Annotated in this window: 52 protein-coding genes, 3 pseudogenes and 1 riboswitch (1 of these 56 running past the window's edge); of the genes and pseudogenes, 17 read left to right on the top strand and 38 right to left on the bottom strand. The window is 53.8% G+C overall.

The features are described 5' to 3' along the window. The 4 genes from CCB157_RS02955 to CCB157_RS02940 all read right to left on the bottom strand — a co-directional run. On the bottom strand, positions 1 to 445 hold the start of the coding sequence (locus CCB157_RS02955; RefSeq protein ID WP_077614437.1) for a dihydrolipoamide acetyltransferase family protein. The gene continues 842 nt to the left of window position 1, outside the view; the window shows 445 of its 1,287 coding nt (coding positions 1-445); its start codon is at positions 443 to 445; its stop codon lies beyond the left edge, outside the window. A 101-nt stretch (positions 446 to 546) separates the two neighbouring features. Further along, on the bottom strand, positions 547 to 1,524 hold the full coding sequence (locus CCB157_RS02950) for an alpha-ketoacid dehydrogenase subunit beta (protein WP_077614436.1): 978 nt from the start codon (positions 1,522 to 1,524) through the stop codon (positions 547 to 549). A 3-nt stretch (positions 1,525 to 1,527) separates the two neighbouring features. Beyond that, positions 1,528 to 2,610: a pyruvate dehydrogenase (acetyl-transferring) E1 component subunit alpha gene (gene pdhA, locus CCB157_RS02945; RefSeq protein WP_077614435.1), complete on the bottom strand. Its 1,083-nt coding sequence runs from the start codon at positions 2,608 to 2,610 to the stop codon at positions 1,528 to 1,530. A gap of 333 nt (positions 2,611 to 2,943) precedes the next feature. Continuing rightward, entirely contained in the window at positions 2,944 to 3,594 is a 651-nt protein-coding gene (locus tag CCB157_RS02940; RefSeq protein WP_158077180.1) for a YkyA family protein, read from the bottom strand. A 266-nt stretch (positions 3,595 to 3,860) separates the two neighbouring features. Between CCB157_RS02940 and def the strand changes: the two genes are divergently transcribed. The 3 genes from def (at position 3,861) to rnjA (ending at position 6,734) form a co-directional block, all read left to right on the top strand. Next, the gene (gene def / locus CCB157_RS02935; protein ID WP_077614433.1) at positions 3,861 to 4,412 is read left to right on the top strand and encodes a peptide deformylase; all 552 of its coding nucleotides are present in this window, start codon (positions 3,861 to 3,863) and stop codon (positions 4,410 to 4,412) included. 439 nt (positions 4,413 to 4,851) lie between these two features. Continuing rightward, positions 4,852 to 5,061 (top strand): DNA-dependent RNA polymerase subunit epsilon, encoded by a 210-nt coding sequence (locus tag CCB157_RS02930; RefSeq protein WP_077614432.1) that lies wholly within the window; start codon positions 4,852 to 4,854, stop codon positions 5,059 to 5,061. A gap of 2 nt (positions 5,062 to 5,063) precedes the next feature. Continuing rightward, positions 5,064 to 6,734: a ribonuclease J1 gene (gene rnjA, locus CCB157_RS02925; RefSeq protein ID WP_077614431.1), complete on the top strand. Its 1,671-nt coding sequence runs from the start codon at positions 5,064 to 5,066 to the stop codon at positions 6,732 to 6,734. 189 nt (positions 6,735 to 6,923) lie between these two features. Here the strand turns inward: rnjA and CCB157_RS02920 are convergent, their stop codons facing one another. From CCB157_RS02920 to CCB157_RS02885, 8 genes are all read right to left on the bottom strand, one after another. Further along, the gene (locus CCB157_RS02920; protein WP_158077179.1) at positions 6,924 to 7,928 is read right to left on the bottom strand and encodes a cytochrome d ubiquinol oxidase subunit II; all 1,005 of its coding nucleotides are present in this window, start codon (positions 7,926 to 7,928) and stop codon (positions 6,924 to 6,926) included. 387 nt (positions 7,929 to 8,315) lie between these two features. Then, positions 8,316 to 8,999: an ECF transporter S component gene (locus tag CCB157_RS02915; RefSeq protein WP_077614429.1), complete on the bottom strand. Its 684-nt coding sequence runs from the start codon at positions 8,997 to 8,999 to the stop codon at positions 8,316 to 8,318. Continuing rightward, on the bottom strand, positions 8,972 to 10,702 hold the full coding sequence (locus CCB157_RS02910) for an ABC transporter ATP-binding protein (RefSeq protein ID WP_077614428.1): 1,731 nt from the start codon (positions 10,700 to 10,702) through the stop codon (positions 8,972 to 8,974). Before CCB157_RS02910 ends, CCB157_RS02915 begins: the two co-directional genes overlap by 28 nt. Then, positions 10,684 to 11,559, bottom strand: coding sequence for an energy-coupling factor transporter transmembrane component T (locus tag CCB157_RS02905; protein ID WP_077614427.1), 876 nt, complete (start codon positions 11,557 to 11,559; stop codon positions 10,684 to 10,686). Before CCB157_RS02905 ends, CCB157_RS02910 begins: the two co-directional genes overlap by 19 nt. Next, positions 11,556 to 12,320, bottom strand: a complete 765-nt coding sequence (locus CCB157_RS02900) for a DUF4430 domain-containing protein (protein ID WP_077614426.1) — start codon at positions 12,318 to 12,320, stop codon at positions 11,556 to 11,558. The genes CCB157_RS02905 and CCB157_RS02900 overlap by 4 nt, the downstream gene beginning before the upstream one ends. Positions 12,321 to 12,351: 31 nt before the next feature. Continuing rightward, complete coding sequence (locus CCB157_RS02895) at positions 12,352 to 14,205, bottom strand: DUF4430 domain-containing protein (protein ID WP_077614425.1); 1,854 nt, start codon at positions 14,203 to 14,205, stop codon at positions 12,352 to 12,354. A gap of 124 nt (positions 14,206 to 14,329) precedes the next feature. Further along, positions 14,330 to 14,516: riboswitch (cobalamin riboswitch) on the bottom strand. A 223-nt stretch (positions 14,517 to 14,739) separates the two neighbouring features. Beyond that, entirely contained in the window at positions 14,740 to 16,569 is a 1,830-nt protein-coding gene (locus tag CCB157_RS02890; RefSeq protein ID WP_193432243.1) for an ABC transporter ATP-binding protein, read from the bottom strand. A gap of 17 nt (positions 16,570 to 16,586) precedes the next feature. Beyond that, positions 16,587 to 18,344, bottom strand: a complete 1,758-nt coding sequence (locus tag CCB157_RS02885; protein ID WP_077614424.1) for an ABC transporter ATP-binding protein — start codon at positions 18,342 to 18,344, stop codon at positions 16,587 to 16,589. Positions 18,345 to 18,732: 388 nt separating this feature from the next. Here CCB157_RS02885 and CCB157_RS02880 point away from each other — a divergent pair. Together CCB157_RS02880 and CCB157_RS02875 are read left to right on the top strand one after the other, a co-directional pair. Continuing rightward, positions 18,733 to 19,545, top strand: a pseudogene (locus CCB157_RS02880) (alpha/beta fold hydrolase). Continuing rightward, positions 19,518 to 19,757, top strand: coding sequence for a hypothetical protein (locus tag CCB157_RS02875; RefSeq protein WP_143286903.1), 240 nt, complete (start codon positions 19,518 to 19,520; stop codon positions 19,755 to 19,757). Before CCB157_RS02880 ends, CCB157_RS02875 begins: the two are co-directional and overlap by 28 nt. 118 nt (positions 19,758 to 19,875) lie before the next feature. On the opposite strand, the gene CCB157_RS02870 is transcribed toward CCB157_RS02875, so the two are convergent. From CCB157_RS02870 to ccpC, 6 genes and pseudogenes are all read right to left on the bottom strand, one after another. Then, the gene (locus CCB157_RS02870) at positions 19,876 to 20,418 is read right to left on the bottom strand and encodes a peroxiredoxin (RefSeq protein ID WP_077614422.1); all 543 of its coding nucleotides are present in this window, start codon (positions 20,416 to 20,418) and stop codon (positions 19,876 to 19,878) included. 286 nt (positions 20,419 to 20,704) lie between these two features. Then, positions 20,705 to 20,950 carry a YkuS family protein gene (locus CCB157_RS02865; protein WP_077614421.1) on the bottom strand — a complete coding sequence of 82 codons (246 nt, stop codon included), beginning with the start codon at positions 20,948 to 20,950 and terminating at the stop codon, positions 20,705 to 20,707. Between the two features lie 252 nt (positions 20,951 to 21,202). Continuing rightward, a pseudogene (locus tag CCB157_RS02860) lies at positions 21,203 to 22,338 on the bottom strand (N-acetyldiaminopimelate deacetylase). Then, complete coding sequence (locus tag CCB157_RS02855; RefSeq protein ID WP_238594573.1) at positions 22,335 to 23,543, bottom strand: aspartate aminotransferase family protein; 1,209 nt, start codon at positions 23,541 to 23,543, stop codon at positions 22,335 to 22,337. Before CCB157_RS02855 ends, CCB157_RS02860 begins: the two are co-directional and overlap by 4 nt. 132 nt (positions 23,544 to 23,675) lie before the next feature. Beyond that, positions 23,676 to 24,395: a 2,3,4,5-tetrahydropyridine-2,6-dicarboxylate N-acetyltransferase gene (gene dapD / locus CCB157_RS02850; protein ID WP_077614419.1), complete on the bottom strand. Its 720-nt coding sequence runs from the start codon at positions 24,393 to 24,395 to the stop codon at positions 23,676 to 23,678. A 56-nt stretch (positions 24,396 to 24,451) separates the two neighbouring features. Then, positions 24,452 to 25,339: a transcriptional regulator CcpC gene (gene ccpC / locus CCB157_RS02845; RefSeq protein ID WP_077614418.1), complete on the bottom strand. Its 888-nt coding sequence runs from the start codon at positions 25,337 to 25,339 to the stop codon at positions 24,452 to 24,454. Between the two features lie 137 nt (positions 25,340 to 25,476). Between ccpC and CCB157_RS02840 the strand changes: the two genes are divergently transcribed. Beyond that, positions 25,477 to 25,845: a VOC family protein gene (locus CCB157_RS02840; protein WP_077614417.1), complete on the top strand. Its 369-nt coding sequence runs from the start codon at positions 25,477 to 25,479 to the stop codon at positions 25,843 to 25,845. Positions 25,846 to 25,965: 120 nt separating this feature from the next. Here CCB157_RS02840 and CCB157_RS02835 read toward each other — a convergent pair whose 3' ends face one another. Further along, entirely contained in the window at positions 25,966 to 27,474 is a 1,509-nt protein-coding gene (locus CCB157_RS02835; RefSeq protein WP_077614416.1) for an MDR family MFS transporter, read from the bottom strand. 148 nt (positions 27,475 to 27,622) lie between these two features. Then, complete coding sequence (cbpB, locus tag CCB157_RS02830) at positions 27,623 to 28,084, bottom strand: cyclic-di-AMP-binding protein CbpB (RefSeq protein ID WP_305782230.1); 462 nt, start codon at positions 28,082 to 28,084, stop codon at positions 27,623 to 27,625. Between the two features lie 714 nt (positions 28,085 to 28,798). Between cbpB and CCB157_RS02825 the strand changes: the two genes are divergently transcribed. The 3 genes from CCB157_RS02825 (at position 28,799) to CCB157_RS02815 (ending at position 30,293) form a co-directional block, all read left to right on the top strand. Further along, positions 28,799 to 28,972 (top strand): aspartyl-phosphate phosphatase Spo0E family protein, encoded by a 174-nt coding sequence (locus CCB157_RS02825; protein WP_238594572.1) that lies wholly within the window; start codon positions 28,799 to 28,801, stop codon positions 28,970 to 28,972. A 650-nt stretch (positions 28,973 to 29,622) separates the two neighbouring features. Further along, positions 29,623 to 29,847, top strand: a complete 225-nt coding sequence (locus tag CCB157_RS02820; protein WP_077614414.1) for a hypothetical protein — start codon at positions 29,623 to 29,625, stop codon at positions 29,845 to 29,847. Between the two features lie 209 nt (positions 29,848 to 30,056). Beyond that, entirely contained in the window at positions 30,057 to 30,293 is a 237-nt protein-coding gene (locus tag CCB157_RS02815; RefSeq protein WP_077614413.1) for a hypothetical protein, read from the top strand. A 77-nt stretch (positions 30,294 to 30,370) separates the two neighbouring features. Here the strand turns inward: CCB157_RS02815 and CCB157_RS02810 are convergent, their stop codons facing one another. The 3 genes from CCB157_RS02810 to srtD form a co-directional block, all read right to left on the bottom strand. After that, positions 30,371 to 31,369 carry an inorganic phosphate transporter gene (locus CCB157_RS02810; RefSeq protein ID WP_077614412.1) on the bottom strand — a complete coding sequence of 333 codons (999 nt, stop codon included), beginning with the start codon at positions 31,367 to 31,369 and terminating at the stop codon, positions 30,371 to 30,373. Between the two features lie 12 nt (positions 31,370 to 31,381). Beyond that, positions 31,382 to 32,002, bottom strand: a complete 621-nt coding sequence (locus CCB157_RS02805) for a DUF47 domain-containing protein (RefSeq protein ID WP_077614411.1) — start codon at positions 32,000 to 32,002, stop codon at positions 31,382 to 31,384. A gap of 226 nt (positions 32,003 to 32,228) precedes the next feature. Beyond that, the gene (srtD, locus tag CCB157_RS02800; protein WP_077614410.1) at positions 32,229 to 32,861 is read right to left on the bottom strand and encodes a class D sortase, LPxTATN-specific; all 633 of its coding nucleotides are present in this window, start codon (positions 32,859 to 32,861) and stop codon (positions 32,229 to 32,231) included. A gap of 514 nt (positions 32,862 to 33,375) precedes the next feature. Between srtD and CCB157_RS02790 the strand changes: the two genes are divergently transcribed. Then, positions 33,376 to 33,831: a MarR family winged helix-turn-helix transcriptional regulator gene (locus CCB157_RS02790; protein WP_077614408.1), complete on the top strand. Its 456-nt coding sequence runs from the start codon at positions 33,376 to 33,378 to the stop codon at positions 33,829 to 33,831. A gap of 6 nt (positions 33,832 to 33,837) precedes the next feature. Further along, complete coding sequence (locus tag CCB157_RS02785; RefSeq protein ID WP_077614407.1) at positions 33,838 to 36,963, top strand: MMPL family transporter; 3,126 nt, start codon at positions 33,838 to 33,840, stop codon at positions 36,961 to 36,963. A gap of 112 nt (positions 36,964 to 37,075) precedes the next feature. Here CCB157_RS02785 and CCB157_RS02780 read toward each other — a convergent pair whose 3' ends face one another. From CCB157_RS02780 to CCB157_RS02725, 12 genes are all read right to left on the bottom strand, one after another. Beyond that, complete coding sequence (locus CCB157_RS02780) at positions 37,076 to 37,183, bottom strand: YjcZ family sporulation protein (RefSeq protein ID WP_077614406.1); 108 nt, start codon at positions 37,181 to 37,183, stop codon at positions 37,076 to 37,078. A 330-nt stretch (positions 37,184 to 37,513) separates the two neighbouring features. Further along, positions 37,514 to 38,515, bottom strand: a complete 1,002-nt coding sequence (locus CCB157_RS02775) for a S8 family peptidase (protein ID WP_238594571.1) — start codon at positions 38,513 to 38,515, stop codon at positions 37,514 to 37,516. Positions 38,516 to 38,860: 345 nt separating this feature from the next. After that, the gene (locus CCB157_RS02770) at positions 38,861 to 40,393 is read right to left on the bottom strand and encodes an aldehyde dehydrogenase family protein (RefSeq protein ID WP_238594570.1); all 1,533 of its coding nucleotides are present in this window, start codon (positions 40,391 to 40,393) and stop codon (positions 38,861 to 38,863) included. A 153-nt stretch (positions 40,394 to 40,546) separates the two neighbouring features. Then, a complete protein-coding gene (locus CCB157_RS02765) occupies positions 40,547 to 41,608 on the bottom strand; it encodes an SDR family oxidoreductase (protein WP_238594569.1) in 1,062 nt (353 codons plus the stop codon). Positions 41,609 to 41,625: 17 nt separating this feature from the next. Continuing rightward, positions 41,626 to 42,408, bottom strand: a complete 783-nt coding sequence (locus CCB157_RS02760) for an enoyl-CoA hydratase/isomerase family protein (RefSeq protein WP_077614404.1) — start codon at positions 42,406 to 42,408, stop codon at positions 41,626 to 41,628. Further along, positions 42,405 to 43,562 carry a thiolase family protein gene (locus tag CCB157_RS02755; protein WP_077614403.1) on the bottom strand — a complete coding sequence of 386 codons (1,158 nt, stop codon included), beginning with the start codon at positions 43,560 to 43,562 and terminating at the stop codon, positions 42,405 to 42,407. The genes CCB157_RS02760 and CCB157_RS02755 overlap by 4 nt, the downstream gene beginning before the upstream one ends. Before the next feature lie 145 nt (positions 43,563 to 43,707). Further along, positions 43,708 to 44,541, bottom strand: a complete 834-nt coding sequence (locus CCB157_RS02750; RefSeq protein WP_077614402.1) for an SDR family NAD(P)-dependent oxidoreductase — start codon at positions 44,539 to 44,541, stop codon at positions 43,708 to 43,710. Further along, entirely contained in the window at positions 44,538 to 46,418 is a 1,881-nt protein-coding gene (locus CCB157_RS02745; protein ID WP_077614401.1) for an AMP-dependent synthetase/ligase, read from the bottom strand. The genes CCB157_RS02750 and CCB157_RS02745 overlap by 4 nt, the downstream gene beginning before the upstream one ends. 67 nt (positions 46,419 to 46,485) lie before the next feature. Continuing rightward, positions 46,486 to 46,848 carry an SCP2 sterol-binding domain-containing protein gene (locus tag CCB157_RS02740; RefSeq protein ID WP_077614400.1) on the bottom strand — a complete coding sequence of 121 codons (363 nt, stop codon included), beginning with the start codon at positions 46,846 to 46,848 and terminating at the stop codon, positions 46,486 to 46,488. Between the two features lie 293 nt (positions 46,849 to 47,141). Further along, positions 47,142 to 47,783 carry a TetR/AcrR family transcriptional regulator gene (locus CCB157_RS02735; protein ID WP_077614399.1) on the bottom strand — a complete coding sequence of 214 codons (642 nt, stop codon included), beginning with the start codon at positions 47,781 to 47,783 and terminating at the stop codon, positions 47,142 to 47,144. A gap of 85 nt (positions 47,784 to 47,868) precedes the next feature. Continuing rightward, positions 47,869 to 49,101 carry an acyl-CoA dehydrogenase family protein gene (locus CCB157_RS02730; protein WP_077614398.1) on the bottom strand — a complete coding sequence of 411 codons (1,233 nt, stop codon included), beginning with the start codon at positions 49,099 to 49,101 and terminating at the stop codon, positions 47,869 to 47,871. A 188-nt stretch (positions 49,102 to 49,289) separates the two neighbouring features. Beyond that, a complete protein-coding gene (locus tag CCB157_RS02725) occupies positions 49,290 to 50,444 on the bottom strand; it encodes an acyl-CoA dehydrogenase family protein (RefSeq protein WP_369688654.1) in 1,155 nt (384 codons plus the stop codon). 321 nt (positions 50,445 to 50,765) lie between these two features. Here CCB157_RS02725 and CCB157_RS17930 point away from each other — a divergent pair, with 321 nt between their 5' ends. From CCB157_RS17930 to CCB157_RS02700, 6 genes are all read left to right on the top strand, one after another. Further along, positions 50,766 to 50,855, top strand: a complete 90-nt coding sequence (locus tag CCB157_RS17930) for a putative holin-like toxin (RefSeq protein ID WP_238594568.1) — start codon at positions 50,766 to 50,768, stop codon at positions 50,853 to 50,855. Between the two features lie 384 nt (positions 50,856 to 51,239). After that, the gene (locus tag CCB157_RS02720) at positions 51,240 to 52,007 is read left to right on the top strand and encodes a hypothetical protein (protein WP_077614397.1); all 768 of its coding nucleotides are present in this window, start codon (positions 51,240 to 51,242) and stop codon (positions 52,005 to 52,007) included. 3 nt (positions 52,008 to 52,010) lie between these two features. Further along, the gene (locus CCB157_RS02715) at positions 52,011 to 52,394 is read left to right on the top strand and encodes a GntR family transcriptional regulator (RefSeq protein ID WP_077614396.1); all 384 of its coding nucleotides are present in this window, start codon (positions 52,011 to 52,013) and stop codon (positions 52,392 to 52,394) included. Further along, positions 52,387 to 53,097, top strand: coding sequence for an ABC transporter ATP-binding protein (locus CCB157_RS02710; RefSeq protein WP_077614395.1), 711 nt, complete (start codon positions 52,387 to 52,389; stop codon positions 53,095 to 53,097). Before CCB157_RS02715 ends, CCB157_RS02710 begins: the two co-directional genes overlap by 8 nt. A gap of 135 nt (positions 53,098 to 53,232) precedes the next feature. After that, positions 53,233 to 54,153, top strand: coding sequence for an ABC transporter ATP-binding protein (locus CCB157_RS02705; protein WP_077614394.1), 921 nt, complete (start codon positions 53,233 to 53,235; stop codon positions 54,151 to 54,153). Next, positions 54,146 to 55,084 carry an ABC transporter permease gene (locus CCB157_RS02700; protein WP_077614393.1) on the top strand — a complete coding sequence of 313 codons (939 nt, stop codon included), beginning with the start codon at positions 54,146 to 54,148 and terminating at the stop codon, positions 55,082 to 55,084. The genes CCB157_RS02705 and CCB157_RS02700 overlap by 8 nt, the downstream gene beginning before the upstream one ends. Before the next feature lie 123 nt (positions 55,085 to 55,207). Here CCB157_RS02700 and CCB157_RS02695 read toward each other — a convergent pair whose 3' ends face one another. From CCB157_RS02695 to CCB157_RS02675, 3 genes and pseudogenes are all read right to left on the bottom strand, one after another. Beyond that, entirely contained in the window at positions 55,208 to 55,393 is a 186-nt protein-coding gene (locus CCB157_RS02695; protein ID WP_077614392.1) for a hypothetical protein, read from the bottom strand. A 657-nt stretch (positions 55,394 to 56,050) separates the two neighbouring features. Next, the gene (locus CCB157_RS02685) at positions 56,051 to 56,884 is read right to left on the bottom strand and encodes an alpha/beta fold hydrolase (protein WP_158077177.1); all 834 of its coding nucleotides are present in this window, start codon (positions 56,882 to 56,884) and stop codon (positions 56,051 to 56,053) included. Between the two features lie 595 nt (positions 56,885 to 57,479). After that, a pseudogene (locus CCB157_RS02675) lies at positions 57,480 to 57,671 on the bottom strand (IS256 family transposase); the annotation flags it as partial.

The following is a 57,671-nucleotide window of genomic DNA, read 5'->3' as shown; positions in this document are numbered from 1 at the left end:
ATCCTTGAATTTGACGGATGTCCACGCCTTTTTCGCGCGCGTATTTGCGGACGGAAGGCATGGCGATGACGCGGCTCGCGCTGTCGCCCGCCGCATTGTCCTTCGCGTTTTGTGCAGCCGGGGCTTCTTGTTTTTCCGCCGCTTTTTCTTCTTTGGCCGGTTCCGAAGTTTCATCGGCTTTTGCCGGCGCTTCCTCATCTTCGTAGCCTTCGGCCTCTATCGTGACGATCACGTCGCCGACGACCGCAACGGAACCTTCCTCCACGAGAATTTCCTTAATCGTTCCGTCCACCGGACTCGGGATTTCGACGACGGCTTTATCGTTTTGGACCTCGGCGAGGACATCGTCTTCCTTGACTTCATCGCCCGGCTTGACAAACCACTTGACGATTTCGCCTTCGTGAATGCCTTCACCGATGTCCGGGAGCTTAAATTGATAGGCCATGGTTCAACCTCCTTGATCTAGTCAACCTCGATGGATTCCCGCTTCGCGGCGCCCAAGCGAAAAGAAAGCGCCGGGATGAAGCGGGAAGCGATCTTAAAATCTTAGAAGTTCATAATTTCTTTTACTTTTGCAATCACGTCGTTTTCATCGGGAAGCCAGATGTTTTCCGCTTCGGCGAACGGATAAACCGTATCCGGAGCGGTGACGCGGCCGACCGGCGCTTCGAGGTGAAGGATGGCGCGATCGTTGATTTCCGCGACGACATGGGCGGCGATGCCGGCTTGTTTTTGCGCTTCCTGCACGACGACGGCGCGATTCGTTTTCTTCACGGATTCGACAATCGTGTCGACATCGAGCGGGCTGATGGTGCGCAAGTCGATGACTTCGGCTTGAATCCCTTCTTCGGCCAATTTTTCCGCCGCTTTCAGAGAGGTATGCACCATGGCGCCGTAAGAAATGATCGAGATGTCTTTGCCTTCGCGCACGACGTTCGCCTTGCCGATTTCGACCGTGTATTCGCCTTCCGGCACCTCGCCTCGGAACGAACGATATAATTTCATATGTTCAAGGAAAATGACCGGATCGTTGTCCCGAATCGCGGAGATGAGCAACCCTTTCGCATCATAGGGCGTCGACGGAATGACGACTTTCACGCCGGGCGTTTGCAGAAACAACCCTTCCAAGCTATCGGCGTGCAGTTCCGGCGTTTTAACCCCGCCGCCAAACGGCGAACGGATCGTCACCGGAGCGTTGTATTTCCCGCCGGAGCGATAGCGGAGCCGCGCCATTTGCGACGCGATGCTGTCCATCGCTTCAAACACAAAGCCGAAAAATTGGATCTCCATGACCGGGCGAAATCCTTGCATCGCAAGGCCGAGAGCAAGACCGCCGATCCCCGATTCGGCAAGCGGCGTGTCGAACACACGATCTTCGCCGAATTCGTCCTGCAACCCTTCCGTCGCGCGGAAGACGCCGCCGTTTTTCCCGACGTCCTCACCGAAGACGAGCACGTTTTCGTCGCGTTTCATCTCGGTGCGCAACGCATCCGTAATCGCTTGGATCATTGTCATCTGCGCCATGGGTTACTTCGACTCCTTCTTACGGTATTCTTCCAGTTGCTCGCGCAAGTTATAAGGAAGCTCTTCAAACATGATTTGAATGAGGTCGGTAACTTTTTGTTTCGGCGTTTGGTCGGCTTCCTTCAGCGCTTTTTTGATGTCGTCTTTCGCCTGTTCGACCGTTTTTTCTTCGTCTTCTTGCGTCCACAGGTTTTTGCGTTCCAGATATTTGCGGAAGCGGATAAGCGGATCTTTCTTTTCCCATTCGTCGGTCAGTTCTTTCGTCCGATAACGGGTCGGATCGTCGCCGGCCATGGTGTGCGGACCGTAACGGTAGGTCAACGTTTCGATCAACGTCGGTCCTTCGCCGTTAATCGCACGTTCGCGCGCTTCTTTGGCAGCGACGTAGACGGCCAGCGGATCCATTCCGTCGACTTGGATGCCGTGGATGCCGGCCGCAACGGCTTTTTGCGCCAACGTTTTGGCCGCCGTTTGTTTTTCGACGGGAACGGAAATGGCAAACCGGTTGTTTTGCGAAATGAAGACCGCGGGTACATTGTATGTACCGGCAAAGTTCAAGCCTTCATAAAAGTCGCCTTGAGACGTTGCGCCATCACCGAAATAAGTGAAAGCGACATTCTTTTTGCCCCGTTTTTTCAAACCGAGCGCAATGCCGGCCGTTTGCGTGCATTGCGCCGCAATGATGATTTGCGGCATGAGCGCGTTAACGCCTTCATAGCGGCCGCCTTCAAAATGGCCACGGGAATAAAGGAACGCTTTGACAAGGGGCACCCCGTGGAACACCAATTGAGGGATGTCGCGATACGACGGCAGCAGCCAGTCTTCTTTTTCCATGGCGAAATGGCTTGCGAGCATCGACGCCTCTTGACCGGCCGTCGGGGCGTAAAAGCCGAGACGCCCTTGGCGGTTGAGCGAAATCGCCCTTTGGTCCCAAATCCGTGTGTACACCATGCGGCGCATGAGCTCTTTCAATTGATCGTCCGTGAGATCGGGCACTTTTTCTTCGTTGACGATCTCACCGTCTTCATTTAAGATTTGCAACGTCTTGAATTGTTGCTCGATGGTCTCCAAGATTTGCGTTTGCAACCTTTTCACCTCTTCCTTTCAGAAAAAGCGTGCTGTATTGATCGTGCTTTCGGGCGACACAAGCGACGCTTTTTTACTATCATTGGTTTTCCCTTTTTGCATAAAAATTAACACCGCCGTCGCGGAAGCCGCCTTTTCCTACTGTTTTAATCAATACAACCGTCAAAATAATACAACTGCAGGTCATAATTAGTTTATATGATCTGTTGAAAACAAGTCAATATTAAGGCTCTGAATCTCTTATCCCAAAACTGTTATACATCATTTGTTCAATCTGTTATAATTCTGTTATAAACGCTTTCATAGCCGCCGTTCGATCGGCTTGTCCCGTCATCAACCGCCCTGCCCCAACGTTTGGTGAAAGCGGCGCTTTTCATCGTTGAAAGCTTTCGTATGTTGATTGAAAAGATCCTTTTCCATTTTGATTTTTTTATAGAGGTCATCCGCTTTCACCACTTGGCGCTCCAAGTCGTCGAACGTCAAATGATCGGCTTTTAACAATTGAAACAGCTTTCGGTCCGTTTGGACGGATTCTTTATAGTAGGCGTACAAGGCTTGAAAGGCCCGATAACGGTTTTCCATGTGACGGATCATCGATTCGGCGCGCGCCTTACCCTGGCCGTCTTTAACTTCTTTTAAATATGGGATCGCTTTTTTAAACAACGCGTAGGAACGGTCGATGCTCTTTTTTTCCTTTTCAATGATGCGTTCGCGATCGCCGACCGCTTCCAGCGCTTTTTCACAGCGGGAGCGGATATCGCCTTTTTGCGACGGCTCGGTTTGCATGATGGTTTCAAACAGTTGATGTTCCCGTTTTTCCGCGGCCACCAGCGACGGTTGCACTTTATTAAAACCGGTTTCGGCGGCCGCCGATTTTTCCATAAAATATATGGCGTTCTCCGCATTCGAACGGGACTGGCACCCCGCGGTCAAAACAATAAATAAAATAAATACCAATAATGCCGGCCAATGTCGTTTATCCAAAGCCCATACCCCCATCATTTCCCTGCGCACAAAAATTGTAACAAACGGCGCCTTGCCTGTCATGATTCCGGCGGTGCCGCTGCGCGGCGGTTTTGGCTTTTCAAAAAAGACAGCCGCAACGTTCCGGCATTTCACATCTGACCGCTTCTGTTATAAAATATTAAATCAAGATATCGGACCGGAGCACAACATCCCGGAATTGAACGCGTTTCCTGTTCGGAACGACCTGTGATAAAATATCATTAACGGCAAAAGGAGTGGGTCGTATGATCACGATGGACGACATCGTCAGGGAGGGCCATCCGATATTGCGCCAAGTCGCAAAAGAAGTGGACCTGCCGCCATCGGAAGAAGACAAAAAAACGCTGGAAGCGATGATGGAATTCCTCATCAACAGCCAGGATGAGGAAATCGCGAAAAAATATAACCTCAGAGCAGGAATCGGGCTTGCCGCCCCGCAAATCGGGATCAGCAAACGAATGATCGCGATCTATTTGACGGACGAACAAGACCGCCTGCATCAATACGCGCTGTTTAACCCGAAAATCATCAGCCATTCCGTCGAAATGACTTATTTGGAAACGGGCGAAGGTTGCCTTTCGGTCGACCGCGACGTCCCGGGCTACGTGCCGCGCTATGCGCGCATCAAAGTCAAAGGCTATGATCTCGACAACAACGAGGTCACGCTGAAATTAAAGGGACTTGCGGCGATTGCCGTCCAACATGAGATCGATCATCTGAACGGCATTCTGTTTTATGACCGCATCAATAAGGAGGATCCCTTTAAGATTCCGGAAGGCGCAGCCGCCGCGCTTTGATCGTTCGGGCAGCGCGTTCCGTCCACTTTCCTTTTAAAAAGTCGTGCAGGCGCACGGCTTTTTATTCGCGAAACCAATAGGGTTTACATGGTTTGCCTCAAACATGCGCAAGCTAAACGTGCGGCCAATATCAATCAGCCTATAGGGGGTTTATCGACATGCTTAAAAGCGTTAAAAGAAAATGGCTGCGGCGCATGAAAGAGCTTCTGGCAAAAAATCGCCTGGCTGACATTTGACGCGCTGGGCCGCCGTTGGCATGCGACAAGGGTTCGGGATCATGCCGCTGTCCCGCTCCCTTGCACATGCATGAAAAACGCGAACCATTCATTTATAATGTTGATAGACTCGCCGGCGCGGCGGTTTACATAGAAAGACTTTTGATATGAAATGACGGCCTGGGTGCCTTTACATATATAGAGATTTAAGGAGAGAGGTCAGCATGATTTTCAAGGTTCTGTATCAAGAAACAAAAGAGGAAGTGCCTTTGCGGGAAAACACCCGCACGGTTTACGTCGAAGCCGATGATGAGCTGGAAGTGCGGAGAAAATTGTATGAACGGGAATGGAACGTCGAATTTATTCAGCCCCTGGAAGGGGCCCATCTGGAGTATGAAAAAAAATCCAAAAACTTTGAAGTGGAGAAATTGTGAACATGAAATTTTTAAAAAATAATCAAACCGCCGTTTTCGCTCTTGGTGGATTAGGAGAAATCGGAAAAAACACTTATGTCGTCCAATACCAGGATGAAATCATCCTCATCGATGCCGGCATCAAATTTCCGGAGGACGATCTGCTCGGCATCGACTATGTCATTCCGGATTACACGTATTTGGTAAAAAACGCGGACAAGGTCAAGGGGCTGTTCATCACGCACGGCCACGAAGATCACATCGGCGGCGTGCCTTATCTTCTACGGCAGATCAACGTCCCGATCTACGGCGGAAAGCTCGCCATCGCCCTGATCCGCAATAAACTCGAAGAACACGGCCTGCTGAGGCGCGCCAAATTGAACGTGATCAACGAAGATGACGTCATCAAATTCAAAAAGACGTCCGTCACCTTCTTCCGCACGACGCACAGCATTCCGGAATCGTTCGGCATCGTCGTCAAAACGCCGCCCGGCAACATCGTACAAACCGGGGACTTTAAATTTGACTTCACCCCCGTCGGCGAGCCGGCCAATTTAACGAAAATGGCGGAAATCGGCCGGGAAGGCGTGCTTTGTTTGCTATCGGACAGCACGAACAGCGAAGTGCCGACGTTCACGATGTCCGAGCGCCAAGTCGGCGCGAACATTGCCGACATTTTCAGAAAGGTGAAAGGCCGGATCATTTTCGCGACGTTCGCTTCCAACATCCACCGTCTGCAGCAGGTCGTCGAGGCGGCGGTCAAAACGGGACGGAAAATCGCAGTCTTCGGGCGCAGCATGGAAGCGTCGACGACGATCGGCCAGGAACTTGGGTACATTAAGGCACCGAAAGACACGTTCGTCGAACCGCAAAAAATCAACCGGTTGCCGGACAACCAAGTCGTCATTCTTTGCACGGGAAGCCAAGGCGAACCCATGGCCGCCTTATCCCGTATCGCAAACGGCACCCACCGGCAAATCCAAATCATGCCGGGCGACACCGTCATTTTCTCTTCGTCGCCGATTCCGGGCAATACGGTCAGCATCAACCGGACGATCAACCAACTGTATCGCGCCGGCGCCGAAGTGATCCACGGCTCCGTCGACAACATCCACACGTCCGGCCACGGCGGCCAGCAGGAACAAAAACTGATGCTGCGCTTGATGAAGCCGAAATTTTTCATGCCGATCCACGGCGAATTTCGCATGTTGAAGAAACACGTGGAACTCGCGCGCGATTGCGGTGTGCCTTTGGAAAACACCTTTATCATGGACAACGGCGACGTCCTCGCCCTTGACGAAAACAGCGCGCGCATCGCCGGGAAAATCCCTTCCGGCTCCGTGTACGTCGACGGCAACGGCATCGGCGACATCGGCAACATCGTCTTGCGCGACCGGCGCATCCTGTCGGAAGAAGGCCTCGTGATCGTCGTCGTCAGCATCAACATGAAAGAGCACAAAGTCTTGGCAGGACCCGACATCATCTCGCGCGGTTTCGTCTACATGCGCGAATCGAGCGATTTGATCAACGATGCCCAAGTCTTGCTCGCCACGCACCTCCAGAAGATCATGGAGCGGAAAACGACGCAATGGTCCGAGATCAAAAACGAAATCATCGACACCCTCGCGCCGTTCCTTTATGAAAAAACTCGGCGCAAGCCGATGATCCTGCCGATCATCATGGAAATCGAATAAATACAAACGGCGGCACCCGTCTGCGATACGGGTGCCGCCGTTTTTGGATATTTTTTTATGAATGGATGGATCGCCCGACAACGGGCCGTCCGTCCGAAAACAACTGCTCATCATTTCTTCACAACGGTCTTGCCGCGCCGGCCGGAAGCGCCATGTATTTGAACATTGGGGCTCCCGTCGCGCCGCCGTTCATCCCTCGTCGCCGCTCCGGACTTTCCTCATGAACAGCGTCTGCCGCCACGCCAAAAGCACCAGCGGGATAAACAGGGAAAAAACGACCACAGCACAAGCCGCATTCATCCCGCTCGCACCGGAAAAGCGGGCTTCCAAATGGACGTTCGGATAAATCAAATAGGGCAAATGCGATATTCCGTAGCCGAGAAAGGCGAAAAAATATTGCAGCAGGGCGAAAAACGCGGCCCATCCGTAAGATTTGTCCTGAAAAACCATGGATACGGCGACTAAAAACGAAACGAGCGACAATAAAAACAGCCACGCCACATCCAAGGTATGGTTAAAATGGGCGGGATTATGGCGTTGGAGGGCGACGAATACGAGCGCGCTGGCCAAAAGCGTCGGGACGCTCCAAAACAGCGCGGCGCTCCGAATGAAGGCCAGCGCCGGACCACCGCCGGCGGCAGCCATAGTCCGCGCCAATATCATGGCGCTTATGTATAGAACGGAAATGACCGCAAGCAAAGCCACCGCCCAAAAATAAAAGCTGGAAAACAAAACCGACGCCCGCAAGGCCGTTTGACCGCCTTCCGTTCGCAGGAATCCACCTTCACTCACCGTTAAAGCCGTCGCAAGAATCACGGCGAGCAACAGGCCCGAAGCCGCGCAAGCGAAAGCGGCCACTTTCGTTGTCGGACGCATCTTTACCGCCGCGAGGAGCGCAATATGTACGATATACAGGGCGACAACGATCAGACCGGGTACGATGAATGCTTCCCGCGCTTGTCGGATCTCCGGAAAAATCGAAAGAATATAAAGCGTAATGATGACGAGAAACATGAAATGGCCGGTTTCCCAGGCAGGCGACAAATAGCGGGTCAATCGCCGGAGCGCCGGCGCATCGCGATGGGTGGCGAGCAGATACGCGGCATAGCATCCCGCGCCCAAATCCACGGACGCAAGAATCATATAACTGTACAAAACGATCCACAGCAAGGTGACGTCCCATTCCGCCGTCATGAACATCCCTCCTTTTTCGAACCGATCCGGGACCTCATCTCGGTTTATTGGGGCCGGCCCCACGTTTTCTGCGGGCCCATTCGCGAAAAAAAATACGCGAACAATAACGCAGGCCCCTCCGAAGGCGGTTGAGAATAGTATATCCTCACCGCGGGTCAGCGAACCCGAGGCGCTTCTCGGCTTCTTTAAGTTTATCTAAATTTTTTTCTGATGAAAAGAAAGACCTCGTCCGATCGGCCTAATCAGGGGGCATGCCGATCAAAACAGGCGGATGACGCCATCCGTTCGGCCTTTTTTCCGCGTTCGCCTTATCCACCAACGGCAGGCGGCCATGAAAAGCCCCCGTCTCCGGAGAGAGGGGGCCCGTCATCGGGTGCCGCTCTTTGATTAGCGGTCGAGCAGCCCGTATTTTCTTTTAAAACGATGCAAAACCCGCAGCCAACCGTTTCCGAAGAAATAGAGAAAGAAGACGTTGGATAACGCGTGGGCGAGATCGAAAAAAAACGACGCGGCGCATAAACTGACGATTTCCCCGGGACCAACAGCGCCCAATGTAAACATGACCGACACATTCATAAACCAGCCGAATAAAAAACCGGCCACAAAGCCAAAGAGACACCGCCCCCACCGCCCGCGCATCAAAGCGGTATGGCGCAGCCCGCCGCTCGCCGCCCCGATTAAGCCCCACGCCGTCATCTGCCACGGCGTCCACGGACCTTGTCCCAAGAACAAGTTGGAAACGATCGCGGCGAGCGCCCCGACGACGAAGCCGCTCTCAGCCCCAAAGGCCAGCCCGCTCATGATGATGACAAAGGTCGTCGGCTGCACGCTCGGTATCGGCGCGAACGGCACGCGGCTCACGGCCGCGATCGCGGCGAGCATCGCGATGAAAACGAGCTCGCGGCCGTCGATGCGCCGGCGCTCGAAGCGGATGAAAAACGGCGCGATCCCCAAAACCAAGAGAACGGCGCTGATGAAGAAATAGTTGTCGACCTTGAGCGCGCTGAAAGCGATGACGAGCGCGACGGCCGCCAGCGTACAAGCTACGATCCATCCTTGGCCACGAGCCATCGCTTTTTCGCCTCCTCGGGCGTCAACACTTCCGGAACGCCTGCCCCTCTCGTTATGCGGCCGACGGCGGTCGTGTAAAACGCGTTTCCGGTGAAAAACGCATGGGGATCGCCTTCCGCGGTGATTTCCCCGCGGAACATCATCGCGCAACGCGTCGCGACTTGAGCGGCGAATTCGATGTCGTGAGTCACAAAAACAACCGTCAAGCCTTCTTCTTGGTTCAGCGTTTTCAACAGCTTCCCGAAGCGTTTTTTCACCGCCGGATCCAGTCCTTTGGTCGGTTCATCGATCAAGAGCACGTCTGGACGCTCCAGCAAGAGGCAAACGAGAACGACCTTTTGCAGTTCTCCGTCGCTCAAATCATAAGGATGGCGGGCGGTCAAGTGCCCGATCTCAAAAAAGTTCAAATAGTCCTCCAGCAACGCAGGGCTCGTCCCGCCCCGCTCCAGCGCATGCCGATAAGCGTCTTCGACCGTCTCCTCCATAAAAAAGAGCTTCGGATTCTGCGGCAAATAGCCAATCGCTTCCGGCGGTTCGCTTTTGATTTTTTTTCCTTTAAACCAAATCGTCCCGCTCTGGGGCGTCAGAAGCCCGGCCAACGTTTTGATCAACGTCGATTTTCCCGTGCCGTTTCCGCCGACGATCGCCAGCCGCTCACCGACGTCAATTTTCAACGACAAATGATTGAGCACCGGCGGATCGTTTTTTCGATAATGGAAGCGCACCGCTCTGGCTTCGAGCACCGGCGCCTCGCGCCGGCGGCGTGCCTCGGCCTTGAACCTCCCAGCGGATGCGGCGTTTTCGGAATCCGGACATTCGTTGACACAGGGATCCTTTATTGAGCGTCCCTCCGCCTTCTCAACCACGGTCAATCCGGCAAGCCAGCGCTTCGCTTCCTTCACCGTGATCGGGATCCGCTCCCGCTCCGCCTCTACGGTGAATTGGCGGTACAGCACGCTGGCCCGGGGCAGATAATCGATGAAACTTACATCGCCCTCGGCAAAAAGCTTTCCGATCACCTCGCGGGGCTTACCGACGTGGCGGAGGCGTCCGTCCTCCAGCATGATGACGCGATCGGCGAGCGGCCAGACGTCCTCCAGCCGGTGTTCGGCGATGAGGACGGTGATGCCGAGCTCCTCGTTCATCCGCCGCAGCATATTGAAAAAATCCTTGGCGCTGACGGGATCCAATTGCGCCGTCGGTTCGTCCAACAAAAGGATGCGCGGTTCCATCATCAACACCGCGGCGAGATTGACCATCTGTTTTTGCCCGCCGGACAATTCATGGGTTTTCCGGTCCAGAAGCGGCTCCAGCCCGAAAAAATGGACGATTTCCGCGACGCGCCGCCGCATCATCCCGGTGTCCATTCCCAGGTTTTCAAGGCCGAACACTAATTCTCCCAGCACGCGATCCATCGCGATCTGGTTGTCCGGATCTTGAAAGACAAAGCCGATGTCCCGCGCACATCGGGCCGGCGGAATGTCGGCAAGCGGCGAACCGTCATAAAAAATCGCGCCCGACCGCCGGCCGTACGGGCTGATTTCCGGTTTCAGCAAGCGGAGCAACGTCGATTTCCCGCTTCCCGACGGACCACAAAGGGCGACGAACTCCCCCGCATCGACGGCGAAGGACACATCGGCAAGAGCCGGCCGTTTTTCTTCCGGGTATGTGAACCAGAGATCTTTCACTTCCAAGAGCGCCATCTCCACGCCTCCCTTCCCTCGATGAACAACGGAAAGCCAAAATAGACGCCGACGACGAAGAGATAAAACCATTCCCGGCCGTGAAGAAACACGGGTTCCAGGACGGGCCGGAGCGTGAGCACCAAGTCGCCGAGACGCCATCCGAACAGCGCGAGGCCAAAGACCGCCGCGAGAAAGAGCAACGCCAAGCGATCGGCGGGCCGGAAGCGGTAAGGGTTGTACTGCGACCGTTTGCCCGTTCCGTAGCCGCGCGCCTTCATGGAATCGGCGGTTTGCAGCGCTTCTTCAAGCGAAAGCGTCAAAAGCATTTGAACGAGCGCCAATCCGTTTTTCAATCTCGCCTGAAGCGGGCCGGCCGTGACGGATAATCCGCGCGCCCGTTGAACGGTTTGAATATCGCCGAGGCGGCGCTGCAATTCCGGGACGAAACGAACGGCCAGCGTCGCAACCAACGCCCACTGCGGCAGTTTCCCGAACAAAAAGAGAAACTTCTCGGCCGTGATCACTTGATTATAATTCAGAAAGAGCACCAGAAGGGCCGCGAGCGACAGCGCCGTCATCACGCCCTGATAAACGGCTTCTTCAAGCACGGGCCGGCCGTTGAAATAAAATAAAATGTGAGTGCCGAGCCGGTTGACGAGCGGCGTGATGACGAGAAAAAAACCGCTCATCAGCACGATCGCCCCCCACCAGCGCCGCAGCGTCCGGCCGCGGTCCATGACAAGGCTGTGCCCGATGAGAACGAGCAAGATCGTCGCCAAAAAAACCGGATGGCGGGCGACCATGATGAGCACCGCCCCGCCCGCATAAAAAAAGAAGGGGACGGCGGGGTGAAAGGTGTTCATCCCGCCATTCATGACCCCGATCCTCCGGCTTTCGTATAGTCGGTGGTATAAAACCATTTGACGACGTCGCCCGGCTTCAGCTTCTCGGCCCCCGCACTGCGATGGAGCAACTGTCCGTTTTTCATGACGAGCCAACCGCTTTTCGGACCTTTATCAAATTCATATAGCCCGTTAATCCCTTTGACATACGCAAAAACACCTCGTCCATCGCAATCGACGGCTATATGCTTTGAATTGGCAATGGCGAGCGTCGCGTCAAGCACCGTTTCGCCCGGTTTATAGTCGGTTTTCGTCGCGGCGACGATCGGCTTGCCGCCCAGGCCGATGATGGAAACCGTCACCGTCTCCGCAGGGCTGGATCGAGCCGCTTTTGTTTTTGCCTGGGCGGGTGCCGGTGATTTTGCGGCATGGGCTTGATCGCCGTTTTGTTTTTCTGGCGTTGAAGCGCGTGCCTTCGGCGCGGAAGCCGGCGCCGAAGGCGTGGACGCCGTTTGGGCTTGGCCCGAATCGGTCTTGGTGTCGTCCGCGCGCGTCGTCTTAGTTTGCGTCGTTTTGGATTGCCCCGGCTCGGTTTGCCGGCTGTTCTTTACGGTCTCCTTTTTTTTGGTATGGGGCGCTTCCGCCTTTGTCTGGCCGTCATGTTTCTTCACTTCGGCCTTTGGCCCATCGGCATGGTTCGACGGGCCGCCCACCGGATCGGCTTGGCAGGCCGTCATTCCGGCCAGCAAGAAAATGGCGGTCAAAAGCGCGGCCCATCTGCGCCATCGTTTCATCGCGGACTCCCCCCGAATGCTTTTGATACTTCTAGAGGCTTTGCCGTCTCTTCTGAACGCCGAAGAGGATCAGCGCACCGAGCGCGAGCAAACAAGCGCCGGCAACGAGCCAATTATAGGCGGATCCGGCCGTATCCGGGAGCGGTCGCCCTTCGCCTTTGTGGGAAGGGGCGGCGTGAACGGCACCGGACGCTTTTTTCAACGCGCCGGCATCATGGGTAAATTGAAAAACCGAACCCGCTCCTTTAAGGAATCGTTGATAGCTGACGAGGGCGAACACCGCCTGATTGGTCGACATCGGACTGGACGCGTCGCCGCTGACGTGGCTGAAACCGCCGTCCGGCCGTTGAAACTTCAAGAGGTGGCTGACCGGATTCCCCTTCGCTTTCGTAAACTCGGAGCCGGCCGGGTCGATTCCCGCCGCGGTCAATGCGGCGATGACTTGGGCGGTCGATTCGCTTGTGTCTCCGCCGTTGAACGCATCTTGAAAACCGCCGTTCTCATCTTGTTTGGCGGATAGCCAATGAACCGCCTTGGCGATCGCCGATTGAACGGACGATTGGGTTTTGTAAGGCGCCAGCGCTGAGATCGCCATCGCCGTCATATCGACGCTGGACTGCGAGCCGGCCCACGCCCAGCCGCCATCGGCGTTTTGTGCTTTCAAGATTGTATCGACGAGCTTGGACCGCGTCCATTTCGCGTCCGCCGGCACGTTGTAATGGCCGCTGTCGAGCGCGAGCAAGGCGAAGATGACGCCGTTCGTTCCTTGATTGGTCAAGCGCGGGTTATTATAAATGTTTTCGATGAGGCGATAGCCGTGGAAATTCGTGGCATCATAGCCCGCGGCCGTGACGGCGAGCGCGTATTTTTCATAATCGGTGACGTTGCGAAAAACGCCTTGATTCGCCGCAAGGTCGGCCGTCACACGGTTGATGAAAGAAGGCGGAACGCTTTTGCCGGATTGGGCGAGCGCCATCGCTCCGTAAAAATCGAGCGCTCCGGCTTTCTCATGGGCAAGGAGATAATCAAAGCCGCGCTGAATGGCCGATTGCAAAACGCCGGCCGAAATGCCGCTATGATTGGCCGGCTGCCCGTTTGAGCCGCCTTGATCCGCCGGCGGATTGGCTCCGCCGGAGCCGCCGCCGTTCGCGCCGTCGCCGGACCCTCCTTGTAAATCGCGGATTTCAAGGGTGATCTTGTCTCCGGCATGAACCGGGGTCGAGGAAACACCGCTGCTCAAGTCCTTGCCGTTGACCGATATCCAAAAATATTGGTCTTTTTTCAACAAGCCGCCGATGTTATTTATATATGCGAAATATTGATCGTCGATCGATGCCTGCACGTCGTCGCCAAAGGCGAGCTTAACGGCATCGTAGACGTTGCTGCCCGCGGCGACTTCCACCGTTTGATCCACATATTTGTCGGGCACATCTTTCCCTTTTATGGTGACCGTAACGGGGATCTTTTCGGGCTCATCTTTGACCACCTTGAAAAGCACATCGTCCCCGGGCTTGACTTTGTAGGAAGAAGCGCCGAGATCACTATATTTTCCGTTTATAAAAAATCCCCAATATTCATGGTCGGGATCCCATTTCGGTGCGATCGTTCCGATTTGATCGATCGTTACGCCAAAAGAATATTCCGTATATCGAAAATCCAGCTTTTGCTGTTCCGCGGCTTTTTTCAAAACATCAAATGCCGTGTCCCCGTCTTTGATCGGCACGGCGGTCATGGCGAGGACGTCTTTGCCGTCCAAGGTTTGCGCGGAAACCGTCACCGCCGGATCGACCGCTTTCGCGCGGGCGTGCGGACTCAGCGCCGCCCATTGAAAAAGGACGAGGACGAGCGCCAACATTAAAATCGCCGTCTTCCGCAATCGGTGCATGCGTGTCACCTCGCTATTAAATATAGTCGGAATTAAAAGAAAAACATCTCCCGAAGGAGATGCCAAAACGAGCCTTGACGGCCGTAAAAAGCCTTTGGACACACCTCCCTATCCTCGTAGGTCCTTCGGTGTTTCAAAACGGGCAGGTCTCCTGGCTCATGATCATCGCCCCCTGCGCCTTCCCGTCCGAAGACAGTGGCATCGTGCAGGCGGCTCCCATTCACAGTGGCGGGACCGCGCCGGATTTTCACCGGACTTCCCTTTTCATGGCGCGACGTGCGTCGACGCCAACCCGTTTTGATTCACGTATGCAATTGACTCCAACCTCATCATAAATCTCCGTTTTCCAAGCGTCAATATAAAAGAAAAAAGCCGCGCCGCCGCTGGCCTTCACCGACCGATGCGAACGGGCAACGGGACGCCGCTTTTTCGTCATTTTAGCCATTCCGAAGCCTTGTTTTGGTTGAAGCGCGGCCCGAAACCGATCCCGGAAAACGAGCAACCCGGGTTTCATGAAAACCCGGGCACCGGCCCTCACACCGCTTCAAGCGCGTTGAATTGGCTGAGGACGAGTTGATAATATTTGCCGCGTCTTCTCATCAGCTCATCGTGCGTGCCTTGCTCAAGAATTTCCCCGTTTTCCAAAACGACGATTTTGTCCGCATCGCGAATCGTGGACAGCCGATGGGCGATGACGATCGACGTCCGTCCTTCAAGCAGCTTCTTCATCGCCTCTTGAATTTTCAACTCGGCTTCGGTATCGATGCTTGACGTCGCTTCATCAAGAATCAAAATCTTCGGATTCGCCAGCAGCGCCCGCGCAAAGGAGAGCAATTGCCGCTCCCCGACGGACAGCGCGTTGCCCCGTTCTTCCACTTCGGTTTGGTAACCGTTCGCGAGCCGTTCAATAAAAGCATGTGCGCCGACCGCCCGGGCGGCGGCGATCACTTCCTCTTCGGTCGCATCGGGCCGCCCGAACCGGATGTTTTCCATGATCGTTCCCGAAAAGATGAAGGTTTCCTGGATGACGGTGGAAACGTTCGCCCGCAATTCGCTGAGTTTGATGCGGCGAATATCGATGCCGTCGAACTTCACCGCGCCGGATGTCGGGTCGTAAAACCGGGCGATCAAATTGGCGATCGTCGATTTGCCTGAACCGGTGTGGCCGACGAGAGCGACCGTCTCACCCGCTGCGATGTGGAGATTGATGCCTTTTAAAGCTTCGCGCTTATCATCATAGGTAAAACGGACGTCTTCGAAATCGATGGTCCCCTTGATGTGCTCCATGCTCACCGGCCGTTCCACGTCGACGACATTCGGCCTTTCGTCGAGAAATTCAAAAATCCGTTCCGACGAAGCCATCGCCACGAGCAATTGGTTGTACGTCTGCCCGAGCCGCGAGATCGGATCCCAGAACATCCCGAGATAAAAGGCGAAGGAAACGAAAACGCCCGTCGACAGATCCGCGTGCAAAATCAAATAAGAACCGAACCAGATCAAGATGGCCGAACCGATGGCGTTGGACATCTCCACAAACGGCCGGAAAGCGGCGTTCTTTTTGTTGGCGATCCGCATGCTCTCAAAAGCTTCGTAGTTGACGCCGTCAAAGAACGCGCGGTTGTTGATTTCCTGCGTAAAAGATTGCGTCACGCGAATGCCTTGCAAACTTTCGTTCAAATGGGAATTCAATTTCGACTGCTTCGCGCGCACCACTTGCCAGGCGCGTCGGATCGTGCGGCGAAACTTCGTCGATAAGAAAAACATGGCCGGGATGATGAGCATGACCGCGATCGCCAATTTCCAGCTCAAAGAAAATAAGATGACGATAATGCCCCCGAGCATCAACAGGTCGGTCATCGTATTGATGACGCCGCTGGTAAACAAATCTTGCAAACTGTTGACGTCGTTGATGATGCGCACGAGAATCGATCCGGCCGAGCGCGAATTGAAAAAGCGGTGCGACAAAAATTGAACGTGGTTGAACAGCGTTTTCCGCAAATCATAGATGACATATTGACCGAGCCGGTTCGTCAAATTGATCCGGAAAAAGTTGCACACGTATGAAGCGAAATAGCACGCCGCGATCGCCCCGACCAACAAATAGAGCCCGTGCAAGTCGCCGTTTTTGATCACTTTGTCAAAGGCGAACACCCCGATGAGGATCGGGACGAAAAGCCGAAGCGCCGTGTTGATGAGAAGCGCGATGATCGCGCCGACCAAGAGCGTCGTCGCATAGGGCTTCAGGTAGGTCAAAAGCCGCATCAATTGCGCCCAGTTGAACGGTTTTTCGATGATGCGATCGCTGGTGTAATAAAACCGCTCCCGATTCTCCAGCGATTTCGACTCCGGTTTCTCCAACTCCATATAGGCCCCTCCCCCTGTCACGCATTTTGATACAGTTTAAACGCATCGCGATCTTTGTACTGAATGTCGTAAATGCGGCGGTACAACCCGTCGCTTTTTTGAATGAGCGCCTCGTGCGTCCCGCGTTCGGCGATGCGGCCGTTTTCCAGAACGAGGATTTCGTCGGCGTGCTGCACCGATGAAATGCGGTGGGCGATGATGAACGTCGTCCGTCCCTTCATCAATTCGCGGAACGCCTTTTGAATCTTGGCTTCGGTCTGCATGTCGACGGCGCTCGTCGCATCATCGAGGATTAAGATGCTCGGGTTGATCAAGAGCGCCCGGGCGATGGCGATCCGCTGCTTTTGGCCGCCGGATAAGCCGAGGCCGCGCTCGCCGAGGATCGTATCATAACCGTCGGGCAGCTCCGAAATGAATTCGTGCGCTTGGGCGCGCTTGGCCGCTTCGATGATTTCTTCCTCCGTCGCATCAGGATTTCCGTAGGCGATGTTGTCCCGGATGCTCGATGAAAAGAGGAACGTCTCCTGCAAGACGAACCCGATGTTCTTCCGCAGCGTTTTCAGCGAATACTTCTGAACGGGTTCGCCGTCGATCAGCACTTCCCCCGAGGTGGCATCATAAAACCGCGCGATCAAGTGGGTGATGCTCGATTTGCCCGCGCCCGTCGCGCCCATGACGCCGATGACTTGCCCGGGTTTTGCCGTAAAGCTGACGTCTTTCAAGGCAAAAGCCGTCTCGTTCGGATAACGGAGCGAGACGTTGCGAAATTCGACATGCCCGGCGATCCGGTCTTTTTCGAGCGGCCGCTCCGGCGAATGGATTTCGCTCGGTTCATCGAGGATTTGCAAGAGCCGTTCGCCCGAGGCTTTCGCCTGGGAAAACTGGTTGATGATGAACCCTAAATCCATGAGCGGGCCCATGATGTACCATACCAAGCTAAAAAAGGCGACGAGCTCGCCGGGCCGCATTTGTCCTTTAATGACCAACGTGCCGCCGAGGGCGAGGAGAACGACGACGCAAACGTTGCCGATCAGCTCCATGAACGGGAAATACTTTGCCCAGATCATCGCCGTATAAATTTCTTTATTTTTATAATCCGTATTGTATTCGGCAAAGCGGTCGATCTCTTCGTTTTCCTGCGCCAACGCTTTGACCGTGCTCATGCCGCTGATGTTTTCCTGGACGCGCGTGTTCAGCCGGCCCATGGAGCGGCGAATGCTGCGGAAGGCCGGATGCACCTTTTTATCAAATTTGTAGACGGTCACCGCGAGCGGCGGCGTCATTAACAACGTGACGACCGCCAGCACTGCCGAATAAGAAAACATGATGATCAAACTGAACGTAATGATTAAAAAAAAGTTAAAGAGTTGTGAAAATCCTTGGGACAAAAAAAAGCGGAAGCCTTCGACGTCGGCGGTCAACCGCGACATCAAATCGCCGGTACGGGCGTTATCGTAATAGCGGAACGGTAAATATTGCAGTTTCCGATACAGCGCTTTTCTCAGTTCATAAACGGTTCGGACGCCGAATAGGCTTCCGAGATATTGTTGGAAAAAAACCGCGATCCCCTTGATCGCCATGAGAACGATGAAGCCGATGGCCAACACCGAGGCGTAGCCGAAATTCCGATCGACGATGACTTTATCAATCGTCTGCTGCAAAATGACGGGATAAACGACGGTGATGCCCGTCACGAACAATAAAAAAAATAAAGAACCGAACAAATACCGTTTGTGCGGCCAATAAAACATTTTCAAACGCTTAAAAGTGTCCATGTTGTCACCACCCATTTCTGTCGCTCGAATTGTAACATCCCCTAATATAACGGATTTCGAAATAATTAACCATACATCAAATGAATGAAATCAGACAATTATCCGATATATAAAGTGATTCATCATTATTTATCGGTCAAAATGTAATTTTTTTAACGAATTGCTTAAAATTGCGCGCGTTTTGACTTGATCATTCTCCTTCGCCCAAACGAACGCTGAAAACGGGCGTGAAGCGTTCCTATAAGTATTGAATGAGACTGGGGGCAAACGGAGAATGCCGGACGGGAGGTTTCCCTTATCGAAAAGATCCCTTCATGCCATCAGGATTTTTCTTTACACCGAACATGCTTTCGTATATAGTTAAGCAAAAAGGACGAGGAGGATGCCTGTGCCGTATTGCCATGTGAACACCGCCGAAATCTATTACGAAGATTATGGAGAAGGACAACCGATCCTCATGATCCACGGTTTTTCCCCGGACCATCGATTAATGAGCGGTTGCATGGAGCCCATTTTCAAGGAAAGGGAAGGTTACAAACGCATATACATCGATCTTCCCGGCATGGGGCAAAGCAAGAACTATGAGAGGATCGATACGACGGATGACATGTTGGAGGCGGTTTTGGCTTTTATAGATAAGACTCTGCCTCAAGCGTCTTTCTTGATTGCCGGGGAATCTTATGGCGGTTATTTGGCGAGAGGGATCATTGCCAAACGCCGAGCACAAGTCTCAGGCGCCGCCTTTATATGTCCGATGATCATTCCCCGCTTTGAAGACCGAACGGTTCCTCATCATACGATCTTGCAAAAAGATGACGCCTTTTTATCCTCTTTGTCTGAGGAAGAAGCCGAAGATTTCGCCTCGATGGGTGTCGTGTTGAATGAATCCACCTGGAACAGATATCGGGAAGAAATTTTATCGGGGTGCCGCATCGCCGACCAACGCTTCCTTGAAAAAATCAAACAACATTAAGGGTTCACATTCGAATTGGATGGCCATGAATTTGACCGTCCAAGCGTCTTTTTGCTCGGCAGACAGGACGCATCCGTCGGCTATAGAGATGCCTATGGCATCTTGGAGCGATTCCCGCGCGCGACGTTCGCGGTTCTCGATCTGGCCGGCCATAATCTGCAGATCGAACAACCGCAATTGTTTCATGCGTTGATCAATGAATGGCTGGACCGGGTGGAACGGTTTTAAAAAAAGTTTTAAGGATCATTGTGAAGCGGCTTCTGAAAATCAAGCGTTTTTTATTAGACTCTGCGAAAAAATATTTAGGAGAGTGCCATACAGAAAAAGCGGTGGCACGCGTTCCGATGGGCATTGCCGGCAGGTTGATCAAACGCGCCAATCGTTTCAAAAAAATTGCGAAAGATAAGCGGCATAAAGGATCTTTAAATTTATCTCAATAGACCTCCGAAAAAAATATGGCCGTCCCAAAAGCCCTGAAACGGGACTTTTGAGACGGCTTTTCCAAAAACGTCGGAATCCGCCGCCGCAACGGCGACGAGATGTTTCAAACGCTCAAACTTACAGCGTTTTTTGTCCCGGCCGCCAGTTGGCGGGGCACAAGGCGCCGGTTTGCAGCGCCTGAAGCACGCGCAAAACTTCATCGACATCGCGGCCGATGTTGTTGTGATGCACGACTTGATATTTCAGTTCACCTTCGGGATCGATGATGAACAAACCGCGGAGCGCGACGCCTTCTTCTTCGATGAGCACGCCGTACTTTTTCGAGACTTCGTGGTTGGTATCGGCGGCCAGCGGATATTTTACATCGCCAAGCCCATTTTCTTCGCGCGGCGTTTTGATCCAGGCGAGATGGGTATGAATCGTATCCGTTGAAACCCCGATGACTTCGGCGTCAAGATCAACAAACTCTTCATACCGGTCGCTCATCGCCGTGATTTCCGTCGGGCAGACGAAAGTAAAGTCCATCGGATAGAAGAACAGCACCGTCCACTTCCCGCGCCGCATGTTCTCCTCAAGGCTGACCTTTCCGAATTCTTTATTTGGCATCACCGCATCCATTTCAAAGCGCGGCGCTTGTGTTCCTACCATGCGTTCCGGCATTTCTCCATTCCTCCTGATCTCACTGTTCTAGCAATCGTTTTTCATTATTGACGAAGATCGGATTTTAAAATCCTATCCCGCAGCATATTGATCTCGCAAAGAATCCGCGGGTTCTTTTTGAATACTAGGCAAACCGCGCAAGCCGCCCATCCGGGGCGGTCTTTTGCGCGCGCCCGCGCCGGGTGAACGCTGACGCCACCCGCACGCAAGCCAAACCGTACATAATGGAAGATAAAAAAATAATATAGGCCAAAGCAGCCCGAAGCTGCCTTTTTTCACGCAACCTTTAATGCTTGATGCGTTCCTCGAGTTCCCTGACGACGTCATCCGCGCTCAGGCCGCGGGCGTCAATGACCGGGCCGGCGATCACCGCATCTTGAACGCCCAACACGTTGGCGTCTTGGCCCGTCACGACGCAGCCCAAGCACCCCTCGGCGTCTTTTTCCGACCGAAGCGTAACGACGTCATAACCTCTTTCCTCAAGCGCCGCGCGCACCGCGCTCAAGGATTCTTCAACAGCGATTTTTGCCATGATATGTCCTCCCAAAAATAAATGTGACTTGCCGAGCCGACACCTTTCGCCCGTGCGGGGCTCATTGTTAGTTTTCCACCCGCGCCGAAAGATATGCTCCGGAAAAATCACATCATTAAGGGCGGCTCCTATCATGGCGGCGCTGCATCTCCTTGGGACGACCGCTCTCACACCGCCCATCGCCATGGAATCCATGCGGCAGGCTCTGCGCTTACCGCACGGTCCGATCAACGCGACGGGCCTTTGGGGCGCTCATCGGGTCCTTCCGACTTCATATATATAGCCCGCGACGATCTCGACTCCCGCGGCGAGCGCACGTTCATCAGGCATGAGCTTCGGATGATGGAGTCCGGCCTCCGAGTCGACGCCGAGCCAAAACATGAACCCGGGGATCTGTTTCAAAAAATAGCCGAAATCTTCGCCGGTCATCGCGGCTTCACATTCCACGACCGGACGGCCGGCTTGCCGGCAATATTCGATGAACCGTTTCGTTTCCTCCGGTTCATTGTACACCTGATAATAATTCGAACCGTAATCAATGGAAATGTCGCAACCGAAAGCGGTCGAAAATCCTTCGGCGAAGGCTTCGATCTCCCGCTTGATCCCCGCCATCGTTTCCGGTTTGAGCGCACGGATCGTCCCTTCTAAACGCGCGGTTTCGGCAATGATGTTTTGCTTCGTCCCGCCGCTGATTTTTCCGATGGTAACGACGGCAGCATCCAGCGGATCGACGCGGCGCGAAACGATGGATTGCAAGGCGGTCACGAAATGGCTCGCCGCCACGACCATGTCATTGGCCGTGTGCGGATAAGCGGCGTGTCCGCCCTTGCCGCGGAAATCGATGAAGAGCTCCGAAGTGTTGGCGAAAAGCAGCCCTTCCCGCACCGCGACGACGCCCGTCGGATACTCCGGCGCGATGTGGAGCGCAAAGATTTTATCCGGTTTCCACTCTTGAAACACGGAACTCGCCATCATCGGGACCGCCCCGCCCGGCCCTTCCTCAGCCGGTTGAAAAAGAACGACGACGTCATCTTGGGGCGGCTCGGTCAACCATCGCTCGATCGCGCCGAGGGCGATCGTCATGTGAAAATCATGGCCGCACGCGTGCATGTAGCCTTCGTGCTCCGAGCGGAACGGATATCCGGTTTCCTCCGAGATCGGCAAACCGTCGATATCGGCGCGATAACCGATCGTCCGCCGCGGATTCGTCCCTGTGATCCGGACGATGACGCCGGTCCGCCATGTCCGGATCGCCATCCGCTCTTGATGGGGCATGCGCTTCAACGTATCGAGAATGAGCGCCTGCGTTTTGACCTCTTGGAACCGGGTTCCGGAATCTTATGGAAAGCGCGGCGCGTCGCGATTAAATCGATGGCCAAGGCGATCATCCCTCTTTACTCATTTGGTTCAACCGCGCGGACAGCGCCTCGATGAACCGGTCAATATCGGCTTTTCCCAAAGTCAAAGGCGGCAAGAGGCGGATGATCGTTTTTTGCGTGACATCGATGAGAAATCCGTCCCGCAAAAGATCGAGGCGCAACCGGCGGACGCGGTCGGCATCAAAGGACGTCGTGATCCCGACCATGTAGCCCCGGCCGCGAATCTCGCCGATCGCCGGACAATCCGCTTTCAGTTGCCGGAGTTTTTCCCAAAAATACTTCATCGTCTCCGCCGCTTCGTCCAGCAAGCCGTCTTCAAGCAAGACATCGAGGACCGCGTTGCCGAGCGCGCAAGCGACGGGCGACGGCGCGAACGTCGTTCCGTGGTCGCCCGGGCCGAACAGGTCCGACCATTCCGGTCTGGCGACGATGCCGCCGAGGGGCAACCCGCCGCCGATGCCTTTGGCGAACAATATGACATCCGGCTCGATGCCGGCATGTTGATAAGCAAAAAGCTTACCGGTCCGGCCCATCCCCGTCTGTATTTCATCGATACAAACCAAGGCCCCCGCCGCGCGCGCGCGTTTTTCAACTTCCCTTAAATAGTCATCGCTTAAGGGGATGACGCCCCCCGAACCGAGCACCGGTTCCAACAAGACGGCGAGCGGTCTTTCCGCCAGGGCGGCATCCAATTCCTCGAGGTTGCCCGGTTCGACTTCCAACACGTCGACGGCAGCCACGGGGAAATCTTGATAAACGCCGGGCTGGCGGGTCAATTTCAAAGCGCCGAGCGTCCGCCCGTGAAACCCGTTTTTCAACACGATCACCCCGCGGCGGTCGGGCGCGACTTTTTTGCGATATTTATGAAGCAACTTGATCGCCGCTTCGGTCGCTTCGGCGCCGGAATTCGCAAAAAACACTTTGCCTTTAAGGGTCAGTGCGGACAAGCGCCGGGCGAGCCGGATCGCCGGCACATTCAAATAGACGTTTGAAATGTGCAAAAACCGTTCGCCTTGGTCTTTCAGCGCGGCCACGATTTTCGGGTGGGAATGCCCGAGGATGTTCACCGCCAATCCGGTAAAAAGATCGAGATATTTTTTGCCGTCCACATCATACAAATAGTTGCCCTCGCCCTTATCAATCGCGATCGGCAATTTTATGTGCGCATACGTCGGCATGAGATAGGTTTCATCAAGTTGTTTCCAATCGGTCACTCCGCGCATCTCCCTTTTAATAAAAACACTTCTTGCAGACGAAAACCTCTCTATCGCTGATCCTTCACGGGCTTGCGGGACGAAGCCAACCTGCCGTGGCTTATGAAAAACAAGGAACAGCCCCAGTCAGCCTCACTCTTCGGCCAACTGGCGCAGCTCTTGTTTGATTTCGGTCTTTGCCCGGGTTTTTTCATCGATCTGTTTGATAACACGGGCCGGGACGCCGGCAACGACCGTGTACGGCGGAACGTCTTCCGTCACTACCGCGCCGGCGGCGACGACCGCGCCTTTGCCGACTTTGACGCCTTCGAGAATGACGGCGTTCGCGCCGACGAGCACATCATCTTCCAATATGACCGGCCGAGCCGACGGCGGTTCGATGACGCCGGCCAAGACCGCGCCGGCTCCGACATGACAGTTTTTCCCGACCGTCGCCCGGCCGCCGAGCACCGCGTTCATGTCGATCATCGTGCCTTCGCCGATGACCGCGCCGATGTTGATGACGGCACCCATCATGATCACGGCGTTTTTGCCGATCTCGACTTGATCGCGAATGATCGCTCCCGGTTCAATCCGGGCTTGAACATTTTTCAAGTCCAGAAGCGGGATCGCCGAGTGGCGCCGATCGTTTTCAACGACATAATCCTCAATTTGTCCGGCATGCTTTTCCAAAACTTCGCGAATCGTTTGCCATTCGCCGAAAACGACCCCCGTTCGGCCGTTGATGAACGCTTTGGAATCGCGGCCAAAGTCGATGCCTTCCAAATCGCCTTTTATGTAGACCTTAACAGGAGTCTTCTTCTCGCTGTTTTGAATAAAGGCGATGATTTCATTTGCATCTTTCAGTTTCATCTTGTTGACCTCCCTCAGACGCTATTATCTTACCGAATTCGACCGGCAAAGTCCATTCAGAGCCAGCAGCCATCGGAGGATTCGTCCGAGATCAATAAATCGACGAAAGCTTTCACTTGTTTCAATTTCAACGCGTCTTCGTGGGCGACGAGCCACGTGTCGCGGGCGAGCGGCGCGCCGTTTTTATCTTTTAACGGAATTCTATGGATGCCCCGCTCCTTCTCCGTCAAGCTGATGGACGGGAGGATGGCGTAGCCGATGCCGTTGATCGCCATTTGTTTGCACGTTTCGATTTGATCGACGACGATCGTCCGCTCCGGGGCTTTTTTGAAATGGTTGTGCCACCAGTCTTGGATGACTTGATAATAAGTCGAATCGCTTTTGAACTGAATAAACGGCTTCTGACTCCCGTGCAGCTCATCGAGCGAAGCGATTTCGGTATCGACGAGATGGAGGGAATCGCTGAACAAATGAATCTTTGGGCCGCGCCATTTCGTTTCCCCGCGAACGATCCCGATGTGGCTGTCGTCCTCATACATGTGGCGCATGATTTCGCTCGACCACCCGGTGACGAGCGAAATTTTGACGAGCGGGTAGCGGGTGACGAACTTTTTGAGCACCTTCGGCAGCCAATATTGGCCGGCGATCGACGCCACGGCGATTTTCAGCGTACCGAAAACGTCCTCCTCGCTCGTTTGAATGGCTTCGCGCAAATGATTCTCTTGGGCGATGACTTTCTTGGCGAATGCCGCCACTTTCTCACCCTCCGGCGTGATGACGAGCCCGCGCTTCGTGCGTATGAAAAGGGGGACGCCCCAGTCCTCCTCGATGGACTGCAACCGTTGGCTCAAAGCGGGTTGGGAAACGAACAAACGATCGGCCGCCCTTCGCATATTTTTTTCCTCGGCCAAGACGACGATGATTTGCCAATCGGTGCGTTGCAACACGGGTTCCACCTTTCATAATATTTTCTTATAAGAAAATATAATAATAATTGATTTTCCTTTTTACAAGCGGGACTGTATGATGAAATCGTGAACAGAAAGAGGAAATTCGCTGAACTGTAAAGGAGGAGACGACCGTGCGCGACATCCTCGCGATCGATCATGTGCAAATCACGATTCCCGTAGGCCAGGAAGAAAAGGCCCGGGCATTTTACGGCGACTGGCTCGGCCTTGAAGAAATCGAAAAACCGGACAGTTTAAAGCCGAACGGCGGCGTCTGGTACCGCGTCGGCGCATTGGAGCTCCACATCGGGACGGAACCGATGGAAAGCGAAAAAGGCAAGCGCCACGTCGCCTTCCGCGTGCGCGACATCGCCCGGTTGCGCCGGCTTTGCGAAGAAAAGGGAATCGCCATTCAGGAAGAAAAACCGATCCCAGGCGCCGAGCGCTTTACGATCCGCGATCCATTCGGCAACCGCACGGAATTCATCGAACGAAAAGATTAAGCAGCTTGGGATCGAAAACGCGGCGAACGAACAAAAACCGGCTCGGGTCCGCCCGGCATGCGCCTTCCCCCCGAGCCGGTTTTGCGTTGAATTATCGCCGCCGCAACCTCCGGGCAGCGCTCATTGCCCCGCCTTCGCTTCGCCCATCGCCTTGCGCGGAATTAAAAGGATGAGGAGAAACGAGAGCACGGCAAAGGCGAACACCCCGATGTAGACGGCGTGCAAACCGCTTTCCAAGCCTGCTTTCAAAACCTTCAAGCCATGTCCCGACACGTGGACCGTACGGTTTTCCAACAAGGCGTTGGCGGAATCGAGCGACAACGGCTCGCGCCCCCGGTGTTCATGAATAAAGGCTTTCAACCGCATATTCAGCAGTCCGCCGAGCAAAGCGGCACCGGTCGCACTCCCCAACATGCGCATGAACATGTTGGAAGACGTCGCCGCGCCGCGCAGCTGCCAGCCGACGCTGCTCTGAATCGCCACGATAAACGTCGTGGTCGTCGATCCCATGCCGACGCCGATGAGGAACGAACCGAGCGCCGCCCATAACGGTCCCTTTTCCGCATGCAACGTCAGGAAAAAGAAGCCGCCGACGATGAGCGCCACACCACCCGTCACCGCAATCTTCCGATGGTCATGGCGTGCCAGCAGCCGGCCGACCACCGTTGCGGCGAGCGGCCAACCGATCGACATCGCGGTGAGCGTGAAGCCGGCGACCAAAGCCGACCGGCCCATCACCCCTTGCACGTACGACGGCAAAAAGCTCGTCAAACCGATGATGACGATGCCCGTCGTCAAATTAACGATGTTGGCGACGACAATCAACGGATTTTTCCATAGATTCAAGGGCACGACAGGCTCTTTGGCCCGCCTCTCCCGCCACAAAAACAAAAGGAAGGCCACAACAAACACCGAGGCGCAGCCGAAAACCGGCGGCGACAACCACGGCCAAACCGTGCCGCCCTGTATCAGCAAAATCATGAGCGCGGCGATCGCGAGGAAGCAGAGAAACGCTCCCAGATAATCAATCGCGTGCTTTTTCACCGCGACGTTTTCGCGAAAAAAGCAGGCGATACCCGCCATGGATAAGAGCCCGATCGGCACATTCATCCAAAACACCCAGGACCAGTTTAAATATTCAACGAACAGGCCGCCGAGCGCCGGTCCGATGATGGCGGAAATGCCCCAAACGCTAGACAAATAACCTTGAATGCGTCCGCGTTCTTCGAGCGTATATAAATCGCCGACCATCGTCATCGCGATCGGTTGAACGGCGCCAGCGCCGAGGCCTTGAATGACGCGGAAAAGAATCAACATCCCCATGGATTGGGCAAAACCGGCCAACAACGAGCCGATGAGAAAAACGATGACGCCGAAAAGATAAACCGGTTTTCGCCCGTATAGATCGGCAAGTTTGCCGTAAATGAGAATGGTCAAAGCATTCATGAGCAAATAGGCGGAGAACACCCAGCTATAATGCGAAAAACCGCCAAGATCGCCGACGATATCCGGTATCGCCGTCGCGACGATCGTGCCTTCGATCGCCGCCATGAACATCCCCAAGACGATGGAGGCAAGCACCAATGGCCGGCGATCCTTTTCCGTCGCGTGTAAAGTCGCTTGATTCATACCCTTCCCTCCGTTCCGCTTTCACGACGTCCATTATACCAAAAGACCGCCCCTCTCCACCTCATTGTTTGACTTATCCGTTAAAACGGAGCCTGTGAGCCATTATCCGCCCCGTCATGGCACGGGCGGAGAAACAAAAAAATCAGCCCTAATTCGGGCTGACGGTTGTATGGCTCAAATCTCGCAAATAATGGTTCAAAAACTTGAGGATCGCGCTTCTCGGCAAAATCCCTTTGAAGTTCCCTTCATGGTCTTCGACGCACAAAAACGTTTGGTCGATCGCGAGCTTGATCGCGGTCAGAAAATCGTCATCCACTTTCAACACCGGGATGTCCCGATTCATCACTTCTTCGACTTTCCGTTCGCTCAGCTTTTCAAACTCGATGCGTTCAATGCCGAGTATATCGTTCAAAATCATGGTCTTGCTGATCACGCCTTGCAGCCTGTAGGCCGTATCCAACACAGGAACGGCGGAATAACCGGTTTTGACCAAGACGAGCAAAGCGTGTTCAAGCGGATTCGTCGTTTGCACATTGGCGACCATGTCGGCGGGTATGATTAATTCCATAATGTCTTTCTTTAGAACCGCTTCCGTTGTCAATCGGCGCAATGGTCCTCATCCCTTCATCAAAGTTCGATGTCAACCTTGCGATATCCATTCGGAATGGCCACGCTCGCGGAACCGAATGGCAATACGGCGGCGCGGCATGGCCGCTGAAATGAAAGCCCTTTCATAACCCCGATATTAGTGTATCACACTCCAATGGTTTCGGCACCATGTCGTTATTCTCCCATTCAAAAATTCGCGGCCCAAAACGGACTCACGGGGGCCAACATGTAAAATTTTTTACATATTTCTCCTTAAAGAAGCGGGCGTTCGTTTCGCGCCGTTTTGCCCGCCCGGCTTCGGACACGGCCATTTCTCGCGGCTTCCGCGCAACGCCAAGATTTGGAGCATATAAGCCAAACCAAACATTTTACAAGCGACTGTACTTCCGCACAACGCAAAGAACGCGAAGAAGCTGACGATGGGCGGCCGTTGGTTTTTGCGGACGTATGGAAGGCGACATTTCGGTTAACAATGAATGAAAAGGAGAACGAATGATCGCTCTGGCCGTGATTTTTGAAAAACGAGATCAGCATGAAGGGGTCGAGCGCCGCCGATCCCCCTCTTCTCGGTTTTTGTCGTTTTCGGTGAAAATCGATGGAGTTTATTGTCGAAGCGTGGCTTCTTTGCTCGAAGCTATTTCCTTTTGAATGGATTTGTATGATAATAAGGGAAAGCTCGTCCCCCTTCATCCTCTCTAACGGAAGGAGAATCACCATGTTGAAGCAGGAGATCGAGAAAAAGCGACAGCAACTCATCGAAATCGCCAATAAGTTTGGTCTGACTTCGACAAAAACCCTGCAATGCAGCAAAGAATTGGACAAGCTTCTGGACCGCTATCAAATCCGGCAAAGCCGTTTGGATGTCAGCGACAACAAAGAAATTTGTTGAATCGTCGAGAGCCAACGCCGGTCATATCAACAGCTTTATCGTCTTCTGCACGGAATCCCCATCCTCATCAGATCGCTCCCGCATCCCCTTTCTATAGGAATATACGTTCCCCAAAATGCGTTGAAATGCCCGACAAACACATCGCGGTATGGAAACGGTACCGTTGTTCAAGGATGAAACGCCGTCCGGAGGCTCCCGGCGGCCTTGCCTGAGGCGTGTGCCGAAGTGATACCGTTCACGGAAAAGGTATCGGGAAAAACGCGCTATAACGGCATCCTCAGGAATAGCGTCCAAAAAACCGCGCCTCACTGAGCGCCGAACCGGCTTACACTGTCAGGCACGCTGCCGAGACGGACCGCCCTCACCGCTCACGCCTGCCCGGTCACGGCATGTTAAAAGCGCTTTCCTCGGGATGATCGCACGATCCTTGGGCGCCCCCAACCAAGTCCGACCTAGCAAACAAGCCTGTCGCCTCGCGCTCGCAAGGAGGCATTCCACTTCGATCGTTTACCCCCTCGACAACCGTCTATTATTTTCCCGGGTCTTTCTACCATTTTTCCTTCATCCAATTGCATTTGCGGATACCGAATCGCCCCCGCCGTATAAGATGTATTGAAAGTTAAAAACAACTTTCAGAAAGGATGATTCCTTTGGGTTACCGCAAAGTCGACCCCTGTGAAGAAAAGGAACACAAGAAACGCAAAAAACATCGTAAAGAAACAGAAAATGAGGCAAAAGTCATCAACAGCGGCAATTCTCACGTCTTTGTCGAAGCGAGCGCAAGCGCCAGGGCCTTTGCTGCCGCCCTCGCCAAAGCTCTGAACAGGCAGGAACAAGAACAAGAACAGGAACAGGAACAAGAAGACAAATATTAACATTTGTGTTCGCAACCGATCAAAAGGGCACCTGTACAACGCGGTGCCCTTTCCTAAATATGATTTGGCCCTTTTCACCCCGACATTCCGCTTGTTGCGGTTTTATGATGCTCTTTTAAAGTAGGCTGAAAACGAACACCAGTGAATCAGTCAATCACTTCTTAAAATTATAATAAAGTTCAACATGAAAAGAATGGGGGAGAATATCCTTGGAAAGAAAGGCGATGATTGACCGAAGCGGCAACGCCGTCGCCGCCGTCTTCGTCGATACGCTTCCGATGGCCTATGCGATGCTCGCCTGTCTACATGCCACCGGCCGCTTTAGCGATCGTGAAGTGAATGAGATGCTCACCGATTTGAATACTATGACTTCATCAAAAGGAAATGTCCGTTTTTTCAAGTCGAAGAATCGGCCGGAACGCGTCCACCTCTATAAAAATCGATAATGAAAAGGCACTTGTCATACTCGACAGGTGCCTTTCAAAGCAAAAAGCTTGTCCCATAGGACAAGCTTGAATAAGATTTAAATAAATATAGAGATGATTTGATAGACGATTGCAGCCAGCACGGCCGTGACGGGAAGGGTGATGATCCACGTTAAAACGATGTTGCGGGCCGTTCCCCATTTCACCCCACGGAACCGCTCCGAAGAGCCGACGCCCATGATCGACGACGAAATGACGTGCGTTGAACTGACGGGCAAATGGAGATAGGTAAAACTAAAGATGACCAGAGCGCTCGACAAGTCCGCGGCCGCGCCGCTGACCGGCCGGATCTTCATGATCTTCCCGCCGACGGTTTTAATAATCTTCCATCCGCCGATCGACGTCCCGAGCCCCATCGCCGTCGCCGAGGCGATCCGCACCCACATGGGCACTTCCATCTCTGAATGATAACCGGCGGCGATCAGCGCCAACGTGATGATGCCCATCGCCTTTTGGGCATCGTTCGTTCCATGGGTGTAGGATTGCAAAGCCGCGGTAAAGACTTGAAAGATGCGGAACCCTTTGTTCGTCTTGGAAAGGTTAAAATTCCGAAAGATCAATCCGAAAATCGTCATGATCACGTAGCCGACGATGAGCGCGATGATCGGTGAAAAGATTAAGGCTTCAATGATTTCAATAAATCCATGATAGTTGATGGCGGAAAAACCGAGCGCCGAAATGCCCGCGCCCGTCAGCGCTCCGATGATCGCATGGGAAGAACTGCTCGGAATCCCATAGTACCACGTGATCAAGTTCCAAATGATCGCAGCGATCAATGCGGCGAGGACGATGACGGATCCGTTGGCGATAGAGAACGGATCGAGAATGCCCTTGCCGATCGTTTTCGCCACGCCGGTAAACGTCAGCGCCCCCAAAAAGTTCATCACAGCCGCGAGGATAATGGCCACGCGCGGACTCAACGCGCGAGTGGAAACCGACGTCGCGATCGTATTCGCCGTATCATGAAACCCGTTGATAAAATCGAATGCGAATGCGAACAGGACGACGGAGGCGGTGATGACCAACAAACTGTCCATTCGAAATCTCCTTTATGCGTTTCTCATGATAATGGTTTCTAAGGTGTTGGCGACATCTTCACAACTGTCCGCGATATTTTCCAGCATTTCATATAGCTCTTTGTACTGGATGATCTTGATCGGATCGCTTTCTTTGAGGAAAAGCTGGCGTATGCTTTCCTGCAGCAAATCGTCGCAAGATGTTTCGTACTCATTGATTTTGATCACATGCGCGCGAATGTTGAGAAGTTTTCTTCTGTGTAATTGATTGGCGGCCTCGGCAATTTCCTTAGTCGCCCCGAGAAGCATATTGACAAATTGAACCATTTGTTCGGAGGGGTTGGTGAAATGATAAATTTCAACACGGGAGGCCCATTGTTCAAAACCGTCGAGCACATCGTCCATCTTCATCGCAAAGGCGAGAATGTCTTCACGCTCGAGCGGTGTGATGAACGTTTTATTTAAATCCACAATCAGTTCATGGATATACGAATCCCCTTTTCGTTCATAGTCTTTCATGACCTTTGAGAATTCTTTTAAATCCTCGATCGTGCGAATTTTGTAGTCGACGAAATACTGTGCGGCTTCTTCCAAGTTGATCGCAATCTGTTTGAGCATCGTCAAAAACTTGTCGTTTTTCGATGGGATGATCACGAATGCCACCTCGCCACAAAAAAATAAATTATTTACCCAACCTTAATCATTTTAACAAAACGGGTGCGAATTACAAATATTTTTAGGATCCGTTCCCTGTTATTTTTCACCATTCAACAAAATTTCACATGTCGCGGATCGCCATGGACAGGCCTTTCACGCCGACGCTTTGCGATGGGCAAAAGAAAAACGGGAAGCCTTCCCGTTTCCCGTGACGAAAAACCTTTCAACTTTTTTGGTCCGCCTTGGTCGAGCCGGCGGGCTCGGCATAAAGAATAAACCGATCCGGAGCATGGCCGACAAAAACAAACGGATAGCAGGAGGCGAGCACGAGAGTTTCCTTCGGTGCCGTCGGCCTGATGATGGTCCGGTCGTCGGAGGGCACGATTTTGGATCCCGTCACTTTATACCTGTAAGTGCCGTACGGCATCTTGATGATGACGTCGTCGCCCTTTTTCATCTCGCCGAGATGCCGGAACACCGTATCGCGGTGGCCGGCGAGAAAAATTTGGTCATGCCCGCCCGGAAGCGCCGTGCCGATGTAATGGCCGACGCCTTTCTTCAATTGCTTTAAATCGGTGCCCTCAACGATCGGCAGCTTTCTGTCTAAACGGGGCAAGACGAGCAGGCCGATGACGTCGTCTTTGGCGAACGACGGATCCCCCGCCTTTTTCTCATGCCGTTTCCCGTCGCTTTCGGACACCTGATCCTTGGCAGGAGCATCACCGGTTTTAGCCACGAGTTTTTCCGCTTTGGCCAGCGCCCGCTCTTCCTGATGCGTCGTCGCGTACCATTCCCAACCGCCGATCGACAAACAGATCGCGCCGACGACGATAAAAATATAGGCGATGATTTTCAAAAAATCATCTCCTTTACGACCGTCAGTTTTGTTCCGGCTTCACGATGACGATACAGACTTTCCATCAGCCCACCGCCTGTTCTGATCAAAACATCAAAGAAAAAAAGAATGAACAACAATCAAAGGCTGTTTTTTATTATACCATATCCTCACGGCGATCGCCTCCTAATGTTCGCAATTTTCGCAAGGAACTTGAACGACGCCCGCCGCTCACCGGATTGCCGAGGCGTTTCACCCGAATTTTTGATGGCGCCGTTGAACGGAAGCGGAGCGCGTTTTGGACCGTCAAACGCCCTCGATGTGCGGACGCCGCCGCTCATCACCCGGTAGAATCCATGTTTCTCGGCGCCCACGCCCGTGTCATTGACAATCCGTTTGACCTTCCCTTATAATTAAACACATGAACTATTCACTTCGAGAACTAATGAATAACGCATGAAAGGATGAGACAAAAATAATAATATGGCTCTAACGGACGTAAAGACTAATGAATAACGCATGAAAGGATGAGGGCATGGACGATAAATCGCTGGAATGGGTGGAAAAATACGAGGAGTTGACTTTTCTCGTCCATAAAAGGGGCGAAGTGTTAGCGACCAAGGAAATTGCCGGCAATTTGACGTATGACCAGCACTTTACGCTCGGCTTCATCATGAAACGCGGCCGCTGCACGTCCACCGATCTCGCCGACCATTTTCACGTGCAAAAGAGCGCGGTCACCGCGATCATCAACCGCTTGGCCGCCAAAGGTTTGGTCCGGCGTGAGCGCGATCGCTGCGACCGCCGCATCGTCCATTTAATTCCGACGAAAAAGGGCGTGGAGTTTTACAACGCGTGCAATCGAAAAATCCACGACGTTTTGACGCGCGTGATCTCTCATTTCAAAGAAGAAGAGATTGAAGCATTTTTAAACACGTACGAAAAGCTCGCCTTCGTCTTAGATCAAGCGATCAGGGAAATCGAAAGGTGATGTCACGTGAGAACGATTTTAAAAGCCAAATGGTGGATCATCGCCGCTTGGATCGCCGCCATCGTCCTTTTGCTCACCCTGCAACCGAATATGGCCGACCTCGTTCACGAAAAGGGGCAAGCGATGATTCCAAAGGGTTACAGCTCCGCGGTCGCCTCGGATATTTTGGCTGAAATGGACCGACAAAACGGTGCCGGGGACACGCTGAGCACTGCTCTTGTATTTTATGATAAAAAAGGCCTTTCAGATCAAGATAAACAAGAAATCCAGCACGCCGTCAACGAATTAAAAAAGCAGCAATCGGCGCTCGGCATCACCGATATCATCAGCGTATTCGATCAGCCGGATCTGAAAGAAAAGCTGGTGTCGAAAAACGGGACGACGATGCTCGTCAACATCAAGGTCAAGGCCCGCGACACCAAGGCGTTAACAAAAGATTTGTATGCCGCCATCTCAGATGTAAAGGTGGATCATTATTTTACGAGCGATTGGATGATCAACAACGATACGGAAGCGAGCATGCAGGCCGGGCTGCACAAGACCGAATCCATTACCGTCATCTTTATCTTGCTCGTCTTGTTCATCGTCTTTCGGTCGGCGGTCGCTCCGTTCATCCCGCTCATCGCGGTCGGGGTGACTTATATCGTTTCGCAGGCGCTCGTCGCCTTTCTCATCGACTGGTTTGATTTTCCCGTCTCCAATTTCACGCAAATCTTTCTCGTCGCGGTTTTATTCGGCATCGGCACCGACTACTGCATTCTGTTGATGAGCCGCTTTAAAGAGGAGCTGCCGAAGCACGAGACGACGGATGAAGCGATCGTCGCAACGTTCAAAAACGGCGGCCGGACCGTGTTTTTCAGCGGGCTTGCCGTGTTCATCGGCTTCGCTTCCATCGGCCTGTCCGCCTTTAACATTTATCAATCCGCCGTCGCCGTCGCTGTCGGTATCGCCGTGCTCATCGCCGCATTGCTCACCATCGTCCCGTTTTTCATGTCCATCCTCGGTCCGAAGCTGTTCTGGCCGTCAAAAAAAGCGCTCGGCCACACCGAGAGCAAACTTTGGGGCGGTCTCGGCCGCTTTGCGTTGCAGCGCCCGTTCATCGCCTTTCTCATCGCCTGCGCCTGCACGCTTCCGTTTCTGATCACTTACGACGGCACGCGCTCTTTCAACAACATGAAAGAGATCAGCAGCGATTACCCGTCGGTCAAAGGGTTTAATATCATCGCAGACAATTTTAATCCCGGCGAAGCGCTGCCCACAACCATTGTTTTGAAAAACGACGAGCGCATGGACGAGCCGAAATATTTGGAAACGATCGAAGCGATCACGCGGGAAGTAGGCAAAGTCGACCATGTCAAATCGGTGCGCAGCGCGACGCAGCCGCTCGGGGCGCCGATCAAAGATTTTCTCGTCCCCAATCAAGCGGAAACGCTGGCGGGCGGATTGAAAAAAGCGAATGACGGCGTCAAAAAAATTGCAGGCGGTCTTGATGATGCGAGCGGAAAATTGACGCATTCGGCGCCCGAATTGAAAAAGGCGACCGCGGGCATCAATGATCTCATCGCGGGGACGAAGGCGTTAAAAGACGGCGTCGTGAACCTTCAACACGGCCTCCAACAGATCAAGAACGGCATCGACCAAGGTGCTTCCGGCTCGGGCCAGATCCGAAAAGGATTGCAACAGGCGGAATCCGGGGCGGCAACGCTCGCCGCAAACGGCCGAAAGCTCTTGGACGGCTATAAAGAAATCCAAAATAATCTCGAACAACTCGAAAACGGATATAATCAAATCCAACAGGGCCTGACAATAGCGGTAAACGGCTTAAACAAATATGCGGACAAACATCGCGAGGCACTGGCGGACCCGAATTTTGCCGCAGCCTATGCCGCCATCACCGGCGATGGTACGGGCAATCCGGATTTGGCCACATCGATATCCCAATTAAATCGCGGCCTGGACCAATTGACCAAAGGCTTGGCTTCCGCCAATGACGGGTTCGCGGCCATCGCCGCCAAGCAGGAAGAACTCGTCCAAGGCTTGGCCAAACTGGAAAAAGCCATCGCCCAACTGGAAAACGGCTTAAAGCAAGCGTCAGCGGGCCAAGGCAAAGCGATCGCCAACTTGCCGTCGCTCGCCGGCGGATTGGATGACGTCAACGGCGGGCAAGGTCAGCTCAAAGCCGGTTTTTCCGGACTCGACGAACAAATGGATGAACTCATCAAAGGATTGGACGGCGCCGTCAACGGCTTGAATCAGGTGTCGGGCGGTTTGGACGATGCCAGCGGTTTCTTAAATGATCTCGCGAAGACGAACCGCGCGCTCGCCGGTTATTACATTCCGGATCAAGCCCTCGAAAATAAAGACTTTAAGGAATCGCTGGATACGTACATGTCCCGGGACCGCAAAATCAACAAGCTCGACGTCGTCTTTGACGTCAATCCGTATTCGGAGACGGCCATCGATCAAATCGACGACATCCGGGCGGCGGTCGAACAAGCGACCAAAGACACCCCGCTTGAGAACGCGAAGGTCGCCGTCGGCGGCGTGTCGAGCGTATTCCACGATTTAAGCCACATTTCCGATGACGACTACTCGCGTACCGCCGTTTTGATGCTGATCGGCATCGGCATCGTGCTCACCGTCCTTCTGAAATCGTTCGTCATGCCGATTTATCTCATCGGCTCGCTCATCCTGACGTATTTTACGGCGATGGGGGTGACCGAAGCGCTTTTCGTGAACCTCTTCGGTTATCCCGGCATCAACTGGGCCGTGCCGTTTTTCGGGTTTGTCGTCGTCATCGCGCTCGGCGTCGATTACAGCATTTTCTTAATGGACCGTTTCAACGAATACCGCGGCATGCCGGTGCGCACCGCCATCCTGCTGGCGATGAAATCCATCGGCACCGTCGTGATATCGGCGGCCGTCATCCTGGGCGGCACCTTCGCGGCGATGATGCCTTCCGGCGTCGTCACTTTGATGGAAATCGCGACCATCATCATCGTCGCCTTGATTCTTTACAACCTGATCATCCTCCCGCTGCTGATCACGGTCCTCGTCCGCACTTTTGGACCGGCCAACTGGTGGCCGTTCATTTATACAACTAAACACGAATCACAGGCGGCAAATAAATAACCCCCCCTGTTCATCGGGCCGTTGCTTTGCATGTTTAAATGATTGAATAAAAAAGGCCATTTGTTAAGAAAAAAAGGGCGTTTCCAAATGAAACGCCCTTTTTCTTTATTCATTAAACAAGATAAGAGGTACCGACGATAATCAAAAGGATAAACAACACGACGATCAGCGCAAAGCTGGAGCCATATCCATATCCTCCACCGCCACCATAGTAACCCATGCGAAATCACCACCTTATAAACAAGTTAGTATAACCTATGCATGACCTAATAGGTTCCGGAACGGCGATCGGAAAAAAACGATGCGAAACCAACGATCATCTAAGATTCAAAATGTTCAACCTCGCAACGGCCTGCCCAATCCAAGAATAAAAGCCGCTTACGGACCTCTCAGCCCGGAAGCGGCCATCTTACATGACGGCATGGCAAGCGGCAAACGCCTATTATCAACTCCAACGAAAACGGCTACAAAGCGCATTCACGGTTCGCGGCAACGGCAAAATCATGCGGTGCGCCGGCCGATGGATGGCCGATGCCGCGCGTTCACCCTGTCATTTCACCGCCGACACGCCGGTCTCCGTAGGAACGGATGGCGTCAACAACTTGACGATCGCTTCGATTTTATCGACCCATCCCAATGAGACGAGGCCGTTGCCCTCGCCGGCCTTGTCATAACCGAGCCCGACCGTCCGGCGAACGAGTTGGGCGTAAAGCTCCGGTTCGGTCAGCTTGCGGCCGAATTCGCTTGACGTCAGGTTGGCGAGCAACGCCAACGCGCCGCTGACATGGGGCGTTGCCATCGATGTGCCCGAAAGGCGGGCATACCGACCGCCGATAAACGTGGACACGACGTTGACGCCGGGCGCGACGACGTCGACATTGTCGTTCGAATTCGAAAATGGGGCCAATCGCCGATTGAAGTCAACGGCACCGACTTCGATGACTTCATTATAATCGCCCGGATAGGAAGCTTCCGGCGTGTCGGTCCTGCCGTCCCCTTCATTCCCTGCGGCGCAGACGACGAGGATATCGTTTTTGACGGCGTTCTGGATGGCGAGGTGCAGCGCATCGTCATCGTCCGGGCCCCCGAGCGACATTGAAATGACCTGGACTTTTTCCCCGTCCGGCCCGCGCCAATCGACGGCGTATTGGATGGCTTCGACGATCCAGTCCGTCTCGCCGCTTCCGTCTTGCGACAAGGCCTTTAACACGAGCAGGCGCGCTTCGGGCGCCACGCCGATAATCCCCGATTCATTTTGGTTGGCGGCGATCGTCCCGCATACGTGCGTCCCGTGGCCATTATTGTCTTCATAACGATCGGCCTTGCCGTTATAATCATCGGTAAAATTGCGTCCGTCGATGATGCGGTCCTTTAAATCCGGGTGATCGATTTGGCATCCGGTATCGATGACCGCCACCACAACGCCTCGGCCGCGGTCGCTTTTGTCCCAAATCGAAGGCGCGTCGATCATCGCCACCCCTGCCGGTACGGTTTCGGTCGGCGTTTCCACAACTTCCTCAACGGTGTACGGGATCAATCGGACTTTTCCCAACGGTACCCCTCCTCGGATGATTGATTATCAAATTATTCGGGTCGCTGGCGAAAAATCCCTATCAGACCATGGAATCATTTTTTCTGCGATACGCATGGGACCTCCCGCGCATCCGACCTCCCGCCCGCCCCGCCGGACCGCTTCCCAAACGGCCTGGCTTCACGATCACGCCAACGGCCTCGGCGGTCCACAGGCATAGGTCTTACGGAGCGGCCGCTTTCACAAAAAAGCAACGGCCCCTGCACGCGATGGCTGAAAGGGCGCCGTTGCTTTTATCCCCAAAACCCCCGTCGGCTAAACGCCTCATGCGGGGGGATCGGCCTTTATAGTTGAGGCGGCGCACGGTCAAGATTTTTTCAGAAGCCGCAAATAAGCGCGCACGAACCGCCGCCATTGCTTTCTTTTTCCGTAATACGCCCGGACGAGATCCAAAAACAACGGATATTTCCCCGCATACGGAAACCAGTTCACTTCGCTTTTTTTCCGACCGCGGTCCACCAAAATCGCTTTCGGATAGGTAAAGGCGCGCAAGCCGGCTTCCCCGTGGTAGCTGCCGATGCCGCTTTCTTTGATGCCGCCGAACGGCAAATACGGGCTGGCGATGGAAACGATGGTGTCATTGACGACGACCGAACCGCATGCCAACACCGCGGCGATCCGCCTCGCCTTCTTGGCGTCGCGCGTCCACACGCTCGCGCTTAACCCGTAGCGCGTATCGTTCGCCAGCCTCACCGCCTCCTCTTCCCCGTCGAAGGGCATTACGCAGATCACCGGGCCGAATGTTTCTTCCCGCATCACTTTCATTTCATGCGTCACATCGGTTAAAATCAGCGGCCCCAGTTTCAAACCGGTTTCGCCTTTCCGTTCATCCGGGAAGCGGCCGTAGGCCACCACCGCTCCCTTGGAGACGGCATCGTGAACATGGTCCTTCACAATATCTATTTGCGGCGCAAAGGTCATCGAACCGAGATCGGCATCGTCGCTATCATCCTGTTTCAATAAGCGAACCTGTTCCTTCAAAAGGGCGACGAACCGTTCGTAGGCCGGACGTTCCACGTAAATGCGTTCCGCGGACACGCACACTTGCCCGCTGTTCGTGAGCGCTCCCCAAACGGCGCCTTTTGCCGCTCTTTCAAGATGGGCGTCCTGGAAAATGATCATCGGGTCTTTGCCGCCCAACTCGAGCGTCGTCGGAATCAGTTGCCGCGCCGCCGCTTCCTGTATGATTTTTCCCGTTTTCGTCGAGCCGGTAAAAAAAATATAATCCGGATGCGCCTCAATCAGCTTTGCGCCGAGGTCGCCGGCGCCGTGCGCCACTTGGACCGTTCCGACCGGAAAACCCGCTTTTTGGAACCACGCTTCCATCCATTTTCCGACCTTAGGCGTGACCTCCGACGGTTTGATGATCACGCTGTTGCCCGCCGCAAGGGCGCTGAGCGCGGGGACGGCCGCCAGCATGAAAGGGAAATTCCAAGGTGAGATGACGAGCACGACGCCGCAGGGCTCATGCGCAATATAAGAGGTTTTCCCGATGAGCGTAAGCGGTGTTTTCACCTTTCTCGTCTTCAAAATCCGCTCGGCATGCCGTTCCAAATACGCGATCGCTTCCGCCACGACCAACACCTCCGCGGTGACCGCCTCGGTTTTCGGCTTGCCCGTGTCCCGAGCGATCACGTCGACGCATTCATCCAGCGCCTCCAACAGTTCCAGTCGCAACGCTGTCAAATAACGAAGCCGTTCGGCCACCGCGAGGCGCCTCCAAGTATCAAAAGCGCGCTGCGCTTGCCGCATCATGTCCGGCACGGAGGCCAGCGGCGTCCCTGCAGCGTCCTGAACGGTGTTCCCTGCCGCCGCTGGCTTCGCCGTCAGATTCGACACGTTCAACCCTCCCATACAATAATGGGGAACACCCGCTTCGCGTGGCCTGCCGGTCTCCCCATTCATAATCGTTGGCCTTGGCGCGGTCGGGGCGCCAAGGCATTGTTACCGCCGCCGCGCGGGCGGATGCGATGCCCGATCCCCGTGTTCGCCTTAAGCGATCGGGATGTTCTTCTCGGGGTCGTGGCGGTGCTGTTTGTAATAATCGACGATGCGCTGGACGTAATCCTTGAAATCGGGGCAGAAAATGCCACCTTCCGCCAGGACGCGGCGCGCATGAGTCGTATCGTAATGGCACGTCGCGCGGAAATAGTCCAAGGCTTCCTTCTCCACGCCATAGAAGCGCCGGAGCGCCGAGAAAGACAGCAACGCTTTGACGAGTGACGGGGCGATTGTCCACGAAGGCGTTTTGCCGAGCTGCGCTTCACAGATCATCCGGAAAACATCGCGGCTTCTGTAAGGTGAGGGATCGGTGAGATGGAACGTCCGATGAATCGCCTTGTCCGTTTCCGAAAGGTATAGGACCGCTTTCACGATGTAGTCGACAGGCACGACGTTTAACGGCGCTTCCGCCTTGCCGATATAGGCGACCGGCAAGCGCCCCATGCGGTCCAAGAACCGCATAATAAAATACGGGCCGTCAAATTTGGCAGTCTCTCCCGTCACGGAATCTCCGACCACGATGCCGGGGCGGATGATCGTCACCGGCACGTCGCGGAGGTCGCGAACGAGCTTCTCGGCGGCAAATTTTGTCGCTTCGTAATGATTTTTGAACCCTTGACCAACGTCGAGTTCATCCTCTTTGATGATCCCCGTGCGATCTCCCGAAACATAGGCGGTGCTGAAGTAGATATAACGTTCCAGCTTTTCGAGGGAACGGACGAAGCGGTTGACGTGATCCGTTCCCTCCACGTTCACTTTTTCGGCAAGCGCTTTCGGGACGGCCAAATCGTAGACCGCCGCCAGATGGAAAACATGCGTGACGTTCTTTATCAACTCTTCCAACTGTCCGTCGCTGAGCCCGAGCTTCGGGTCCGTAATATCCCCGCGCAATATCCGAACGTTTGCAAAGTTTTGGACGAGACGCTCCGCTTTCTCCAATTGGCTGGGATGAACGAGAAGAATAAAAGCGGCGTGCGGGTGACGCTCTTGAAGCGCTTTCAACAATCGCGAAGAAATGAACCCGGGAAACCCGGTCATAAAGCACGCTTGCACACCCTACTCCCCCTTCGTCATCGGCCTTGAAAATTCGGCGTCCGCTTGGAGAAAAATGCGGAAATGCCCTCCGCCGCGTCTTCCGTATGGATGACGGACAACAAGTTCTCCCGTTCCGCGCGCAAACCTTCTTCAAGCGAGGCGTCGCCGCCTCTGTAAACGGCACCAAGAATGGCCTTCATCGCGAGCGGAGCGCCGGCGGCAAGCCGGTACGCCCAGCGGAATGCTTCTTCGCGCACTTCCTCCTGCGGGACGACGCGGTTGACCAACCCGTATGCCAAAGCCGTTTGGGCGGAAATCCGTTCGCCCGTCAACATAAGTTCCAAAGCCCGCCGCCGGCCGATCAAACGGGGCAGCCGTTGCGTTCCCCCGTATCCGGGCATGATCCCGAGGCGCACCTCCGGCAACCCGAGCTCCGCGTTTGCGGAAGCGATCGCCAAATGGCAGGCCATTTGCAGCTCGTTGCCGCCGCCGAGCGCTGAACCGTTAAGACAGGCGATGACGGGCTTGGAAAACGCTTCGATCCGGTTGAACAAGGCGTGCATGCGGCCGAGGGACTGCTCGGCCCGTTCCCTGTCTGCCCATTCGCCGAATTCGCTGATGTCCGCGCCGGCCGAAAACATGCGATCGCCGGCACCGGTCAGGACGATGGCGCGGATGTCGTCATCGGCTTCCGCCCGATCGAGGATTGCTCCAATTTCATGCAGCGTCTCGCGGTTGAGCGTATTCATCGGCGGGCGGTTAATCGTGATCACACAGACCTTTGCTTTCGTTTCAACGAGACAATTGGAACCGCTCATGACGACGCCTCCCGTTCCACGATCACCGCAACGGCCATGCCGAACCCGATGCACATGGCGGCAAGACCGTAGCGGCCGCCGCGGCGTTCGAGTTCATTGACGAGGGTGGCGATGATCCGCGCGCCGCTCGCGCCGAGGGGATGGCCGAGCGCAATGGCGCCGCCGTTCGGGTTGACCTTTTCTTCATCGGCTCCAATTTCCTTCAGCCATGCGAGCACGACGGAAGCAAACGCTTCATTGACTTCGAATACATCGATGTCGTCCAGTGCCAGACCCGCCCGTTTCAGGACTTTGTGCGTCGCGGGGATGATCCCCGTCAACATGATCTTCGGATCGACACCGGCGAGTGCGGTCGCCACGACGCGCGCTCGCGGCCTTAAACCGAGCGCTTCCGCCTTTTCCCGCGAAGCGAGCAAGACGGCGGCCGCGCCATCGCTGATCTGGCTGGAATTTCCGGCGGTCACTTTGCCGTCCAGACGGAAGGAAGGTTTAAGGTTGGCCAACGCTTCGAGGCTCGTATCAGGGCGCGGCGTTTCATCCGCGGTGAACCGCCTTTTTTCGCCGTCCGGCGTTTCCACTTCGATCGGAACGATTTCATTGTCAAACCGCCCTTCTTTTTGCGCCCGGATGGCTTTTTCGTGGCTCTTCAATGAAAAAGCATCCAGCTCTTCCCTCGATAAATGCCACTTTTCCGCGATGAGTTCCGCCGATAATCCCTGGGGAATAATTTCATAGCGTTCGAGCAAGCGATCGCTGAAAGTCCCGCCGTCCGAGCCCATCGGCACCCGGTTCATGCTTTCCACTCCGGCGGCGATCACACAGTCCGCCATGCCCGCCATGATCGCATGCGTTCCCTGAGCGAGCGTCTCGAGGCTGGAGGCGCACATCCGGTTGACGCTGACGCCGCACACTTCCACCGGGAAACCGGCGATCAGTGCGGCCATCCGCCCGATGTTATACCCTTGTTCGCCCACTTGTGTCACGCATCCCATTTTAATATCCTCGACGTGGGAAGGATCGAGATGGTTGCGCTTGACCAGTTCCTTCAACACATGCGCAGCCATATCATCCGGGCGCACCCCGGAAAGCGAACCTTTTTTTCTCCCGATCGGTGAACGAACCGCATCGATGATCACCGCATCTCTTTCCCGCATTGCATTCACTTCTCCCCTCACATATCATTGGCACCTGATGGCTTTATGGATCGCCCCGTTGAATCGGGGCTGCCGTTTATCCAAAAACATGAGGCATTATTCTCTCCCCCTGCGATGCCCACCACACCCGGCATTCACGGTCGCATTAGAAAGTAAAGAGATCAATGCCGCCTGCGACCGGCAACCCGATACCCGTGATGTATCCCGCTTGATCCGAAGCGAGAAACGCGATCGCATGGGCAATGTCTTCCGGTTCGCCCGGCCGTTTGAAGGCCGTGCGGGCGATCATCCGTTCCCGCATTTCCGGATTGGTCATTTGGAACGCTTCGGTATTGATGATGCCGGGAATGATGGCGTTCACCGTAATATTGTACCTCGCCCCTTCGAGCGCCAACGTCCGCGTCAACCCGAGCAATCCGGCTTTTGTCGTGGCGTAACTCGCCTGACCGAAACCGCCCAATGTCCCGGCGACGGACGACATGTTGATGATGCGGCCCCATCGTTGTTCCTTCATATACGGCCAAACCGCTTGGCAGCAATTATAAGCGCCCGTCAGATTGACGCGGAGATCCCGTTCCCAAAACGCATCGTTTTGGTGCTCAAACCGCGCGGTATGGTCAAGCGTTCCGGCGTTGTTGACGAGAATGTCAATCCGTCCGAATTGTTCCTTGATTTGCGCCATGACGTCATGAACTTCTTTTTTGTCGGTCACGTCCATCCGGAAAGCCGCCGAACGGCGCCCCATCTTCTTGATTTCTTCCGCGGTCGAGCGGGTGTACACTTTTTTGGAATAAGCCATGACTTGGGCGACCGGACCGATCTTCTCCGATGTTTCCTCCAAGCGTTCATCGTCTTCAATCAATATGTCGGTTACGACGACGTCGGCGCCCGCCGCGGCGAGCACGAGGGCATCCGTCCGTCCAATGCCCCTCGACGCCCCCGTGACGACGGCCACTTTTCCTTCAAGCGGAAGGCTCATGCCTTTGTTCCTCCTTTTGGGTGGACTTCGACGCTCGCGGCCCATTCGTTGGCCGCCATCTGGTATTCCGGTACGACTTCTTCGGCATAGCAGCGTTGGATCAAGTCCCGATAACGCTTTTCGATTTCCGGGACGCGGACTTTCAGCGAAGGCGTGAGTTCACCCGTTTCGGTCGTCCAATCCGCTGATAAAATCAATACTTTTTTCGGCTGTTCAAAACGGGCGAAGCGCTGAGTAAAACGCGCGACTTCCTGACGCAGAAGGCTTTGCACCCTGTCATCCATGATCAAGGCTTTGGGCTCTTCGGCAATCCCGCGCTGCCGGGCCCACGGCACGAGCTGTTCAAAGTCCGGGACGATTAAAGCGATGACATACTTTTGCCCGTGTCCGACAAGGACGGAATTTTTTATGTAGAGGCTCTGATTCATGGCGTTTTCGACGGGCTGCGGCGCGACATTTTTCCCGGTTTTCAGAACCAAAATTCGTTTTTTTCTATCCAAAATTTTCAGATATCCATCGTCATCGATTTCCCCTAAATCGCCCGTTTTAAACCATCCATCCTCAAATTGCTCTTTCGTCGCCGCTTCGTCCTTGTAATAGCCCTTCATCACGCTTGGCCCCCGAACGAGGATTTCACCGTCGGGAGCGAGGCGAACTTCAAGGTTGGGAAGCGGCTTGCCGACGGTGCCGACTTTGGCCCGGACCATTGGATTGGTCGCCACCACCGGAGAGGTTTCGGTCAACCCGTATCCCTCTAATACCGGCAGATCCACGGCCCAAAAAAACCGCGCGATTTCAGGATTTAGCCCCCCGCCACCGGAGATAAGACCCCGGAGGCGCCCGCCCAATTCCCGTTTCACTTTGCTGTAAACCAACTTGTCGGCAAGCTTCCAGCGCCGCCGCAAAGGCCCAGGAAGTTCGCCGCGGCGAATGAATTCGTCCACGGAATGATTTAAATAAAAATCGTACCGTTCCATGCCGACCCGCACTGCCCAGTCGAAAATTTTTCGGCGCAAAGGCGTGCCGGATTCGATTTTTTCCATGACGCGAGCGTATACTTTTTCAAATAAAAGCGGGACGCTGACGAGCACGGTCGGCCGCCACTCCAACAAATTCCGGGGAAGGGCATCGATGCTTTCGGCGTAAGCGATGGTCGCGCCGACCGACAGCGGCACAAATTGACCCGCCATCCGTTCAAACACGTGGGAAAGCGGAAGATGAGAAAGCAGCACATCATCGGGACGCGCTTCAAGCATCCAAAACTGGACCCCTTCGATATTAGCCAAGATGTTCCCGTGCGTCAGCATTGCCCCTTTGGGATTTCCCGTCGTCCCCGACGTATGGATGATGGTCGCCAGATGGTCGCGGCCGATGTCCCGCCAAGTCGCTTCCCAGTTTTCCAGCGGACGCGCCCCGATTTCTTCCAATTTGGAAAAACCGAAAACCCTTTCATTTTCCGCCATGTCGTTTGGCGGCTCAATGACGACAATGCGGCGAAGGCGATCCGCACCATGAACCACTTTCTCCAATTGTGCGCCGTTTTGCACGATCGCCGTTTCACAGTCGGCATTATTGAGAATGTAAAGCACTTGATCAGCCGGGAGGGTGGCATGGATCGGAACGCTCACCGCGCCTAGGCTCATGATGGCGAGATCGGCGACCGGCCACTTCGGGTGATTTTCGGAAAGGATGGCCACTTTGTCGTCCTTGCCGACCCCTAATGCCGCCAGGCCCGACGCCGTCCGACGGATCGCCTGCCAAAACTCGCCATACGTCAGGCGGCGGTAATGCGCCTCGCTCTTCCATGCCAAGGCGGTTTTGTCGGCGTACCGTTGCACGGTGCGAAAGACCATGTCCACCAAATTGTTGGGTTTCATGGAACCTCCCCCAGTCGAAAACGGATAAAATACGGCTTGGCCCAGTTTCAATCACTGGGCCTCGCGGTCAAAGATATTGCTTCACATTATATTGGCGCAACACGTTTTCCATCTTGATGGCTTTGCCGATGTCCCCTTTAATTTTTAGCTTGCCGGTCATAAAAGCGACCGTGCCGCTCAACTCGCCGAGGAGCAATTTTTTGAAATCGGCGAACGAGATTTGCAAGATGCAGTCCGCTTTTTGCGGCGCGCCGAATTCCACCTTCGCTTTTCCGTCAGCCAAATGCAGCTGAAAGGATTGGTTTTCATCCGTAATATCGTACTGATAAATCGCGTTCAACCCTTCAATCGGCTTAGGATTTTCGTTCAGCACCTGTTCGATTTTTTGTCCGGCTTCTTCGAGGGTGTAGTCTTCGAGGCTTTTCGTCATGATCCCATGCTCCTTTCATAGATTAATAGAATTTATGGATGAAGGCGCAGCTGGCGCGCTCTTCCCTCTATTTTTATGACCGGGTACCAATACGTATACGTACTCACTGGACAAAATCGCTTTCTACCATCGGACGGCCTCGGCGTTCACGTTCGAAGCCACTAAAACACGGAAACCGACGGAGTGAAAACGTTTACAGTCTAGCCGATTTTTTAAAGAAAGAAGGATTTTAATTTTGTTCCACCGTTCGTTAAGTGCCGGCCAATCCCCAGCGCTTCCTTATAGCGGAAAGGTTACGGCTTGCCCGCCTCCGACGGTTTTTCCATAAACAACATGTTGAAGGATCCGACGACGATCCGGTTCAACAGCCGGGCGAGCGGTTCCGTATTTAAGATTTCATCGGGGGCAATTATTTTATGGATGATGACCTCGTTAATGGCGCCGACCATCGCCAAAGCCAACGTCCGGATGTCTTCGCTCCCGACGGCCCGCACCGAGCCAAGCTCGCTTTCCACCGTGCGCTGAATCAGTTCGGCAAACCGGAGATGGGCGTTCTGCCGCACCTCTTCGACCTTCTGACTCACGCCGACGGATGAAACCAACAGCAGCCGGGCGGCAGACTTCCGCTGCAAGCACAGATCGAGATAGCGCTGTATGCCGGCCAATGCTTTATAGGCCATCCGTTTTTCCAGTTTGACCGCCGCTTCGACTTCAGCGAGCACTTCGTCGACTAGGTGCTGAAACAAACCGGCGAGCAAATCCTCTCTATTTTCAAAAAATTGATAAAAAGTTGTTTTGGATACGTGGGCGCATTCCACGACATCGAGCACGGACGTTTCTTTGAACCCTTTTTCGGTGAAGAGATGTAAACCGGCAAAGAGCAATTTTTGGCGCGGTTCTTTCGGCATATGTTCTGCAAATAATAACCTATCCAATGTGACATCTACTCCTGTGACTTATACGCGTACGTATTCGTACTCTTATTTTACTTGAACCGTCCGCGCCCTTCAAGCCTTTTTCTTACACCCTGACACCGAAAGGCGCGTACAAATGGCGGGCGATAATCAAATGTTGGATCTGGTTGGTCCCTTCGAAAATATCGAAGATTTTGGCATCCCTGTACCATTTCTCGACCCATTGTCCGTCCAGGCCGGCGGTGCCGAACAATTCGAGACACTTGGCGCACACGTCAACCACCATCTTTCCGGCATACGCTTTGCACATCGCCGCTTCCTTCGCGTTCGGCCGCCCGATATCCGCTCTCCATGCCGCCTCCCAAGTCAGCAGGCGGGCGCTTTGAATCTCTTGCTCAATGTTCGCCAACGTCCCGGCGGCCAACTGGAATGGACGTCCGCGCTTCGGGTAGTCACGGCGTACCATGTCCAAGGTGCTTTCATACGCCGCCCGCGCGATCCCGACCGCCATGGCCGCGATGATCGGACGCGTATTGTCAAAAGTCTGCATGGCCACGCGAAATCCCGAAGGACCGGATTGACGGTTTTCGTAGTACGCTTCTCCTCCAAGCAAATTTTCGTCTGGAACAAAACAATCTTCGAATACCAATTCCGCCGTCTCGGAGGCGCGAAGCCCCATCTTGTGGGCGAGCCGGGGACAGCTGAAGCCTGGCGTGCCTTTTTCGACGACAAACGCCCGATGGCCGCTTCGCCCCATCCGCCGGTCGATCGTCGCGAACACGACCACCCAAGAAGCCCGCTTGCCGTTGGTAATAAAGATTTTTTGCCCGTTCAGCACATAGCCGCCTTCCACCTTCCGGGCGGTCGTCTGGATGCCCGCGACATCGGACCCCGCTTCCGGTTCTGTCAATGCGTAAGCCCCCCAACGCGGCGGTTCATCCCGGTTGAAAATCGACAGAAAGCGGCGTTTTTGTTCCGGTGTGCCAATGGCCTGTATGGGCGGTCCGCCGAGACCCGGTCCGGGAAGCGTCAAGGCGATCGCCGCATCCCCCCAGCCGAGTTCCTCGGCGGCAATCACTGCAAGGCGGTTTCCTTGGCGCTCGCCTTTCCGTTCGTTTTCTTTCCCGCTCGCCGCCGAATCCATGTGTTCGTGATCCGATTCACCAAAAGTTGCCGTGCTTAAGGTGATGCCAAGGCTGTTTACTTTTTCCAGCCAGTCGTCCGGCACCCTGCCAATTTTGTCCGCTTCGAGTGAAATGGGGCGCATCTCATTTTCCGCAAACCAGTGGACGATGTCTTTAACCTGTTGTTGGTGCGGGGATAATTGATAAGATATCACGCCGAAACCTCCTTTCCATCCACCCATTTTTCCGGCGTTCGGTTTTCCCTAGGACGGGATGGCATCCCTTAATCCTTGCCATAGGGAGCCGTCGTGTCATGGGACCCCTATCGCATTCGAGATATAGCATCTTAGACGGCAAACATCAGATCGATGATCCTTTCCAATTAAGAGGCAACAACGATGCCTCAACTTACCGTCTCCCTTTCTTCCGTCAACAACTGTTCCCCTCGGCGCAGCAACAAATCTTGCTCGCCGCCGTTGAGCGCGATTTGCGCCGCGGCATCCCGCATCCACTTTTCTACGGGATGGTCTTGCACATAGCCGTGACCGCCAAGCAATTGCACCGCGGAATCGGTCACCAGACGAAGCGACCGGTGCGCGCGGGAAAGCGCGTCGAGGGATAAACCCGGCGCTTCCGGCTCTTCGCGGTCAAGCGCGGACGCCGCCCGCCAAACGAGCAAGCGCGCCGCCTGCACCGCGACCGCCATATCCGCCATCTGGAAAGAAACACCTTGAAATTTTGCCAGTTCTTGCCCGAAGGCGCGCCGGGTGGCTGTATACTCGGTCGCATACGACAATGCCGCGGTCATGAGTCCGACTTCTTTGGCCGCCTCCAATACGCGAAGGCGGGCAAGCGCCCGGGAAAGCAAGCGATCGGCGTCACGCCCTTCGGCCACGACCGCATCCTTGGTAACGGTGAGATCGTCAAATTGAACGCGCGCCCACCCGCTGGCGAGCAATCCGAGGCGATAATCACCCGGGATGGCGCGCCAACGGGTTTGTTCCTTATCCAGCCAGAACAGGCGCGTCTTCCCGTCAGGTCCCGGCGCAGCCAGGAGTAGATAGGCGGCAAAAGCGGCCATTTTGACGGGCCGGGAAATCCCTTTGATCACATAACCATTTTCAAAGGAGGCACCGGTGATGTTTATGCTTTGCGAAACCCCCGGATCGCAGGCGTTGAGAAAAGCGACGGTGGGCCATTGCCCGCCCTCACCGGTCCGTCGATACGCGGCAAAGGCCTGATTCTCCGGAGCAAGGCGCATAAAGGATGCGGCGTCTCCGGGACCGGGCAGCCCTTGCACAAGAGCAAGATCGCCGTTACTCAGCGCCTCCAGAATTTGCGCTTGCGAGATCAGAGTCATTTCCATACCGCCCCAGCGCTCCGGGAGTTCGAGCGCCGCAAAACCCAGCTCATTCGCTTTTATCGTCCATTCCCGTGCGGCCTGCCGTTCTTCTTCACTGGACCGGGCGGCCGGACGCAGGACTTCTTCGGCAAGCGTTTTGGCAAGCGTGATGAACGCCGTTTCCTCATCGGTTGGTTGAAATGAAATCAAATCCACAACCTCCTTTCTTTTCGCTTCACCGCAAATTTTCGTCATATGCTTCCATTTAAGTACTAGTACGTATCCGTACTATACCGCAAATTGAATGTTTTTTCAAGCGTTTCTTAAAATATGCGTTTGGACCATTTTCTAAAAAGTTGTCGCATCGTTCCGATGCCTTTCAATCACCAGACGCGGAGGGGCGCACGGCACGGCATCGTCCTTTTTCCCATCTCGCGTCTGACGGAAAGCGAATATTTGTTCGTATGATTGTGGTACAATAATACACGAACACGGGACGGAACGCTTGTTCGTATTTCTTCAAAAGGAGGAAGATATTTGATCTCGATTTCGAACGGGTTGTCGCTCATGATCGCGTTCGCCTCTTTGATCGTCGCTGTGATTTCCGTTAGCCAGAAAAACAAGTAGACGCCCTCGGCATTTCTGGCGCTTTAAGGATAAGCGTTCCGCCACCGTGTTCTTTTACTAATTAAAACCGGGAGGATGCACGCTTTTTCGAAGGGCCTTTGCGATCTCTGCCAATTTATTTGCCTCACGGCAGATGGAGTTTTAGAGCGGAAAAATCCGTTTTTTCATTCCTCGCCTGGGCGTTCCTATATGTTGCCCCAAAGGCAGCGACGCCCACAACGGCTTCCCCCTCACCCAACTGCGGAAAATCCCCTTTCTTTTGAGACACCCCAACCCTTTCAAAAAAATTTTTCGACGATCTTGACGATTCTTGTGTTTGTGTGTACTATGTTACTAGTACACTAAAACAGACATTCACTTGTGAAGCCATTGGAGGGTTTGAACATGAACACATGGTGGCAATTGTCCAAAAAAGAATTTCGCCTTGGGTTGCCCGCCTTTTTGTTTACGCTCATCGGCTTGGTTGCCGTCTTGACGCTCGCGTTTTATCTGGGCACTAGAGCGGGCAGCGGCGACCATGAGGGGCTCCAAGCCGTCAAGGCGGCGTCCCTGCTTTTGATCACCGCCCATGTTTTGTATTTGCTGTGCTATATGGTTTACAGCCTGCAAAGCGAAAGAAAAAAACTGCATCTTTGGCTCGCCTCGCCTTTGCCTGGCTCTGTCCTGTTGTCGGCAAAACTGGCAAATGGGTTGTTGGCCATGACGGTCACCCTCTCGATTTCAAGCGCCGTCGGCCTCATAACTACCGCTTTGTTGCATGATCTTCCAAAAGGATACACATGGGGAACACTTATTGCCAACGGCGGATTTATCATCCTTAACATCTATTTAATGTCCATCTTCTTTGCCCTTTGTTTCGTCTTTTTTTGGATGATCTATCGGATGCTTCTTCGTCGTCTCGGGGGCATCACGAGCGGGGTGATCACGGGGCTATTCGCATGGCTTTTGTCCTATTTGACCAATCTGTTTGAAAAAACCGAACTTTACCATGCGATCGTCCGCTGGGGAAAAATTTCGAGCCCGAGCATTTTGAATCAAACGGGAATCAGTTCCGGTCATATCTACTTGGGCGTTTATATTTGGTACACCGGCATTGCGGTCGTTCTTTTTGCAGCATCGTGTTGGATTTTGGACAAAAAAGTCGAGGTGTGAGCCATGACCGATTTTGATTCGGCGACGCCGATTTATTTGCAGCTCGCCGAACGGATTCAGCGACAGATCGTTCGCGGGGATTTAAAACCTGGGGAAAAATTGCCGTCGGTCCGCGACATGGGCGTACAATCCGGGGTCAATCCGAATACCGTTCAACGGACTTACCGGGAATTGGAGGCGATGGGGATCGTGGAAACGCGAAGAGGCCAAGGCACGTTCGTAAGCGAAAACCCGGAGGTGCTGCAGACGTTGCGCGAATCGCTCAAACGGGCAGAAATCTCCCGTTTTGTTGAAGGGATGAAAGCGATGGGCTTCTCCGACGCGGAGATCATTGCCGGTCTGAAAGATCATTTAACGGAAGCGGAAGGAAGGTATGAGGATGATTAAGTTTGAGCATGTCGGAAAACGGTATTTGAAAAAAGTCGCGTTGAAAGACATCAACTTGGAGCTTAAACCGGGAAAGATTGTCGGATTGATTGGAGAAAACGGCAGCGGGAAATCAACGACTTTAAAATTGATCGCCGGACTCATTCAGCCGACGTCCGGCGTGGTGACGGTCAACGGAAGACGAGTGACTCGGCGAATCTCGGAACATGTCGCCTATCTTTCCGAACTCGACGAATTTTACGGATTTTTTACCGTCGGCGAGATGATCGCGTTTTTCGCTTCGCAATACCCCGATTTTAATAGAGAAAAGGCCGAGGAAATCCGGCGGTTTATGAAGCTCGCACCCGACAGCAAAATCAAGAATCTGTCGAAAGGCAACCGCGGGCGTCTAAAAATCGTGCTGACGCTGGCGCGGGAAGTGCCGGTCGTGCTGATGGATGAACCTTTATCCGGCCTCGACCCCATGGTCCGCGATGCCATCGTCAAGGGGTTGATTTCATTCATCGATCTCGAACGGCAAATCGTCCTCATCACCACGCACGAGATCAAGGAAGTCGAGACGATTCTCGATGAAGTCCTGCTGATCAAAGGCGGCGAAATCATCGGTCATAAGAACGTCGAAGAACTCCGCGACCGCGAAAACCTCGGCCTCGTCGAATGGATGACCAAAGTCTATGCGGGGGACTGTCCCCCAACGGTTTAAAGCGATAAAGCGTTGAAGTGGTTGCCCCACAAGGGTTGGCGAAACTTTCGATCAAAATCAATAGATCATTTTGACTAATTTTTTTAGGCATTTCGTATTAAATTCGGGGGACTGTCCCCCAAAGGAGGTCATTCAATGGTTCAGCCGGCGATTCAATTGAAAAATGTAAAGAAAACAATTGGAAAGAAGACGATCATCCACGGGCTGACTTTCGATATTCAACCTGGGGAGGTGTTCGGCTTTCTCGGCCCGAACGGCGCGGGGAAAACGACGACCATCCGCATGATCTGCGGCTTAATGAAAATGACGGAAGGCGACATTTATATTTTCGGCCATAGCATCAAAACCGAGTTTAAACGAGCGATTCAACATCTCGGCGCCATCGTCGAAAATCCCGAATTTTATAACCATCTGAGCGGCTATCGAAATCTCGTGCATGCCGCCCGCATGGTCTCCGGCGTGACAAAAGAGCGGATTGACGAAGTCGTCCGACTCGTGGGACTGCAACACCGCATTCACGATAAAGTCAAAACCTATTCGCTTGGGATGCGCCAGCGGCTCGGGCTTGCTCAAGCCCTTCTCCATCGGCCCAAGATTTTGATTTTGGATGAACCGACGAACGGCTTGGATCCCGCCGGCATCATCGAAATCCGCAAATATATCCGCCGCCTTGCGGAAAAAGAAGGGCTCGCCATCATCGTATCCAGCCACCTGCTCAGCGAAATCGAGCGCATGTGCGATCGCATCGGCATCATCCAAAACGGCCGGCTCATCGATGTGCAAACCGTAAACGAATTTGTCAACGCCGATGCCGAGATGACGGTTCATTTTATCGTTGATCCCGTCGATCTCGCTATTGAAGTGCTGAAAAGCACGACGGGCCAACAACCGGCGCGAACGGGCGATCAACTACAGCTGTCGCTGGAGCGCGAAGCGATTCCGGGCATCGTTGAAATCCTCGTGAACGCCGGCATAAAACTGTACGGCATTACAACACAGAAAAAATCGCTTGAGGAGAAATTTTTGGAAGTGACGGGAGGGCAACAAATTGTATAAGTTTTTGCGGCTTGTGCAGAACGAAAACATGAAACTGTTTCGCAAAACGTCGACGCTCATCATGATATTGATGTTGATCGGCGCGATCATCACGGTTGGAGCGATCACCAAATACAACGGTTTACAGGAAGACACCGATTGGCGGCAGAACGTCAAAAGTGAAACGGTGGCGTTGAAACAACAATTGAGCCACACCCACGGGAACGCGGCGAAGGCTCTGAAAAAACAAATCGCGGTGAACGAATACCGGCTGGCGCACAACATCCCGCCATTATCCAATCGATCGATTTGGGGATTCACCAATAACGCCACGGACATGATGCTCATCATCACGATTTTTACCATCATCATCGCCGGCGGCATCGTCTCCGGGGAGTTTCATTCCGGGACGATCAAGCTGTTATTGACGAAACCGGTCAGCCGCTCGACCGTTCTATTATCAAAATACGTGACCGTTCTTTTCGCTGGTCTCAGCTTCAGCGCGCTGAGCTTGATCGGCTCGTGGCTTACCGGCGGCGTGTTGTTCGGTTTTACCGACCTCGATCATCCCGCCTTGACCGTATTGGGAGGCAAAGTCGTCGAAGAAAACATGCTCGTGCACGTCCTCGCCGTATACGGATTGGATTTCGTTCAACTCATCGTCATGGCGACGATCGCCTTTATGATATCCAGCGCGTTCCGCAACACCTCGCTGGCGATCGGGTTGACAATTTTCGCGATGATGGGCGGGCAACTCGTGCTGCAACTGTTAGCCCGATACGATTGGGTCAAATACGTCCTGTTCGCCAACCTCGACCTCTCCGGTTTTTTCGGTACCGGCCAACCGCCTGTCGAAGGCCTGACACTCGGCTTTTCCATCACGGTCTTATTGGTCTATTACGCCGTGTTCATCGCCATCGGTTGGGTCGCTTTCACCCGCCGCGACGTCTGATGGGGGACAGTCCCCCATCGCTTTAAAGCTTTAATGAAGTAAAGATCAAGTGCCACAAGCATTTGGAAAAATCTTATCTGAACGCAATCCGTCATAGGTTATAAATTTTTTAGTTCAAAAGGATTATTTTTGGGGGTCTGACCCCAGGCGTTCGCCGATCCACGCGATAAAAAACAAAATGATCGCGCCCATCCAAATGTAATCCATCGGCGTCCATGACCCGATGCGTTTCACGAGGACGAAGAGCGAAAATAGAATAAGCGCCCATAGGCACAAATTTCCGAACCAGCTGATCATTTTCCGGACCATATTAACCACCAACGCCTTCCAGCCTTTACTCTACTAAAATATACAAGAAGACCGATGAATTGTCTAGAATCGCGGGACCTTGGGCGCGTGGCAAAACTTCCCGGTTAAACGCTTATTTTGTTTTTGAACCGAATGAGCAACGTTTCGGCTGCCCAAATGCACAATTGCTCTATTGCCTAATTATGCAACCGTGCGGGGCAGCGCCGGGAAAACGGTTGAACGAAAAACTAATTATCTGGAAGTGCCGTTCGATCGTGAAGCGGAACGGGCGGCTTTGATTCGGATGTCGGATGGGCGCATCCCACCGATTACAAGCCGTACGCCTAAAAAACACTGTATAAAGAGGACCGCGCCATTGTGAAAAGCCAATTATTCATTACCGGCGGGGCGCCCCATTCTGCGCGTGCCGCCGGCCACAAACAATGAGTCTTTTTTAACCAATAGCTGATTTTCGCATTCCAAATCTGTTGGAACCATTCCGACACATGGGTTTTTAAAACTTGCCGCCCCCCATCCCCTTGCGAAGGCGACGCCGGCAGCGGAGATAACGGCATGGCCCGTCCAGGAAACGAATCCCATCCAAACTGAAATTCCGCTGCCGGGCGCATCGGGGTTTTCCGCCGCCGAAAGGACGTGCGGCGTACCATGCCCGCCTCCTTACCGCGCGGGTTCATTCGATTCGAGAAAGGCTCGGATCCTCGCGGCGGTCTCTTCCGGCCGTTCCTCGGGGATGAGATGGCCGACGTTTTCAAAAACGATGAGCTCCGCGTTCGGCAAATCGCGGACGAACCGCAGGCCGATATCGGGGGGAACGATCCGATCTTTGTCGCCCCAAATCAATAAAACCGGCGTTTGGATCCGGTGTAAAGCCGCGGGCGGAAGATCTCCTTCACGGTGGCGCATCAAGCGAACGAGCGAGCGATAAAACGCCGTTTCCTTCAACGGTTCCAAATAGCCGTCCATCATCTCTTGAGTGATGATCGAGCGGTCATGCGTCACGCTGAGAAACTCCGCCATCACATCTTTTTTGGCAAAATAAAGCTTTAATAAGCGATGAAAAAACGGTGTATACGAGAGCATGACGAGGGAACGGCGCACCCGGCCCATATAGCCGGCCGCCGCCAGTCCAACCACTTTCAAAACACGCGTCGCGTCTTGATAAGCCGCCTGCAAGGCGATTTGCCCTCCCATCGAATGCCCGATCAACACCGCCTCTTTGATGTCATGGGCGCGGAGAAAATCCAAGACAAGTTTTCCGTAATTTTCAAGAGAGTAATGAAATGCCGGCGATTTTTCACTTCGTCCGAAGCCGGGGAGATCGAGGGCAAAAATCGGGTAATCGTTCCTTAAGTGCGGAATGAGGCGGCGGAAACTGAAACACGACGATAAATAACCGTGAATCAAGACCAATGGCGGCCGATCCGTGCGTCCATGTTCTCCATGCCGTTCAAAATAAAGATTGACCCCATTCAGACGCATTGTCTCTCCCAATGTCCTCACCTTTTCCGCAACATTGACCTGATTTTCAACTTCATTGCTTCTAACCCGCTTGCGCTGACGACGCCACCCGTCCTCCCATACAGAACGACGGCTCAAGCACCCGCTTTTGTGCCGCTCGTCATGTTTCTCTACGGAAAATTGTTCACTAATTCCAGGACAAACATGTATATCAAATGGCCGCTTTTTTATAAACAAAATCTTCATCGATTTCCCCCAAAAATTGGTTCGACATCCATGATCAGCCAAGCGGCAGCCGGATGGTTCGTCAGACGGCCGAAAATCGGTCTGGGTGAACGGAAGATGGCGTCGGAGCGGCAAGAAGGACGGTTTCCAAAAACAGACGTCGAAAGGCCATTCCAAATCAAGGATAGATCAAGAGCAGACGTTTTTCATGATAAAAGTTTTTGCAAACGGGAGCGCCAAAAAGGTACCGTCAAGAATTTTGTGTAATGTAAGATAGATAGGGTATCTCTGAAATGGATTTGGAATGGATAGGGAACCGGTTTCCTTCACACAAGAGACTGAATATTCAGTCTCTTGTGTGGAAAGGGAGAATCCCCTCATCTCATCTATTTACATTATTTGGTTAATGATAACGTTCTTCAAACATTCGCTCGAGGGCTTCCTGCGCTTCGGCAAATCCTCGCAACTTTCGTTCTGCCCATTTCTCGTTAAAATCTTGAACGGTCAAATATACGACTTTTTCAGCGGCTTCTAAACTGCTCAAACTGTTCATCGGCTTTAGACGTTTCCGAATCTCCTTGATCGTTCGTTCGAT

It is taken from the genome of Caenibacillus caldisaponilyticus (assembly GCF_002003465.1).
GTDB lineage: Bacteria > Bacillota > Bacilli > Bacillales > Sporolactobacillaceae > Caenibacillus > Caenibacillus caldisaponilyticus.
The sequence above is the reverse complement of the archived record's forward strand: the minus strand, read 5'-3'. Positions and strand labels throughout refer to the sequence as shown.

Excerpts from the sequence above, each read along its gene's own strand:
- CCB157_RS02715 (WP_077614396.1), top strand. The coding sequence starts at position 52,011 with ATGACCGATTTTGATTCGGCGACGCCGATTTATTTGCAGCTCGCCGAA.
- CCB157_RS02875 (WP_143286903.1), top strand. The coding sequence starts at position 19,518 with ATGGCTGGACCGGGTGGAACGGTTTTAAAAAAAGTTTTAAGGATCATT.
- CCB157_RS02865 (WP_077614421.1), bottom strand. The coding sequence starts at position 20,950 with ATGGCAAAAATCGCTGTTGAAGAATCCTTGAGCGCGGTGCGCGCGGCG.
- CCB157_RS02720 (WP_077614397.1), top strand. The coding sequence starts at position 51,240 with ATGAACACATGGTGGCAATTGTCCAAAAAAGAATTTCGCCTTGGGTTG.
- CCB157_RS02890 (WP_193432243.1), bottom strand. The coding sequence starts at position 16,569 with ATGGAGTTGGAGAAACCGGAGTCGAAATCGCTGGAGAATCGGGAGCGG.
- rnjA (WP_077614431.1), top strand. The coding sequence starts at position 5,064 with ATGAAATTTTTAAAAAATAATCAAACCGCCGTTTTCGCTCTTGGTGGA.
- CCB157_RS02825 (WP_238594572.1), top strand. The coding sequence starts at position 28,799 with ATGTTGAAGCAGGAGATCGAGAAAAAGCGACAGCAACTCATCGAAATC.
- CCB157_RS02920 (WP_158077179.1), bottom strand. The coding sequence starts at position 7,928 with ATGACGGCGGAATGGGACGTCACCTTGCTGTGGATCGTTTTGTACAGT.
- CCB157_RS02780 (WP_077614406.1), bottom strand. The coding sequence starts at position 37,183 with ATGGGTTACTATGGTGGCGGTGGAGGATATGGATATGGCTCCAGCTTT.
- CCB157_RS02895 (WP_077614425.1), bottom strand. The coding sequence starts at position 14,205 with ATGCACCGATTGCGGAAGACGGCGATTTTAATGTTGGCGCTCGTCCTC.
- dapD (WP_077614419.1), bottom strand. The coding sequence starts at position 24,395 with ATGAAACTGAAAGATGCAAATGAAATCATCGCCTTTATTCAAAACAGC.
- CCB157_RS02750 (WP_077614402.1), bottom strand. The coding sequence starts at position 44,541 with ATGAGCCTTCCGCTTGAAGGAAAAGTGGCCGTCGTCACGGGGGCGTCG.
- CCB157_RS02905 (WP_077614427.1), bottom strand. The coding sequence starts at position 11,559 with ATGAATGGCGGGATGAACACCTTTCACCCCGCCGTCCCCTTCTTTTTT.
- CCB157_RS02745 (WP_077614401.1), bottom strand. The coding sequence starts at position 46,418 with ATGAAACCCAACAATTTGGTGGACATGGTCTTTCGCACCGTGCAACGG.
- CCB157_RS02755 (WP_077614403.1), bottom strand. The coding sequence starts at position 43,562 with ATGCGGGAAAGAGATGCGGTGATCATCGATGCGGTTCGTTCACCGATC.
- CCB157_RS02915 (WP_077614429.1), bottom strand. The coding sequence starts at position 8,999 with ATGGCTCGTGGCCAAGGATGGATCGTAGCTTGTACGCTGGCGGCCGTC.
- CCB157_RS02885 (WP_077614424.1), bottom strand. The coding sequence starts at position 18,344 with ATGGACACTTTTAAGCGTTTGAAAATGTTTTATTGGCCGCACAAACGG.
- CCB157_RS02950 (WP_077614436.1), bottom strand. The coding sequence starts at position 1,524 with ATGGCGCAGATGACAATGATCCAAGCGATTACGGATGCGTTGCGCACC.
- CCB157_RS02740 (WP_077614400.1), bottom strand. The coding sequence starts at position 46,848 with ATGACGAAAAGCCTCGAAGACTACACCCTCGAAGAAGCCGGACAAAAA.
- CCB157_RS02705 (WP_077614394.1), top strand. The coding sequence starts at position 53,233 with ATGGTTCAGCCGGCGATTCAATTGAAAAATGTAAAGAAAACAATTGGA.
- CCB157_RS02790 (WP_077614408.1), top strand. The coding sequence starts at position 33,376 with ATGGACGATAAATCGCTGGAATGGGTGGAAAAATACGAGGAGTTGACT.
- CCB157_RS02710 (WP_077614395.1), top strand. The coding sequence starts at position 52,387 with ATGATTAAGTTTGAGCATGTCGGAAAACGGTATTTGAAAAAAGTCGCG.
- CCB157_RS02900 (WP_077614426.1), bottom strand. The coding sequence starts at position 12,320 with ATGAAACGATGGCGCAGATGGGCCGCGCTTTTGACCGCCATTTTCTTG.
- CCB157_RS02760 (WP_077614404.1), bottom strand. The coding sequence starts at position 42,408 with ATGAGCGGTTCCAATTGTCTCGTTGAAACGAAAGCAAAGGTCTGTGTG.
- CCB157_RS02810 (WP_077614412.1), bottom strand. The coding sequence starts at position 31,369 with ATGGACAGTTTGTTGGTCATCACCGCCTCCGTCGTCCTGTTCGCATTC.
- CCB157_RS02930 (WP_077614432.1), top strand. The coding sequence starts at position 4,852 with ATGATTTTCAAGGTTCTGTATCAAGAAACAAAAGAGGAAGTGCCTTTG.
- def (WP_077614433.1), top strand. The coding sequence starts at position 3,861 with ATGATCACGATGGACGACATCGTCAGGGAGGGCCATCCGATATTGCGC.
- CCB157_RS02835 (WP_077614416.1), bottom strand. The coding sequence starts at position 27,474 with ATGAATCAAGCGACTTTACACGCGACGGAAAAGGATCGCCGGCCATTG.
- CCB157_RS02910 (WP_077614428.1), bottom strand. The coding sequence starts at position 10,702 with ATGGCGCTCTTGGAAGTGAAAGATCTCTGGTTCACATACCCGGAAGAA.
- CCB157_RS02695 (WP_077614392.1), bottom strand. The coding sequence starts at position 55,393 with ATGGTCCGGAAAATGATCAGCTGGTTCGGAAATTTGTGCCTATGGGCG.
- CCB157_RS02870 (WP_077614422.1), bottom strand. The coding sequence starts at position 20,418 with ATGCCGGAACGCATGGTAGGAACACAAGCGCCGCGCTTTGAAATGGAT.